This is a genomic window from Adhaeribacter sp. (genome assembly GCF_057359045.1).
Genome location: NZ_JBMQUD010000108.1, coordinates 1 through 50720, shown reverse-complemented (window position 1 = coordinate 50720; position 50720 = coordinate 1). Strand labels below are relative to the sequence as shown.

At 42.8% G+C, this 50720-nt stretch carries 78 protein-coding genes (1 of these 78 running past the window's edge); 12 read left to right on the top strand and 66 right to left on the bottom strand.

Annotation, left to right across the window (positions count from 1 at the left end; translation table 11 throughout):
• The 11 genes from ACO1R6_RS16350 to ACO1R6_RS16300 form a co-directional block, all read right to left on the bottom strand.
• Window positions 1–403 carry the beginning of a hypothetical protein gene (locus tag ACO1R6_RS16350; RefSeq protein ID WP_486266052.1) on the bottom strand. It extends 986 nt beyond the left edge of the window, so only the first 403 of its 1389 coding nucleotides appear in the window; its start codon is at window positions 401–403; its stop codon lies off the left edge, out of view.
• Window positions 400–1623: a hypothetical protein gene (locus tag ACO1R6_RS16345; protein WP_486266050.1), complete on the bottom strand. Its 1224-nt coding sequence runs from the start codon at window positions 1621–1623 to the stop codon at window positions 400–402. The genes ACO1R6_RS16350 and ACO1R6_RS16345 overlap by 4 nt, the downstream gene beginning before the upstream one ends.
• Entirely contained in the window at window positions 1623–2894 is a 1272-nt protein-coding gene (locus ACO1R6_RS16340; RefSeq protein ID WP_486266049.1) for a hypothetical protein, read from the bottom strand. The genes ACO1R6_RS16345 and ACO1R6_RS16340 overlap by 1 nt, the downstream gene beginning before the upstream one ends.
• A gap of 75 nt (window positions 2895–2969) precedes the next feature.
• The gene (locus ACO1R6_RS16335; protein ID WP_486266047.1) at window positions 2970–4835 is read right to left on the bottom strand and encodes a hypothetical protein; all 1866 of its coding nucleotides are present in this window, start codon (window positions 4833–4835) and stop codon (window positions 2970–2972) included.
• A gap of 380 nt (window positions 4836–5215) precedes the next feature.
• Entirely contained in the window at window positions 5216–5608 is a 393-nt protein-coding gene (locus ACO1R6_RS16330; protein ID WP_486266046.1) for a hypothetical protein, read from the bottom strand.
• Window positions 5609–6038: 430 nt separating this feature from the next.
• Window positions 6039–6983: a GIY-YIG nuclease family protein gene (locus ACO1R6_RS16325; RefSeq protein ID WP_486266045.1), complete on the bottom strand. Its 945-nt coding sequence runs from the start codon at window positions 6981–6983 to the stop codon at window positions 6039–6041.
• Window positions 6984–7086: 103 nt separating this feature from the next.
• A complete protein-coding gene (locus ACO1R6_RS16320) occupies window positions 7087–7425 on the bottom strand; it encodes a hypothetical protein (RefSeq protein WP_486266043.1) in 339 nt (112 codons plus the stop codon).
• 103 nt (window positions 7426–7528) lie between these two features.
• On the bottom strand, window positions 7529–8020 hold the full coding sequence (locus ACO1R6_RS16315) for a hypothetical protein (RefSeq protein ID WP_486266042.1): 492 nt from the start codon (window positions 8018–8020) through the stop codon (window positions 7529–7531).
• Between the two features lie 27 nt (window positions 8021–8047).
• Window positions 8048–8515 carry a hypothetical protein gene (locus tag ACO1R6_RS16310; RefSeq protein WP_486266041.1) on the bottom strand — a complete coding sequence of 156 codons (468 nt, stop codon included), beginning with the start codon at window positions 8513–8515 and terminating at the stop codon, window positions 8048–8050.
• A gap of 25 nt (window positions 8516–8540) precedes the next feature.
• Window positions 8541–9116 (bottom strand): hypothetical protein, encoded by a 576-nt coding sequence (locus tag ACO1R6_RS16305; protein ID WP_486266040.1) that lies wholly within the window; start codon window positions 9114–9116, stop codon window positions 8541–8543.
• A 98-nt stretch (window positions 9117–9214) separates the two neighbouring features.
• Complete coding sequence (locus ACO1R6_RS16300; protein ID WP_486266039.1) at window positions 9215–9442, bottom strand: hypothetical protein; 228 nt, start codon at window positions 9440–9442, stop codon at window positions 9215–9217.
• Window positions 9443–9761: 319 nt separating this feature from the next.
• On the opposite strand from ACO1R6_RS16300, the gene ACO1R6_RS16295 reads away from it, so the two are divergent.
• Together ACO1R6_RS16295 and ACO1R6_RS16290 are read left to right on the top strand one after the other, a co-directional pair.
• Entirely contained in the window at window positions 9762–10112 is a 351-nt protein-coding gene (locus tag ACO1R6_RS16295; protein ID WP_486266038.1) for a helix-turn-helix domain-containing protein, read from the top strand.
• Window positions 10113–10192: 80 nt separating this feature from the next.
• The gene (locus ACO1R6_RS16290; RefSeq protein WP_486266037.1) at window positions 10193–10531 is read left to right on the top strand and encodes a hypothetical protein; all 339 of its coding nucleotides are present in this window, start codon (window positions 10193–10195) and stop codon (window positions 10529–10531) included.
• A gap of 1 nt (window position 10532) precedes the next feature.
• Here ACO1R6_RS16290 and ACO1R6_RS16285 read toward each other — a convergent pair whose 3' ends face one another.
• Window positions 10533–17222 (bottom strand): coiled-coil domain-containing protein, encoded by a 6690-nt coding sequence (locus ACO1R6_RS16285; RefSeq protein ID WP_486266035.1) that lies wholly within the window; start codon window positions 17220–17222, stop codon window positions 10533–10535.
• A 118-nt stretch (window positions 17223–17340) separates the two neighbouring features.
• Here ACO1R6_RS16285 and ACO1R6_RS16280 point away from each other — a divergent pair, with 118 nt between their 5' ends.
• A complete protein-coding gene (locus ACO1R6_RS16280) occupies window positions 17341–17592 on the top strand; it encodes a hypothetical protein (RefSeq protein ID WP_486266033.1) in 252 nt (83 codons plus the stop codon).
• Here ACO1R6_RS16280 and ACO1R6_RS16275 read toward each other — a convergent pair.
• The 15 genes from ACO1R6_RS16275 to ACO1R6_RS16205 form a co-directional block, all read right to left on the bottom strand.
• Entirely contained in the window at window positions 17589–17729 is a 141-nt protein-coding gene (locus ACO1R6_RS16275) for a hypothetical protein (protein WP_486266032.1), read from the bottom strand. The genes ACO1R6_RS16280 and ACO1R6_RS16275 overlap by 4 nt on opposite strands.
• 62 nt (window positions 17730–17791) lie before the next feature.
• Window positions 17792–18316 (bottom strand): hypothetical protein, encoded by a 525-nt coding sequence (locus tag ACO1R6_RS16270; RefSeq protein ID WP_486266030.1) that lies wholly within the window; start codon window positions 18314–18316, stop codon window positions 17792–17794.
• A 70-nt stretch (window positions 18317–18386) separates the two neighbouring features.
• On the bottom strand, window positions 18387–18560 hold the full coding sequence (locus ACO1R6_RS16265) for a hypothetical protein (protein WP_486266029.1): 174 nt from the start codon (window positions 18558–18560) through the stop codon (window positions 18387–18389).
• A gap of 53 nt (window positions 18561–18613) precedes the next feature.
• Window positions 18614–19120, bottom strand: a complete 507-nt coding sequence (locus ACO1R6_RS16260; RefSeq protein ID WP_486266028.1) for a hypothetical protein — start codon at window positions 19118–19120, stop codon at window positions 18614–18616.
• Between the two features lie 31 nt (window positions 19121–19151).
• The gene (locus ACO1R6_RS16255) at window positions 19152–19580 is read right to left on the bottom strand and encodes a hypothetical protein (protein ID WP_486266026.1); all 429 of its coding nucleotides are present in this window, start codon (window positions 19578–19580) and stop codon (window positions 19152–19154) included.
• Between the two features lies 1 nt (window position 19581).
• Window positions 19582–20010 carry a hypothetical protein gene (locus ACO1R6_RS16250; protein WP_486266025.1) on the bottom strand — a complete coding sequence of 143 codons (429 nt, stop codon included), beginning with the start codon at window positions 20008–20010 and terminating at the stop codon, window positions 19582–19584.
• Window positions 20001–20318 (bottom strand): hypothetical protein, encoded by a 318-nt coding sequence (locus ACO1R6_RS16245; RefSeq protein ID WP_486266024.1) that lies wholly within the window; start codon window positions 20316–20318, stop codon window positions 20001–20003. Before ACO1R6_RS16245 ends, ACO1R6_RS16250 begins: the two co-directional genes overlap by 10 nt.
• Window positions 20319–20341: 23 nt before the next feature.
• Window positions 20342–20659, bottom strand: a complete 318-nt coding sequence (locus tag ACO1R6_RS16240) for a DUF6706 family protein (RefSeq protein WP_486266023.1) — start codon at window positions 20657–20659, stop codon at window positions 20342–20344.
• Window positions 20659–20931 (bottom strand): hypothetical protein, encoded by a 273-nt coding sequence (locus tag ACO1R6_RS16235; RefSeq protein ID WP_486266022.1) that lies wholly within the window; start codon window positions 20929–20931, stop codon window positions 20659–20661. Before ACO1R6_RS16235 ends, ACO1R6_RS16240 begins: the two co-directional genes overlap by 1 nt.
• A 2-nt stretch (window positions 20932–20933) precedes the next feature.
• On the bottom strand, window positions 20934–22025 hold the full coding sequence (locus ACO1R6_RS16230) for a major capsid protein (RefSeq protein WP_486266021.1): 1092 nt from the start codon (window positions 22023–22025) through the stop codon (window positions 20934–20936).
• Between the two features lie 4 nt (window positions 22026–22029).
• On the bottom strand, window positions 22030–22422 hold the full coding sequence (locus ACO1R6_RS16225; protein WP_486266020.1) for a hypothetical protein: 393 nt from the start codon (window positions 22420–22422) through the stop codon (window positions 22030–22032).
• A 9-nt stretch (window positions 22423–22431) separates the two neighbouring features.
• Window positions 22432–23070, bottom strand: coding sequence for a hypothetical protein (locus ACO1R6_RS16220; RefSeq protein ID WP_486266019.1), 639 nt, complete (start codon window positions 23068–23070; stop codon window positions 22432–22434).
• Window positions 23071–23242: 172 nt separating this feature from the next.
• On the bottom strand, window positions 23243–23422 hold the full coding sequence (locus tag ACO1R6_RS16215) for a hypothetical protein (RefSeq protein ID WP_486266017.1): 180 nt from the start codon (window positions 23420–23422) through the stop codon (window positions 23243–23245).
• A complete protein-coding gene (locus tag ACO1R6_RS16210) occupies window positions 23419–24012 on the bottom strand; it encodes a helix-turn-helix domain-containing protein (RefSeq protein ID WP_486266016.1) in 594 nt (197 codons plus the stop codon). Before ACO1R6_RS16210 ends, ACO1R6_RS16215 begins: the two co-directional genes overlap by 4 nt.
• Window positions 24009–24218 carry a helix-turn-helix domain-containing protein gene (locus tag ACO1R6_RS16205; RefSeq protein ID WP_486266015.1) on the bottom strand — a complete coding sequence of 70 codons (210 nt, stop codon included), beginning with the start codon at window positions 24216–24218 and terminating at the stop codon, window positions 24009–24011. The genes ACO1R6_RS16210 and ACO1R6_RS16205 overlap by 4 nt, the downstream gene beginning before the upstream one ends.
• 103 nt (window positions 24219–24321) lie before the next feature.
• Between ACO1R6_RS16205 and ACO1R6_RS16200 the strand changes: the two genes are divergently transcribed.
• From ACO1R6_RS16200 to ACO1R6_RS16180, 5 genes are all read left to right on the top strand, one after another.
• A complete protein-coding gene (locus ACO1R6_RS16200; RefSeq protein ID WP_486266014.1) occupies window positions 24322–24756 on the top strand; it encodes a hypothetical protein in 435 nt (144 codons plus the stop codon).
• A gap of 69 nt (window positions 24757–24825) precedes the next feature.
• Window positions 24826–25278 (top strand): hypothetical protein, encoded by a 453-nt coding sequence (locus ACO1R6_RS16195; RefSeq protein ID WP_486266013.1) that lies wholly within the window; start codon window positions 24826–24828, stop codon window positions 25276–25278.
• A gap of 554 nt (window positions 25279–25832) precedes the next feature.
• Window positions 25833–26192, top strand: a complete 360-nt coding sequence (locus tag ACO1R6_RS16190) for a hypothetical protein (RefSeq protein ID WP_486266012.1) — start codon at window positions 25833–25835, stop codon at window positions 26190–26192.
• Between the two features lie 109 nt (window positions 26193–26301).
• Window positions 26302–26556, top strand: a complete 255-nt coding sequence (locus ACO1R6_RS16185; RefSeq protein ID WP_486266011.1) for a hypothetical protein — start codon at window positions 26302–26304, stop codon at window positions 26554–26556.
• A 25-nt stretch (window positions 26557–26581) separates the two neighbouring features.
• Window positions 26582–26794: a hypothetical protein gene (locus ACO1R6_RS16180; RefSeq protein WP_486266010.1), complete on the top strand. Its 213-nt coding sequence runs from the start codon at window positions 26582–26584 to the stop codon at window positions 26792–26794.
• A gap of 36 nt (window positions 26795–26830) precedes the next feature.
• Here the strand turns inward: ACO1R6_RS16180 and ACO1R6_RS16175 are convergent, their stop codons facing one another.
• The 7 genes from ACO1R6_RS16175 to ACO1R6_RS16145 form a co-directional block, all read right to left on the bottom strand.
• On the bottom strand, window positions 26831–27181 hold the full coding sequence (locus tag ACO1R6_RS16175) for a hypothetical protein (RefSeq protein WP_486266009.1): 351 nt from the start codon (window positions 27179–27181) through the stop codon (window positions 26831–26833).
• A gap of 26 nt (window positions 27182–27207) precedes the next feature.
• Window positions 27208–27633 (bottom strand): hypothetical protein, encoded by a 426-nt coding sequence (locus tag ACO1R6_RS16170; RefSeq protein WP_486266007.1) that lies wholly within the window; start codon window positions 27631–27633, stop codon window positions 27208–27210.
• A 31-nt stretch (window positions 27634–27664) separates the two neighbouring features.
• Window positions 27665–28705, bottom strand: coding sequence for a hypothetical protein (locus tag ACO1R6_RS16165; protein WP_486266006.1), 1041 nt, complete (start codon window positions 28703–28705; stop codon window positions 27665–27667).
• The gene (locus ACO1R6_RS16160) at window positions 28705–28965 is read right to left on the bottom strand and encodes a hypothetical protein (RefSeq protein ID WP_486266005.1); all 261 of its coding nucleotides are present in this window, start codon (window positions 28963–28965) and stop codon (window positions 28705–28707) included. The genes ACO1R6_RS16165 and ACO1R6_RS16160 overlap by 1 nt, the downstream gene beginning before the upstream one ends.
• Before the next feature lie 2 nt (window positions 28966–28967).
• The gene (locus ACO1R6_RS16155; protein WP_486266004.1) at window positions 28968–29342 is read right to left on the bottom strand and encodes a hypothetical protein; all 375 of its coding nucleotides are present in this window, start codon (window positions 29340–29342) and stop codon (window positions 28968–28970) included.
• 339 nt (window positions 29343–29681) lie between these two features.
• Window positions 29682–29879 (bottom strand): hypothetical protein, encoded by a 198-nt coding sequence (locus ACO1R6_RS16150; protein WP_486266003.1) that lies wholly within the window; start codon window positions 29877–29879, stop codon window positions 29682–29684.
• 12 nt (window positions 29880–29891) lie between these two features.
• Entirely contained in the window at window positions 29892–30164 is a 273-nt protein-coding gene (locus ACO1R6_RS16145; protein WP_486266002.1) for a hypothetical protein, read from the bottom strand.
• Between the two features lie 330 nt (window positions 30165–30494).
• Between ACO1R6_RS16145 and ACO1R6_RS16140 the strand changes: the two genes are divergently transcribed.
• Window positions 30495–30707 (top strand): helix-turn-helix domain-containing protein, encoded by a 213-nt coding sequence (locus ACO1R6_RS16140; protein WP_486266000.1) that lies wholly within the window; start codon window positions 30495–30497, stop codon window positions 30705–30707.
• Between the two features lie 8 nt (window positions 30708–30715).
• On the opposite strand, the gene ACO1R6_RS16135 is transcribed toward ACO1R6_RS16140, so the two are convergent.
• From ACO1R6_RS16135 to ACO1R6_RS15985, 31 genes are all read right to left on the bottom strand, one after another.
• Window positions 30716–32158 carry a phage portal protein gene (locus ACO1R6_RS16135; RefSeq protein WP_486265999.1) on the bottom strand — a complete coding sequence of 481 codons (1443 nt, stop codon included), beginning with the start codon at window positions 32156–32158 and terminating at the stop codon, window positions 30716–30718.
• Entirely contained in the window at window positions 32158–33345 is a 1188-nt protein-coding gene (locus ACO1R6_RS16130; protein ID WP_486265998.1) for a PBSX family phage terminase large subunit, read from the bottom strand. The genes ACO1R6_RS16135 and ACO1R6_RS16130 overlap by 1 nt, the downstream gene beginning before the upstream one ends.
• A 28-nt stretch (window positions 33346–33373) precedes the next feature.
• On the bottom strand, window positions 33374–33808 hold the full coding sequence (locus tag ACO1R6_RS16125; RefSeq protein WP_486265996.1) for a DNA-packaging protein: 435 nt from the start codon (window positions 33806–33808) through the stop codon (window positions 33374–33376).
• 2 nt (window positions 33809–33810) lie between these two features.
• Window positions 33811–34377, bottom strand: a complete 567-nt coding sequence (locus ACO1R6_RS16120) for a hypothetical protein (RefSeq protein ID WP_486265994.1) — start codon at window positions 34375–34377, stop codon at window positions 33811–33813.
• A gap of 108 nt (window positions 34378–34485) precedes the next feature.
• Window positions 34486–35058: a phiTE_072 family protein gene (locus ACO1R6_RS16115; RefSeq protein WP_486265993.1), complete on the bottom strand. Its 573-nt coding sequence runs from the start codon at window positions 35056–35058 to the stop codon at window positions 34486–34488.
• A 51-nt stretch (window positions 35059–35109) separates the two neighbouring features.
• The gene (locus ACO1R6_RS16110; protein WP_486265992.1) at window positions 35110–35637 is read right to left on the bottom strand and encodes a hypothetical protein; all 528 of its coding nucleotides are present in this window, start codon (window positions 35635–35637) and stop codon (window positions 35110–35112) included.
• Entirely contained in the window at window positions 35627–35968 is a 342-nt protein-coding gene (locus ACO1R6_RS16105) for a RusA family crossover junction endodeoxyribonuclease (RefSeq protein ID WP_486265991.1), read from the bottom strand. Before ACO1R6_RS16105 ends, ACO1R6_RS16110 begins: the two co-directional genes overlap by 11 nt.
• Before the next feature lie 117 nt (window positions 35969–36085).
• Complete coding sequence (locus ACO1R6_RS16100) at window positions 36086–36316, bottom strand: hypothetical protein (RefSeq protein WP_486265990.1); 231 nt, start codon at window positions 36314–36316, stop codon at window positions 36086–36088.
• A 15-nt stretch (window positions 36317–36331) separates the two neighbouring features.
• Entirely contained in the window at window positions 36332–36565 is a 234-nt protein-coding gene (locus ACO1R6_RS16095) for a DUF3970 family protein (protein WP_486265989.1), read from the bottom strand.
• Window positions 36562–37023 (bottom strand): hypothetical protein, encoded by a 462-nt coding sequence (locus tag ACO1R6_RS16090; protein WP_486265988.1) that lies wholly within the window; start codon window positions 37021–37023, stop codon window positions 36562–36564. The genes ACO1R6_RS16095 and ACO1R6_RS16090 overlap by 4 nt, the downstream gene beginning before the upstream one ends.
• Window positions 37020–37382: a hypothetical protein gene (locus tag ACO1R6_RS16085; RefSeq protein WP_486265987.1), complete on the bottom strand. Its 363-nt coding sequence runs from the start codon at window positions 37380–37382 to the stop codon at window positions 37020–37022. Before ACO1R6_RS16085 ends, ACO1R6_RS16090 begins: the two co-directional genes overlap by 4 nt.
• Window positions 37382–37900, bottom strand: coding sequence for an AP2/ERF family transcription factor (locus ACO1R6_RS16080; protein WP_486265986.1), 519 nt, complete (start codon window positions 37898–37900; stop codon window positions 37382–37384). Before ACO1R6_RS16080 ends, ACO1R6_RS16085 begins: the two co-directional genes overlap by 1 nt.
• 128 nt (window positions 37901–38028) lie before the next feature.
• Window positions 38029–38397, bottom strand: a complete 369-nt coding sequence (locus ACO1R6_RS16075; RefSeq protein ID WP_486265985.1) for a hypothetical protein — start codon at window positions 38395–38397, stop codon at window positions 38029–38031.
• A gap of 94 nt (window positions 38398–38491) precedes the next feature.
• Window positions 38492–39361 (bottom strand): hypothetical protein, encoded by an 870-nt coding sequence (locus ACO1R6_RS16070; RefSeq protein ID WP_486265983.1) that lies wholly within the window; start codon window positions 39359–39361, stop codon window positions 38492–38494.
• Entirely contained in the window at window positions 39358–40341 is a 984-nt protein-coding gene (locus ACO1R6_RS16065) for a hypothetical protein (protein WP_486265982.1), read from the bottom strand. The genes ACO1R6_RS16070 and ACO1R6_RS16065 overlap by 4 nt, the downstream gene beginning before the upstream one ends.
• Window positions 40338–40700 carry an HNH endonuclease gene (locus ACO1R6_RS16060; protein ID WP_486265981.1) on the bottom strand — a complete coding sequence of 121 codons (363 nt, stop codon included), beginning with the start codon at window positions 40698–40700 and terminating at the stop codon, window positions 40338–40340. Before ACO1R6_RS16060 ends, ACO1R6_RS16065 begins: the two co-directional genes overlap by 4 nt.
• Window positions 40697–41767 carry a DNA cytosine methyltransferase gene (locus tag ACO1R6_RS16055; RefSeq protein WP_486265980.1) on the bottom strand — a complete coding sequence of 357 codons (1071 nt, stop codon included), beginning with the start codon at window positions 41765–41767 and terminating at the stop codon, window positions 40697–40699. Before ACO1R6_RS16055 ends, ACO1R6_RS16060 begins: the two co-directional genes overlap by 4 nt.
• Entirely contained in the window at window positions 41764–42315 is a 552-nt protein-coding gene (locus ACO1R6_RS16050; RefSeq protein WP_486265979.1) for a hypothetical protein, read from the bottom strand. Before ACO1R6_RS16050 ends, ACO1R6_RS16055 begins: the two co-directional genes overlap by 4 nt.
• Window positions 42312–42650 (bottom strand): hypothetical protein, encoded by a 339-nt coding sequence (locus ACO1R6_RS16045; RefSeq protein WP_486265978.1) that lies wholly within the window; start codon window positions 42648–42650, stop codon window positions 42312–42314. The genes ACO1R6_RS16050 and ACO1R6_RS16045 overlap by 4 nt, the downstream gene beginning before the upstream one ends.
• Window positions 42634–42867 (bottom strand): hypothetical protein, encoded by a 234-nt coding sequence (locus ACO1R6_RS16040; RefSeq protein ID WP_486265977.1) that lies wholly within the window; start codon window positions 42865–42867, stop codon window positions 42634–42636. Before ACO1R6_RS16040 ends, ACO1R6_RS16045 begins: the two co-directional genes overlap by 17 nt.
• 26 nt (window positions 42868–42893) lie before the next feature.
• Window positions 42894–43118, bottom strand: coding sequence for a hypothetical protein (locus ACO1R6_RS16035; RefSeq protein ID WP_486265976.1), 225 nt, complete (start codon window positions 43116–43118; stop codon window positions 42894–42896).
• Between the two features lie 184 nt (window positions 43119–43302).
• Window positions 43303–43596, bottom strand: a complete 294-nt coding sequence (locus ACO1R6_RS16030) for a hypothetical protein (protein WP_486265975.1) — start codon at window positions 43594–43596, stop codon at window positions 43303–43305.
• A gap of 267 nt (window positions 43597–43863) precedes the next feature.
• Entirely contained in the window at window positions 43864–44052 is a 189-nt protein-coding gene (locus tag ACO1R6_RS16025; protein WP_486265974.1) for a KOW domain-containing RNA-binding protein, read from the bottom strand.
• The gene (locus tag ACO1R6_RS16020; RefSeq protein ID WP_486265973.1) at window positions 44039–45268 is read right to left on the bottom strand and encodes an ERF family protein; all 1230 of its coding nucleotides are present in this window, start codon (window positions 45266–45268) and stop codon (window positions 44039–44041) included. The genes ACO1R6_RS16025 and ACO1R6_RS16020 overlap by 14 nt, the downstream gene beginning before the upstream one ends.
• Window positions 45269–45330: 62 nt before the next feature.
• Window positions 45331–45798, bottom strand: coding sequence for a hypothetical protein (locus ACO1R6_RS16015; RefSeq protein WP_486265972.1), 468 nt, complete (start codon window positions 45796–45798; stop codon window positions 45331–45333).
• Between the two features lie 2 nt (window positions 45799–45800).
• Window positions 45801–46178, bottom strand: coding sequence for a hypothetical protein (locus ACO1R6_RS16010; protein ID WP_486265971.1), 378 nt, complete (start codon window positions 46176–46178; stop codon window positions 45801–45803).
• Window positions 46175–46513, bottom strand: coding sequence for a hypothetical protein (locus tag ACO1R6_RS16005; protein WP_486265970.1), 339 nt, complete (start codon window positions 46511–46513; stop codon window positions 46175–46177). The genes ACO1R6_RS16010 and ACO1R6_RS16005 overlap by 4 nt, the downstream gene beginning before the upstream one ends.
• Window positions 46514–46515: 2 nt before the next feature.
• The gene (locus tag ACO1R6_RS16000) at window positions 46516–46902 is read right to left on the bottom strand and encodes a hypothetical protein (protein WP_486265969.1); all 387 of its coding nucleotides are present in this window, start codon (window positions 46900–46902) and stop codon (window positions 46516–46518) included.
• Window positions 46903–46932: 30 nt separating this feature from the next.
• On the bottom strand, window positions 46933–47346 hold the full coding sequence (locus ACO1R6_RS15995) for a hypothetical protein (RefSeq protein WP_486265967.1): 414 nt from the start codon (window positions 47344–47346) through the stop codon (window positions 46933–46935).
• A gap of 63 nt (window positions 47347–47409) precedes the next feature.
• Window positions 47410–47676, bottom strand: a complete 267-nt coding sequence (locus ACO1R6_RS15990) for a hypothetical protein (RefSeq protein ID WP_486265966.1) — start codon at window positions 47674–47676, stop codon at window positions 47410–47412.
• Window positions 47677–47738: 62 nt separating this feature from the next.
• Window positions 47739–47960: a hypothetical protein gene (locus tag ACO1R6_RS15985; RefSeq protein WP_486265965.1), complete on the bottom strand. Its 222-nt coding sequence runs from the start codon at window positions 47958–47960 to the stop codon at window positions 47739–47741.
• A 100-nt stretch (window positions 47961–48060) separates the two neighbouring features.
• On the opposite strand from ACO1R6_RS15985, the gene ACO1R6_RS15980 reads away from it, so the two are divergent.
• The 3 genes from ACO1R6_RS15980 (at window position 48061) to ACO1R6_RS15970 (ending at window position 49668) form a co-directional block, all read left to right on the top strand.
• Window positions 48061–48969, top strand: coding sequence for an XRE family transcriptional regulator (locus ACO1R6_RS15980; protein ID WP_486265964.1), 909 nt, complete (start codon window positions 48061–48063; stop codon window positions 48967–48969).
• 74 nt (window positions 48970–49043) lie between these two features.
• Complete coding sequence (locus tag ACO1R6_RS15975) at window positions 49044–49340, top strand: hypothetical protein (protein ID WP_486265963.1); 297 nt, start codon at window positions 49044–49046, stop codon at window positions 49338–49340.
• Entirely contained in the window at window positions 49327–49668 is a 342-nt protein-coding gene (locus ACO1R6_RS15970) for a hypothetical protein (RefSeq protein ID WP_486265961.1), read from the top strand. Before ACO1R6_RS15975 ends, ACO1R6_RS15970 begins: the two co-directional genes overlap by 14 nt.
• Before the next feature lie 3 nt (window positions 49669–49671).
• Here the strand turns inward: ACO1R6_RS15970 and ACO1R6_RS15965 are convergent.
• A partial coding sequence (locus tag ACO1R6_RS15965) for a hypothetical protein (protein WP_486265960.1) occupies window positions 49672–50720 on the bottom strand: 1049 nt, incomplete at its 5' end.

Genomic DNA, 50720 nt, shown 5'->3' with positions numbered 1-50720 from the left:
TGGGTAGGTTTAGCATTACCTGAATGCCAAATAAGTTTGAATCAGCTGATTTATAGCCATAAATAGTAAACTCTGCATTAATTACATCATATCTTAATATTTTAGTAGGGGTCGCACGCGCAAGGGTAAAGGTGTTAGAACCTGCGTACTCAAATACTTCCATGTAGTGGTCCGCCAGCCCTGTCCCTGCGTTCGTTTCATACTGCGGTATATTCAAAGCTCCGGTTTCCGGGTTGTAGGTAGCTGGGCCGGAATTGCCGGTAGTGGATAGCACTATATGCTCGCCCTGTTCTTCAGCAAAGTCTGCCATATATCCCATTATGGTCCGCAATTCAGCCGCCGTTATGTTGCTGCCGGAAGCTAAAAGACTGTTTACATAGGTATCAAATTGTTGGCGCGTCATATTGTTGTTAAATAAAAGTCATTGGTAAAATCAGCCGGCGAGAAATCGCCCTGTACAGGATTGGTAGTAGTGCCACCCGTTGCCCAAAGAATAACCCCGTTGGTGTCGTGGGTTACTACCTGATTGTTTTTGGTAACATCGTAACCCGGACGGGCTTTCATCCATGCATCAAAGTAACCATCCAGTAATAAGGTGATGTTCCCGGCTAAATTGGGGGTAAAGCTTAAACCGCCAGGAATAGAAATAGTCTTTACATAGGAGCCTTGTGGTTGATAAAGCGGGTCAGCGGCTGCCCGGGTTAAGTAATTACCTTTAGGTTGGTAAGTATTTGCTGCATCGGTCTTTTTTAAATATGTAGCTTCTGCATCGGCAATTTTAAGGTAAGGTGTTAAATCCACTCCGGGCGAACTGATTGGCATATATTGGGTGCCGGTCCACCGGTAGCCCACCCCGTATTGTGCATCAAAATAAAGCGTGGCCGTTTCACCCGTGGGCGGGAAAGCACCAAAAGTTAAATATTCCTGCACTTCGTCAATACCCGAAAGAAGCAAGGCTATTTCGGCTTTGGTGTGGTACCGCGTATCGTGGTTGTGGTTTATAAAAGCATCGTACAATTGCCGGAACAAAACCATGTCCGGGGCGGTTTTCGGGTTTTCTTCCCCGCCTGGTGCAATCGCGCCCCTTAAATCGGTATAGCGTACGTATTTGCTGCCGTCTATTTTTTCGCTCGCAAAGGTGGCCGCGCAACCGGTCAGCTGGGCCCCGGCCAAAGCCAGGGCAGTTAAGGTCTGTATCAGGTAAAATTTACCCGCTTGCAGGGTAGAAAGCGACTGAAAAGCCCGGCCGGGTTTATAACTATTCCATCCGCCCGGTGTAAGGTGGTGCACGCTCACCACGTCCAGTCCAGCTAAGTTTAAATCCGGTCCGGCGTACAAAAACTGGGACAAACCTTCGGGAATTACGCCTTCGCTGGTGTCGCACGGAATGGTTTGGGCATCGGGTAAATCAAAGGTGTTCAGGCTGTCAACATAGTAAAACTTGTCTCGCTCGAGTAGATTGAAGGACTGGAAAATAAAGCCGGGTTTAAAGGTTTCCCAACCATCGCGGGTGTCGTTTACTTTGTAAATGGCCCGCACATTGGGCAGCCAGGCCGCGCCGGCCAAAGCAACGGTTTCGCCGTTAAAAACAAACTGACTTAATCCCTGGAGAATGGTAGCCATTACACATCTACCCTCCCCGAAGTAAACTGAAACCTATATAGTTGGTTGTCTATCTTTACCCCGCACTCCTGCCCCAAGCCTCCTATCGGAAAGTCTACCAGCCCTATTTCGGTGCCCTGCCTAAATATTGACATGCTTACCGGGAACGGATCCGTACTGGGCAAAGGCGAGTTAAAATGAAACTCCGAACCTTCTATGCCCAGGTAAGAAACCCGGAATTTGCGTTGTTCGGGCAAGACCATGGTGTTAAATAAATTATCGGCCGGAGCGGTATAATTAACCGTAACACTTTTGGTATCGGTAATACTGGTACCCACCAGCCGGACGGTTACGGTATAAGTTCCATTCGGGACATTGGCAAACTGGCTGCTACTTTGGTAAGCCCCGCCAATGGTATACTCTATCGCTTTTGTAGTGTTTGCCTTTATAGCTGATACCGTCAGGGTGTTTTGGTAGGGAGATACGCTTTCGATAATTACGGTTTCGGCAACGGCGGGCGGAGTGTAATTGATGGTTTGGCTTAATGTGTCTTCAACCACCGTGCCCACCAGCCGGGCCCGGAAATCAAAAGTACCGTTCGGCACGTTTTTAAATTCATTAGAGCTCTGCCAATTGGTTACTAAAAACCCATTGGTATAACCAAATTTAATATCGTAGCCCGGTGTTCCGGTTGCGCTTAAGGTTACGGTGTTGCCCGTAACATTAATGCCGGTGATATTTACCTCCAGCGTTTGCCCGCCGCCAACGGTCGTAATATTAATTATTTTAGTTCCTGCCGGGTAGGTGTCGTGATATTGCCCATTGAGGTTTACCACAATATCAGCTTCAATACCGGGTTGCAAATCGGGCTGTACCGTTAGGACAAGTTCGAAACTAAGCACCACGGCTACACCGTCTCTATAAGCTCCAAATGGCTTTTCCCCGTCTTTGCAGTCTTCGTACTTTACCGAATAGGTTTTATCGTGGTTGGCTATATACCATTGCTGGTAGCCGGGTTGCCGGAGTTCTGCTAGGAAAGCGGTCTGCTTGGTGTAGAACTCGGCTAAGCTATATACAACAACATTACATTTTAAGGTTACCTGTTTTTCTTCCAGGTTCAGGCCGGCCGATAGGTCATATTCGGTTCCGTTAAGCTCGGGCCAGTTGTGAGAACGCACTTTTTTGGCCCGGAAATGGGTATCAAATTCGGCGTGGCCCTTTTCCACGGTAACCCCGAAAACATCGTACAGGTCTTTTCCATTAAGTTTATGTAGATTGGATGCTGCCGCCATATACCAAATAAACTTATTTGCCGGGGCTTCTTTATTTTTTCTCCTTGCTTCCCGGAGGTGTCCAGCAACTTGCGTTTATCCCTGCCCCATCCCGGTAAAAAAGCGGCACCCGTTCAGGGTAGCAAAGACCACTTCGTTGGGTTGTATGTTCCGGCCATTGGGCAGCACGCCGGAAAAAGATACCACCCCATCGCGGTTTATCTCCATGGTGCCCCAAATTCGAAAAACAAATGGGTCAACAAGTCCTATTTGTAACTTTACCGGGCATAATGCTTTTTCTTCGTACCAGGGCCGAAAACCCAGGGGCATGGTAAAAGGGCTGTGGGGTGGCTGGGCACCATTGTTAAAGATTTCCCCGGTAAAGTGTACATTATGGGCGTTATCCTTCCAGAAAACGGGTGTTCCGGGGTCAATGCCATTCACGGCCGGCCCGGTTATAAAAGGGTTACGCTGCCAGCCAGTATTTAAATCAATCTTCTGTATGTAAGGATTCTGCGCTGCCGGCGTGGGCGGGTTGGCCGTGGGGTTAAAAGCCGGCAATCTCCTTACCGTCCGGTTAATTTTTTCCTGGGCGGCATACTGCCGGACCTCCACCGGAATAGTTACGTGTTCCGCAAATTGTACCTGCGGGTAATAATAGCGGTCGTGCAAGCTTTGTTCAAACGACAACACGCGCGGGGTTATATCTACGTTCAGGTCGGTATCGGTTAATTTTACATAGTCGCCTAATTTTAACTGAATGCCTGTACGCTTAAAATAAATCGGGTCTTGTTCGCCGGCGTATACAAAGCGGTCGCCGTAATTTTCGTCCAGATAGGCCTGGCCCTTGGTTTGCAAACGCTGTTCGGCCAGGGCCACGTAAGCGGGCGGCATTTCGATATTAAACAAAGCGTAGCGGTTACCGCGTTTGGGCTGAATGATTTCGGAAGGTATTTGCAGGGCCTTTTCGTCGGCATTGGGGTTTACCTGAAATTGGCGCAAGGCATGGTTGTAACTGGCTATTTCTAATTCGTACCCGGCCAGGGGCCCGTCGTTAAAAACAATCGTGGGCGTTACACCGGGCAATAAATAATCATTTACATCAAAGTCCAGACTTCTATCGGTAAAGGTATACATATCGATTACCTCCGAAATAGTGCCTTCCCGCTCCGGGAATATTTCGTCAAAGGTTACCGAGTGCTCTATTACGCCGTCGCCCATGGGTGGCTTTTCCAGAAAGGGGCCGGTTTGCTCGGGCAGTTGCAGACGGGAAGCATAGTTGCGGTAATCGCCCCGGAGGTTTTTAGTTCCGCCCTCTACGTATAAACGCGTAACCGGATTGGTGTTTTCTACGTGGCGGCGTCCCAAGGCATACAATCCTTTACCGGGACCATACGCCAGCGACAAGCCGGAGAACTTGCCTTTTTTGGTCATGTGAATAACCTTGCCTTCTACCCACCATTCGGTCTTAAATTCGGTGGCCAGTATGGCCAGAACTTCTAAGGCTTGCTGGTTGCTAAAGGTAATGGTGCGGGTTTCCCCAGCATCCACAACGCCCTTTTCCCAGCCGCTTTGCGTGCGGTTGGCGTTTAGAATAAGTAAATCGATAAATACGTCGAGGGTACCGGTCACTGTAAAATCTCCCTTGGTTAAGCTGTTCTTGCTGTCGTAAAACCGGTAGCTGACCTGTGCTAAATTGTAGGTTTCAGAATAAAAGATAGATTGATACTCGAATTTAATAAATCCGTCTTTGTCGTCTTTATCCCATGCAGGCGATTTCTTTAAAAAAAAGTTTTCGCCGTAAACGGTTATATAATCGCCCCGTTGCAGGTCGGCTGGCTGGGATAAAACAAAGTTAAAGTTTACCAGGTTGGCATTCATGATGCCGCGCAGCAGATGGCTGTCTTCGCTGGGCCTTACCGTAAAGACAACATTTTCACCCCGTTTTATCGCGTATTCCATAAGCGGCAATATGCGCTATAGGAGGATTGCATGGTTTTTATTTGCGGGGTATCGGAAAGTGGCCGGTAAATAGACTAGTTAGCATGCCTGGGTATACTTCGTGCGGGCAATGGCAAATAAAAAAGCCTCTGGTGAGAGAGGCTTTTTTATGAGTTAAGTATTTCAAAAAATTCTTCCCTTGTAATATTTAAAGTTCGTAACGCTTGCTTTAAAATAAATTCAGGTACCGGGTCAATGTGGGTTTGAAAAGTTATTGGCCTAAATAGGTCTGCCCTGCACCAATGTTCATGACCACTTGTAATTCGATGTTGTTTACACCCAACTTTTTCCAGGAAGCTTCGGTATTGCTTAATGGTTATATTAGACAGACGTTGCGCCATTTATGCGTACGCGGGGACTTCTACTTGTTGATTATACTTATGAAATTCCTTATTGGTAACTATATCATGCAACATTTCATTATCCCGCAACAACACGTCTAGTTCAGGTGCTGTAAGATTGCGCCGTTTTTTATTATTTTCAAATTTCCAACCAAGACGTTGTAATTCTTTTTCGAAGGTTTTCTTATTAACTGTGTACCTTACGAATTCACCCAAAGTGACCTGAAAAGAATCTTTTGCCTCTTGTTCTGTGTTGCCATAACCAAACAAATCTAGAGCTGGAGAATAAATCACATGAAGTTCCTCATCTTTATAGGAAAGCAAAGAAAGGTTTAATGTATAAGTATTCCCCCCAGGTTTAGTAAATTTTGCGGTTACACCTATTTTTGACATGGACTTTTAGTTTACTTTAAACTTATAAAGTAATAAGTTCTACAATTATAACACTATAAGTTGTAAACTTGTTACGATATAGTAAAAATATTTACTAAAATTTACAAACTTATAGTAATGTTTACAAGGCGAGATAGTAATAAAAAAGGCCCGAATCACTCCGGGCCTCTGTTAAAATCATTAATGAATAAATAAGAAGTAAGTAAAGCTTGCTGGTGGCTGCCCCTGGCGGACACCTTGCCCTTGTTCCGCTGCAAGCATCGACTTACCACCAGCAAACACACTACTTATCCAAAAAGCACCTCTTTGGCGCATTGCATTCTAATATACTTATTATTAGTAAGATAAAATATTAATTACTCGAAAAACCTAAACTTGATTGAAAAAGGTCCGAAGCTCTCCATGCCTTTATTTCGCGTATTGGCGAATATTAGGAAGAAACGGTTTGCTTAATAATTTGGTCTCTACATATATAGGAACAGGTTTTCTTTTTATTCTTTGGATTGTAAAATCGCCGTTTACAAAAAGAACACTCTCCATTTCGGTAAGTTTCCGCTATTTCTTCATTCTCAAACCTTAAAATAAAACCATCTGCTTTTTTTAACTCCCCCAAGCACCTAACTAATACTGACATCCTGTCTAGTTTTAGTTGGCGGCTAGCATCAGAAAAACCCTTAAAAGATTGAATAAATTTACCATTTAAGTCATATTGATTTATTAGCTTATAGGTCTTATCTTTAAAGCACTCCATAGAACAATTCTCCTTTTCATATGGATAGCCCAAAAATTCTACTTTACACACAGGGCAAATCTTTTTTATTAGAATCTTGTTATCTAAAGAATGCTTTAACCTTCCTTTTTTAATTTTCTCTACTTCTTCTTTAGTTTTTTTTCTACCTATTAAATGAGAGGTGGCCTTTCTGATATGTTCGGGGGTAAGTTTTTTCCCAAGATTAGCTTGCCTTAATTTTTCTTTTGTTTCTAAAGTAAGTGTTTTCCCAAGTTTTGAAAGGGAAATCTTTTTCTTAGTAGCGTCTGAAACTATTCTGCCCAGTACGCTTCCCGCTGTAGGTGAAAGATTAAACCCTTTTTTGACAGCTTGCATGCTATCTAAGTAATTTTGCTCTCTGCCAATAAGTTCTTCTTTAGAGCATAATTCAAGCAACTGAAACCCTAGATTTTCTAAGCCATATTTATTAACAAATCTTTGGAGTTTACTATTGCAATGTGTTCCGCTATTCAAGTCACAGCAATGTTTTGTTGCACGTAGCCTAAGATTAACTGCGCTTCCGATATAAAATTTTTTGTTAATTGAGTTTATGATTATATAAATGCCACTTTCATATTTATGATTGTCGGGAATATTAAATTTCATAATATTTAAAGGTTATAGATTATAGAAAGGGGCCAGTACCCTGCCAGACATAATGAAAGGTTTGGTATTAAGCTGCCAACTGCTCGACTGCTACCGGCAGGTCTTACTTGCTTAAAATCTCTTTACCTTTCAAAAGGGCATCCCTTATTTGTTTTAAAAGAAGGATAGTATATTGCGAATCGGTTGTTAAATTGTTTTCTTCACTCCGGCTTAATAATTCCAGGAAATCAAAAATAAAACCGTCGAATCTGTCTGCTATTTCTTTAGGGCCGTGGTAAGCTATTACTTTCAATACCTGTTCCATATCAAAAGCCTCTATGTGGCTTATAGCAAAAATGGTGTCCGGGTTTTTACCATCCTTTGCCGATTTTTCGCGGGCTTGCTGCTGGAATGCTGCTTCTTTAGCTTTTAACATTTCTAGGTAATCTATTCTTTTGTTCATGGCTAATTTTGTGCATCTTAAGATGGTTTATATTAGAAGAGGGAAGAAAGGGCCCTTGGATATCAAGGGCCTTTAAAAAGAAACACTTAATAATTTTTAGATTTTAGGCTGCTAATTGTTCTACTGCCTCCGGCATACCCAATTCATAGGCAATATATCCGCAACGCGCCTGGAACTCTTCTGCTACCTTAATAGCCTCTTCTTTTGAATCGTACCCGTTTTTGATATATAAATTATCCTTTATCCGAATGCCGCCGATATATGGGAACCACCGCCCTGGATACTTCTTATTCGTGCTGCGGGCGGTTGGCCGCCGAGTATCGAACCATTCCGCTTTTTCTTTTATATTCCGGCATTCCCTATATTTTTTGAATAAGGATTGTCGAAACCCCTGTATGCTTTTTTTGCATTCTTGTAGTTCTCCATCTGGTGTTTGGCCTTCTTCCCAGGATACTTGCAAACAATCGTGAACCGTAGCGTAGTAATGGATATAAACCACCATTAACCAGGAAGAGAAGCCGGAGGCAATGGCCAGCCCGTAAAATTGAGCCAGCCATTGTTCAAATGGAATTATAGTTGCTGTTGTATTTTTCACGGCTAATAAATTAGAGAAACTTGTATCCTAATCGTCAAAACGATTAATTACTTTAAAATCATTACCGCCTAAGTATTTAGACCTCCAAGTGTCTTTGTCAATCCGGTAGAAGCAGTTTAACATATGTGATTGCTCAAATTCTTGGTCGGGATTCTTTTTTACATAGCTTATAAGTTCAAAAGCAATAGCAAGGGGGTCGGTGAATGCCACGTCTTTAAGTCCAAGTCGCATATGGCTACGTGCTGGGTATGGGTCGCACCCTTCGCTTATAAAAACTTTCGTTGAAAAATCCAGATAGAGAATCCTTAATTCATGCCTGAAAAATTTAAGATTAGTGGATATAGGAATAAAAGAGGGTTCTGGTATTCCAAAATGTTTTTCCCATATCCAGGAATCAGTATTTTCAGTTTTAGATTTTTCCGGGAAGATAAGAGCACCGTTTTGGGAAATCCTTGGGGCGGTTAATTCATCAATTTGAACTTCTTCATTTTTCATGTCAATAATGCTTAAGGATAAATAATTACTCAAAATCGTATATTCTTACATACACCTTGGTTCTGATGAAGCCCTCTTCCCATAAATCGCCTTTGGCATACATGCGACGGTAACCATCTAAAATTCGACCTTTCCGGTCCAAGCATATAGGGTTATTTTTATCAAAAGGGATACATGAAAAAATATTTAAAAAGTGGGATGTACTACTAGCGCCGCATGGGGCTTCAATCGGCCGGCCCGGATTAACTTTCATTTTTGAATAGGGTATTGGCTCAATCCACCCTTCTGATAAAATGGGCGCGTCTTCAAAGAGGCTATGGTTATTAAAGGGGTTTCCTGTATCAGGTAAATCATTAAACATCAAAAAGTGCTTAAGATTGTGGTTTATAGAGGTATTAGCCCACTTGGTTTCCTTAGAAATGCTAGGCAACCTGTTATTTAACTTGGCTGCTCTTTTGGCTTTCTTTTCGTGCCAACTCCCCGGCTCGGTTTTGCCGGGAACATGCATTGAATAGCTTTGCACGTGTTTTTGATTGGATTGCTCTTTTTCAAATTCACGAACTAAAAAGAGGTTTAATATTTTACTTTTAGATACATTCATGATTACCTTTGTTTTATTAAGCGTTTAGATAATTTATTTAGGCGTATTAAGCGATTACTTTTTAAAGGTGCCTGGGTCAAGACAGGCACCTTTTTTATTTATGCTGTGGCGAAGGATGCCAGCTGAGCATCAAGGACCCGGACGTGGTACCGTCGGCGGCTCTCAATAAAGTTCTGACTGAACTTTACATTTTTGGAAGGGTCTTTTTCGGTATTGGTGTAGATTAAAACACCATTTTCGTAAACTTTAGAAGTAAGCCTGGTTACTCCGTTTACCTTCACCTTTTTATAGGTGGCTGTTACTGCTGGGGTTGAAAAGTTAGGCATAGTATTAAGCGTTTATGGTTTGAGGGTTGGAAATTCTGCTGTGCATTTTTATAAAGTTGGTAGCAAATCGCAATTGCTGTTCTTTGTTGGCTACCGGATTAGAAAACACCCTTTTGCCGTTTAAATAGATTATCACTTCAAACCTGGCAACCCCATTTACCTTGTAAGTCTTATATGAGGCGGTGTAATTTTTCATAATATGAAACTTTTTATTAATTTTGTTCTTGCTGCTTGTATTATGTATCAAATATAGATACATTTACGATATGATGCAAATAAAAGTTAAATTATTTTATACTTTTTTTAAAAAGTTTCAGATATGGATATAATGACTATAGGTGAGCGCCTTAAGGTGTTTAGAAAATCAAAAAAAATTAGCGGGGAGGCTTTGGGGGTTCTTTTTGATTTAAGCAAGCAGGGTATTTCCCATTTAGAATCTGACAGAACTAAGTTGACGGCACCACAACTTGAAACGCTAATTAAAGAGTACCCGGATTTAAATATTTATTGGCTTATAAATGGGAAGGGGGAAATGATTAGGAAAATGGGAGTAGATAAAGAAACGGCAAACAAAGAAGCTGAAACTTGCTGGAAGCTACTGGAACTGGAAAGGGCAAAAGCGGAAACCTACCTTTCTATATTAAAGCAGAACGACATTAAAATAGAATAAACTAGCAGCATAAAGGCGCTTTTAAAAAAAATAGTTATCCCAAACCAACATAAGGGCTCTTTTTTTGCTTTATTTAAGGCATGAAAAGAATACTACTACTTGGCTTAATCCTTACGCTAGCTAGCTGTTGGGATAACAACAAGGTTATGAAGAGGCCGGAAAGGATTTTAACTAATACCGATGGTCGTGCTGAATTTTCTTTATTGCTTCAAGAACAATTTTTAAAAGATGGGTACAAAGTAACTATTAAAGCAGAAGGAGATTCTAATGAGCATCTCATAATTCGCGGGGCTAGAATGAATAGGGATTTCGATAATAGGTTAAAAGATACTGGTTTATATAAACAATGGTTAGAAATGGGTTACGAAAAAATCATATTAACAAATGGGTCCTATAAATCTGTTTATACAGTAGAATAAATTACGGGACCCTTATTCCGTTTGCCCCTAAAGCATTGCTGCTACTACTTTGATTGCGCTCTATGTTCTTTAAAGTCGATTCAATTGCCTGCAACCGGCGCGTATTAATGGCAGTTTCTCCTGTGTTGGCCGCAGTTTGGCGAGCTACATTAAGCTGGTCCATCATTAATTCTACTTGGCGGTAGCCAGTCATAACGGTTTGTTGCTGTAAACCCACCATTTGCCCGGTATTAGCTGCCACTTCCAGCATACCAGGCACACTAAAGGTAGTATTACCGGCCGCTGGCATGAAAAGTTTACCACCAGCTAATAGGGCTACAATGTGGTCCAGTCTTTCCACGGTTTGTACACCTGAAATTCTAATTCCGCCTAAGGCCCCCGCGATTATGGTTCCTGTTTCCTGCGTCATGCGTTCAACCTCGCCCTGTAAGCTGTTTTTACTGTTGCTTTTGTTCGTGGTGGCTGCGCCGGTTATCTCCATTAAATCTTCATAAACCCCTATTGCCTGTTGAGATAGAGCGTCATAAAACTCTTTTAATTTTTTTCGTTCTGCATCTGTAATTACAATACCCCCTTCGCTGTCTTCTTTGGCTGCATCCGCTAGCTTCTGGTATAGTTCTTTCATTGCAGTAGCTAGATACTCCGATTTAAATATACTCAAAGCGGCATTAGACATGGTTTCAGTAAAGAAATCTGCCAACTTTTCAATGGATGGGCGGCCCTCCTTAAATAAATTAGCGAACGCATCAATAAACGAATCAGAAGAAATGCCCAAAGCTATTTCCTGCGCCTTTTTGCGGTTTTCTTCAAGCAATGCGTCAATATCGGCACCCTCGGCTTTTAATTTTTCCAGAATCTTAAAGAGTTCAGCCGCCCGTTCAGTAAGCTTTCCAGCCAGGAACAGGGCTTCTAACTCCTCGAAATTCTTGCCTCGCAAACTAGTTAGTATGTCAACAGTCCGGGTTTTCTGCCCAATACCCAAAACACCCCCGTACTTTTCGGTTTTCTGCCCGGAAACATACTGCTGCCGTTGCAACTCTTCTAAAACTTTCTGGTAGTCATTGGTAGATTTTTTAGCCTGTTCACCTAATAAACGGGCTTGCTCCTTTAAACCTCTGAGTGTTTCGGTATTAATATCCTGCTGTACCCGGAGCCGCTCTCTATAAAGTTGGTTTATAGAGAATTCGGCGTCATATTGTTGCCGGTTGTACACCTCAATTTGTCTTTTAGCCTCCTGAGCTGTTCTTTTTGGTGCAGAAAACAAAAAGTCAAAGCCTTTCTGTAAATATGATAAAGTGCTTTGTAAGGCTCCGCCAAAGTCTCCGGATAAGATAGCGGCCCCTGCGCTAAAGTAATCGGTGGCAATGTCCCCAATATCGGCGGCGGTGTCCAAAGAATCAGCCAGGGCACTGTTCATTTCCCTGACGGAGTTAGAAGCGTTCCGGAAACCCTGAGAGATTAAACCCACCGTATTTCTTAGTAAATTAGCTTGCCCGGCGGCATCGTCTAGTCCTTCAATCTTTTTAAACCCGAAAAGTTTACGCCACGTTAAATCTATACTTCCTAAAGCCTGTATTATATCTGCCAATTCTTTGCGCTGTTGTTTTATTTCGGCAGTAGAAAGTTTTTCGTTTTTCAGGCTATCTTCTAACAGCTTTTTCCGGTCCTGGAGCTTTCTAATATAGCTTTCGTCTATCCCAACTTTTAAAAGAACTTCAAAATCATTTAGGTCTGTTTCCAGCTGTTCCCGGAGGGCAGCCGAAATATCAGCATTTTTAAGGGCCGCTTTGGTTGCCTCGATTTGGGCCTTTGCCTGGTCTTTGGTGTATCTAATTACCTCCTCATTTAACTTTTGGTATATTTTGGTGCGCTGGAAAGCTTCGTCTTTTACAATTTCTATCTTTTGGTTCTTCTGGTTCTCCAACTCCCCCAACTCCCGTTCCAGGTCGGGCCCTGAACTGTTAGCCCGTAACTTTTCTTCTTTAGCCCTAAAATCTTCGTTTATTAAAGCTATTTTCTGATTGTAGGACAGAGCGGCGGCGGCTAAGTCGGTGTAAAACTTATCAAAGCTTGCTTTTTCGGATTGGTTTACCTCTTCTAAGTTTTTAGTGAAGCTTTCCAGCCTTTGCCGCATTCCGTCCGTCATTTTATCGGCAGGAATGTTTAAAGCGGTTATTTTGCGAATTTCACTTACAAGGTACTCTTTATAGGTATCAAATTCAGCCTTTTCACCCCTAAATCTTTCATCGGCTTTTTCTTTACCTAATGCAGTCCGATAATTTTCATAGGCTAAAAAAAAGCCTTTTTGCCGCTCTATTTCTACCTTAAGTTTTTCGGTATCCTGACGGTAAATTAAATCGTTTAGGGCCTCTACCCGCAAAGTCTCTACTTGCTGAACATCAATTTTAATTTTGTTTTTTGGATTTCTATTAAACTGGTTTATGTCGAAAGCAAGTTTTTTAAATTCATCGTTTAGGGCTTTACGCGCGGCATCATCCGGACTTAAATTTTTAACTTGGTATTTGTCTTGTAAAGCCCGGAGGCGTTGCATCATATCTTCGTATCTTTTCAGATAGTCATCAATGCCTGTGTTGTCCTTGTCGGGGGTTAAGTCTGCCCCTTTTTTTACTTGTTTATTAATTTCTCCGGCCAACCTTAGCGATTCTTTGTCTAACCGGTTGTTTTCTTTTTTGGTTTTTTCTTGCTCCTTCAAGTTATCATCTACCCTTTTCTGGGCTAAGAACAACTCTCTGCCAGCTGTAATATTACCAAGCCCCGCGGCAGCTGTACCAGTATTTATAGATTTATTGGCCTCATTGGCAAATTTTCGAGCTTCTGCTAGCTTCTCTTCATTCTTTATTTGTTCTTGTTGTAGGTCAATTAACTTTTGTTCATTATCTAACCTTAAAGAAGCATTCTCAGTAATTTTGTCCTGTGCGGCACGGGCGCGGCCAGTGGCTAGGATAGAAGCAGATAATTTATCATAAGCCGCCTGCGCATTCCCGGCCAGAATAACTTCCGTTCTAATATTGCCAAGATAATCGGGGTACAGGTCTTGCAAGGTCTTAACCGCATCCCGGCGTTTTTCCATCGATATAGTAGTATCTTTGGCAACTGCAAACAAGGTTTTTAACTGAGTTATTTCCTGCTGGGCACTTTGCGCCCCTTTTACCATTACATCGTTAAAACTCTTCCGGGCCTCCTTGGCTTCGTCAACTTTGGCTTTAAATAAATCAAGGCTTTTTATCCACGCTAACAACGGCTCAGTAACTAAATCTATTAACCCGATTAAGCCAATACCGGGCAGGAATTGCGCAACCTGTTTTAAGCCATTCCAAAGCTTGCCCGCTACATTGGTGCTCTTGCCTATGGCATTGCCTAAGGTGTCGAAGCCATCGCGCCCTTGGTTGCTTATGCGGCGTATTTGTTCTTCTGTATCTTCCAGTTTGCGGTTATACTTAGCCAAGTTCTCTGGGTTGGTTGCGGATTTAATAGCGCTCTGGTAAAGCCTTGCTGCTTTTTCCAACCGACCCAGGATACTTAACTGCTCTTTCATCGGCCGGCCCAAAGCATCGAATCCTTCGCGGCCGGCATTTCTTACCTGCCGGATTTCGGTTGCTAGGCGGGCTATTTCAGCATTATAACGCTTGATTATTGCCGGGTCGGTCGACTTTTCGACAATCGCTTTATAGCTTTGCATTTCTATTTTAAGCGATTGAATATTTTTCTTAAAGCCTTCGGCGCTTTGGGTGGCCGCGCCAAATGCATTGTCCGGCACTTTGTTTAACAAGGCGTTTACCCCGGTAATGTCTTTCTCCAAAGCATCGATTTCGGCTTTAAAATTTCCACCTATTTCAGCATCTAATTTTGCAGCCTTGGGCAGGTTGTTATAGGCCGATTTAAGCCGGGTAAGTTCGCGGGTTTTTTCCGCTATTATCTCATTGCCGGCGTTCTGAAAAGATTCGTTCTTTTTCAGTTCATCGCTTGATTTAACAAAAGCCGCTACCAGTTCGTTTTCCTGTTTTTCCAGTTCAGCCAGGGCGCTGGTGTAGGCCACCACGTCGGTTTTATCCAGGTTTAGCTTGGCGGTTTCTACCTCGCCTAGCTGCTTCTGGATTGCCAACAAATCCCGGTAATCTTCTTTTACTTTGGCAAGTCCAGATGTATTAATTTCGCCCAGGGAAACGTTTTGCAAACTGGCCGCTAAAGCATCTACCTCTTTTTTTGCCTTTTCAATTTCGTTGCCCAAGGCAATACCTTTGCCGGTCTGCTTTTCGACATCGGCTAATTGGGCATAACTCAGGCGCAAGCTTTCCAGGCGGGCCTGCTTTTGTTCCAAATCCTGCAAGCCGGTTTGATTCTCCTGGTTGTTGCGCTGTAACGCCGCGGTGTTCTGGCTGATACTTTGGGTTAAAGCGTTTTCCTGCTCTGTTAGCTGGCTAAGTTGGGCCTGATAGGCGGCTACATCGCCGGCGCTTTGGTCGAAATTATTCGTTAAAGAAATTTTCTGCCCCTGTACCTTTTCCAGTTCGACTATTTCGGCTTTTAGCTTTTCGAGCGAACGGATATTTTCGTCAATACCCTGAATCATAACCGGCGGTATTTCCGGGGCCTGGCTCAGTTCTCTTTTAACGGTTTGCAACGAAACAATCGTTTCGTCAATATCTTTTTTTAGGGTATCGCCAAATTCCAGGGCCGGCAGCTTCACGCCTTCCGCCGTATTTTTAAGCTGCAGAAGTTCGTTTATTCTTTCCTGCACATTGCCCAGGGTTAGTTCCGGCACCGCGTTTATAGCCGTGCTCAACAACTTAACTTTGTCCTCGGCCTGGTCGATGTCTTTAATTAAAATATCGGCTCTGCCAGCCTGAATTTCCTCTTCCGAAAGACTTTCCAGAATGGTTTCCAGTTGCTTTAATTTAGTAATCTCAGCATCCAAATTGCCCAGGCTCAAATCCGGAATGCCGATTATCTTGCCGACAATGGCCGTGGTTTGGGCTTCTATTTGCTTTAGTTCGTCCGAAATTTTACCACCAACTGAAATATTGATTTGCTCCTTTTCGGGCAAGCTTTCGAGCCGGGTTTTTAACTCGGCTATTTTTTTAATCTGCTCTTCCAGTTCGCCATTTGTTTTTATATCAAACTGGGTAGCGGGCATATTGGCCAAACTGTCCTTTAGCTGCCCTATTTTGTCGTCGAGGTCGGTTAACTGCTTTTGGTAAACCGGCAGCGTGTCTAGTTTTAATTCGGGCAGATTAATAATGCCCTGCCGAACCGATTCAATCTGCTGTTCCAAGGCGGCCATGTCGGACTTTAACTTACCGCCAATCTGCGGGTCTGCCTGGTCTACGGTACTTAAATTATCATAAGCAGCTTGCAGCTTTGCAACTTCGGCGGTATGCAAGGCAACAGCTAAGGCCACGGACTTACTTACGGATTCGTATCGCTGCGCGGCAATGGTTTCCCGGGCAATGGTAGCCGACAATTCTTTTTCGGTAGCGTTAAGCTTTTCGAGTTCTTGCCGGTAAGTGGTTATATATTTTTGACCATCGCCGAAATCAGTTTTCAGGTCTACTTTATGCACTTTTACCCGGCTAAGTTCTTCGTACTGCTGCTGCAATTGGGCGGCCGCAGCGGTGCGTTCCTGCAGTATCCTGGTTTCTGCATCCTGGCCCCGTTGCACGCTTTTTTCCAAAGCGCTAATGTCGGTTTTAAGCTTATTGCCGGCTGGGGTCTTTATTTCGGTGCTGTTTAACGCATCGTAAGCGGCCTGTAGTTTTGCGAGTTCTTTTATTTCAGCCTGGATTTTCTGCTGGCCTTGGTCATATTGCGCATCCATCGCCCGCAAACTAGCCTTGGTCGCATTAATTTGAGTTCTTAGCAGTTCTTCCTGCTCAATCAGCTTGGTGCGTTCTAAACGATAATTCTGGGCGTTTTTCTGCTGCTCGGCGAAGTTGTCGTTTAGTTCGGTTTTGGCTACTTGTACCTTAGATAAATCATTTTGCAGCCGGGCAATTTGGGTGTACCGCTCCTCAATGGCGTTTAGCTGCTTTATTTCTTCGGGTAAATTGGCAAAGGCGCTTTGGTTTATCGCGGTAAAAGCCTGCTCCAGCCCGGTTATTTCGGTGCGGATAGCGGCTATATTGCTGGCCAATGCCTTGCCGGTGTCGGTTTGTTGCCCGGTGGTGCCCATCTTTTCGTACGCTGCCGCCAATTGTTCTACTTGGCTCTTGCGTTCGGATAACAAAGCATTACTGGCCCGCTGGAAATTATCGGATTTGGCTAACTGGCTGCCTACTTCGCTAATGGCCTGGGCGAATTTAGATTCTTCGGCGGTTAGGGCGCCAAGTTCCTGTTGGTAGGTTTCCATGCTGCTGTTGCCGGCGGCATAGGCCGTATTAAGCTTGTTTTTGGCTTCGGCAATACGGGCCATTTCTCTCTGCAATCCGCTCAGGTCGTCTAATTGACGTCGGGTCGAATCTGCAAAATCTTTAAACGCTTCCCCGCCTTTGAGCTGCATGTTTATAAATTCCCGGGCAGCCTCATTATTCTGTTTAAACCGGCGCATTTCCTGCTCGTGCAGCTTGCGGTTGGCGGCTAATACCGAATCAATGCTTTTTAAGTATTCGTCGTCCTCTAATTGGGCTACAAATTTTAATGGGGCACCATTTATATCTAATCCTTCGTCAGCCATGGGGTATATTTTTAATCAAGTTCTGGATTAATAACAACTCCTTTATTTTTATTCCTGTATAGAAATAGGTAGCAAGGAGAAAAAGTGTTATTTTGTAATATATTTATAGACAAGCGATATGACAGCTAAAGAGGCTTTTGAGTTGGCGAATCCCATCCTGTTGCAAGACATTGGGCCCTATTACGAAGAAATAAAAACTGCAGCAAATAAAGGTCTGCTTAGTCTGGAGTTTTCTCCCTGGCCTAACAAAGCGATATTAAACGAACTTGTCCGACAGGGCTACACCGTTGAAGCTACTGCCTTCGGGCGCACCCCTGAAGGAATAGAAATGGGAGTGGCAACAGTTAGTTGGGCTCCTGATTTTACCTAAATTCCTAAAAGCGCATCTAAAGCATCGTCGCTTAATTCATCGCCGTTAATAACTTCAATTTGTGGGGCATCTTTTTTCCCCGTTTTGTCACTATTTTCTTCCGGCTTAGGGGTTTCCGGGATAGTGGCTAGTAACATATTTAAGTTCTTCCAGCTTATACCCCACAGGCAATAATCCATCGTAAACCGAAAGTATTTAATTACCCCGCCGAGGAGGCCCCAGGGACTTGTGGGCTTGTCTTTTCCTTCGCCGGTGTTATCAGGTCCATTCCCGCGATTAAGACAATAGTATTCGTAAAAGAACCAATGTTAAAATGTTTTACCATCTGTAAGGCAGCCGTCCGCAGTTGCTCTTCCGGCACTTCCCACATTAAAGCATCAATCAGGCTTTGCGGCGGCTCCTCCCGGCTGTTGACAATGCCCACAGCCACGATATAAGCCACTTTGTCCAGATGGTTTACAAAGAGGCTATACATATCGCGCAGCACGGCATTATTCCCCTCCCGGATAGCGGCCTCTGGTATTTCCAGAATCTTTTTCGTTACTCGGTAAGCATTGCCGCCGGTTAAATGTTGTAGGGTATAGGTTTTGGGCTTAGGTGTCCGAATTTTATATTTTGCCAGTAACTTAGCGTACCAGGTGCGAGGATGGGGCGTTACGCTGAACTGGTAATAAGGCGTTTGGATTAAAGTATCTACCGCCTGTTGCAATATTTCATTTTCCATGTTGCAGGTATGGGTTTAGTAAAAAGGCCCGAATCACTCCGGGCCTTTAATTGTGTTTATACAGGAGGAACTACTTTTTTTGGTCTTCCTCGTTTTTTTTTGCGTAAGTGGCCCGGCCAGCGTCGGTTTCCCATTTAGCAATAGATTCAGTCACCTGGATTGTTTCGCCTTTTTTGCCGGTAATTATGGCATTCCCGTCTTTCAGCATTAAATCCTCATTTAATTTAATTTCTACTTTATTCATCTTTTTTTTATTTACATATTAAAGAATCGGGAGAGTTAATACCCTCCCTTTAGTTAAGATAGGTAGCCTCTTTCAATTGGGGAAACGCCTGATTTATCCGGAACTAAAATACTGCCTACAAAGCGAATCCGGGCCGTATCAGTTTTGTTAATAGCAATATTCAAAGCTGGCATAACAGAAACCTTTGCCATTGCATAATATTGGTTGTTTTTGGTTTCTGCACGTACCGATAAAATAAGCGCCTGAATGTTTGCCGGGGAATTCCACTTCTTAGTAGCGCCGGTTCCTGTTACAGTTCCACCAAAGGCGGCCAATAGAGATTCTGGGGCAACGTTACGGCTTTCCCATGTCACCCGCTTGGCCCCGGCAGTATTCTGGGAAACCACTGCGGTATCAAATTCCTCTACAAAAAGTTCGGTTACGGTGCCATCTTCAGTTGTAATAGAAAATGAATCCGGAACGGTATAGCCGAACTGTTCAGCCAAGACGGTAGACATACCCCCATCGCCTGCGGGTACGCCGGTTAAAAGTTTTGATAGTCCAAAGGTTACTTCTGGCATGATAGTATTATTTTAATTATGAATGTTTTCTTTATCTAATATTTATGTTTTTGAATACTAGCCGAAAGTATTGGTACCAGCTTTGGCTGTTCTCATCGGACAGGCTTCTATCCTGTTGGATTTCAAAAAAACCCTCTCCCGAAGGGTGCCAAACTTCCTGCATTGCCTGTTCGGCTAGCTTGCTTAATTCTAATAAGCGTTTTGTATTTGGCCGACTGCGGTCTATTGCCCCATCTGGCTGTGGTATTTCCAGATTTGGCACAAAGACATTTACATTTATAACCCCTTCCTGAACCGCGAGATGGTTTAAGCCAAGGCCATTAATGACAACATCTTCTTTATTCGACCCTTGTGCGCGCTGCTCCCATTTTAGCTCACCATTGGGCTTATTGGGGCTGGTAAAAAGAACACTGTTCTTTAAATGCTGGTAAACGATATCTACTGCTTCTAAAGAGGTCATGCTATTTCCGTATGCCTTCCAACAAACTTTCCAGCTCGTTCCGGGCCGTTATGCCCGAACCGGTCAACACATCGCGGCCCCGGCTTTCCACCGCTGCCCCGTACTCCATGCCGGCCACCACAATCAGCGCGTAGCCTTTGTTGTGGCGCGTAGCCAGGCTGAGCATATAAGACCTGCCGGTAGCGGCACCTATAGCGGAACCTTCAAAACCGCCGCTTACGACTTCTTCACCGTTGTAAAACACCCCGAAACCAATAGAGGCCCGCAGGTTACCGGTAATGTCGTTGTAGTCGCCGTTTTCGCGGGCATTGCGCACAAAGGATTCCCCCACGTATTGGTAGGTCCGGGTAATAGCTTTACCCAATTGGGCGGCCTGCTCCTGGAGCACCCGCCGTACGAGCCTGTCGTTAAATTGGGGTTTTACAGCCATATCCGGGTATGAAAATCCGATGCGTCGCATTGCTTTACCGTGCCCGTGGCGCGTACCTTGTCGCCGTCCTGGTACACCGTTACCGAAGTGCCAAAAGGCAGGCCTCTAAAGCTGGCCGGGGTGTACACTATCCAGCCGAAATACAGGTTCTGGCCGTCCGTGCTTTTTATCACATTCCCCTCGCGACCGCTGCCGGCTGCTTCCGCCCGGCATTCCTGCTGAATCGGTAAAGTATCCGCACCCGGCACCACCACATCGTGCCCTGCGGCATCCTGCTCTACCGTAGAACCTGGCTGTGTAAACACCATTAAGTGCGGATATTGCTTTATCATTACCAGTAATGCGAAACGGAACGAACAGTTGGTTGCGGGTTCTCGCCGGGAACGTCCAGGCCTAGCTTGGTGGCCAATACTTGAAGCCTTGCTTTGATACCTTCGCGGTTATACTTAATCGTATAACCTGCCTGGGAAATAGATTCGACGTAAACGCCGGACAGCAAATCATATTCCGCCTGGAGTACGGCCTTTTGGGTTTCGGCGGAATAATCGTCGGCACCGTTCAGGTTTGCATCAATCAGGGCGCGGGTAATGGCTGCTTCTTCTATACCTAAGCGCGATAAGGTAGAAAGTATGGCTTCCTGGATGGTCATTAGGCTGCTGGTTCGTTAGTTCCAGTATCTTCCGCCGGCGCATCTTCTTCCGAAGCCGCGATAATGCCTTTCTTTACAAGGCTTTTAAATCTTTCCGGATTGCTTACCGTGATTTCGTTGCCTGGCTCCTGCATAATTTTGGTTTCAGCGTTGCGGAAAGACCTTAGCACCTCATAGGTGGCAGGCTTTTCTTTTTTCGCCGGAACAGCGGCCTTTACGGTTGCATTTACCGGATTATCGGCTGGTTTTTCTACTATTCTCTGATTCGCCATGTCTATGCTTCTAAAACAGTGGATTCTAAAAGATAAATGCTGTTCACGTTATTAATCACGGGGAACACGCGGGCCTGCCCTTTGGTTTGTTCCGAAACAGATGGATTGGTTAGGGTCTCTTTCGATACCAGGATGTAAGGCGTTGGCTCTACATAGGTGGCATTGGAAAGAGCCTGCCGGGCTGGGTTTTGTTCCGCTAGGTCGGCATAAACCAAATCTCCAACGTTGGCTGTCTGGGTTAAGAAAACCACGTTGCCCGCTTTCCAGGGTTTAACCGTTGTTTGGTTGCCGTTCTTCTCAAAGCGGCAAGACCGGTTCATAATTTCAAAAGTGAAACCGTACCGGCGGTTTACCATTGCGTTTAGCTGGTCAGTTCCCGGAGTAGGAATGTTGCTGCCCACGAAATTCGATTGGAAGGCGAATAACTCTTTAGCCTGGTCAGTTTTGGCAATGTTTTCCAGCGTGGCACGGTCTAAACGTACGGTGCTTATCACGTTGCCATTTTCCTGGGCCTTATCCAGAACCCGTTGTATATCATCAAAGGGCTTTGAAGTTGGGTCTGACCATAAAGTATCTACGCCAAATTTGTTTTCTTCTGGATAACCGAAATTCAAACGAACTCCTGTGCCGGTATTATCTGCATCAGTAACCAATGCAATTCCAGTAGATAATCCATACTGATAGAGGTATTCGTTACGCTCGAAAATACCGGTAATAACCCGGTTGGTATCGTTAAAGAACATATCTACAGCAGTTTCCAACCGGCCAAGTTTAACCAAATTATCCAATCTGGTTAACTGGTTTTCGTTTAACTGCATGAGCATACCGAGTTTCGGAATATCCCCGGTAGCAGAACCCAAAGATGGGCGGCTTTTAATGGGTAATTCTGAATCCATTGCCACCACATCGGCCATTACTGCAGTATTAGAAAAAGATGTGTTTTCCCATTTGCCAGTAACGGAGTATACAGGTGTTAATTCCCGCGTATGCAAATAAGCCTGTGGGCCTTCCTGTCCGTTCAAAAGCTGAACGGTGGTCATGGCTAGGGGGCGGAACTCTTTCTCCACCCATTCAATATAAGGGCTGTTTGCCATGTTCTTAGTCTTCTAAAAAGTGAATATTAGGAAGAGCTGCCTTAATAGCAGCCTCAATGGGGGCGGTAGGATATACCGAAGCAACCCGGTTAACGGTACACTCATAAGAGATACCGGCAAAGGGTTTAGCGGTAAGAATTTCAGCTACGTTGATGCCCGCATAGGTGTGCCCGGCGGGTAAAGAGGCATAAGCGGACCCCGTTACGGGCATTGGCTTAAATTCGCCGGTGGTGGTTTCGCGGATAATTACGTGGCCCTCCGGGATAACCGTAGGAGTAAAGCCAGTAACATCCAACGACTTTCCGCCGGGAATGCTGCGCTGGTTATCGCGGACAATAAGGCCCGCTTTACCATATTGCACAGAAACTCCTTCATTATTAAGGTTGACTGTTGCCATTTTATTTGTTTAGGATTTTTGCATTAATCTTTTTGCTCGGGCCTCTACTACTTCCTTCGGGGCCTCTTTAGAACCATTCGACTTAGCGGGCATAGGCGGCACTCCAAACCCCCGATTGCTATTGGCCTCGGCCTGCTGGTCAGCTGTATGTTGCTGTTTTACCCCTTCTGCCCAGGCAGCATGTTCTTCCGGATTATCCGGCATAGATGCTAAAGCAAGTGAGCGGTAACCTTTAGGCAAGTCAGGCAAAAGACCTTCGGCTATTTGCTGTTTGGTTTGAAGCTGTTCTTTTTTCTCGACAGCTTCCAGCTTTTGAGCGTAAGGCTTAAACCATGCTGGCATTTCATCGTCCGGTTTTTTTTCTGGTTCGGGATTGGGGTTTGGATTTTGAGGCTCCGGCAAAGGTGATTTTGCTTTCTTTTTCTCATTGTCCTGTCTTTGTTCGGTTTTATAAACCTCCAAAAAGCCGCCCGGTAAAAGGTCGTTCAGGTCATCAAGATGGGAATCAATCACTTCATCATCAGCATCATCAGGAATCCGTGTAGCTAGTTTAGTGGCCATTGCTTCTAAACGTTGGTTGGAAATCGGCGCAATTTTGAACTTGCCAGTTCTAAATCGGGCAATTACCTTTTCTTTTTCTACAGCCATGTGCTTTTAAGTCGTTTAATATTTAGACTTAAAGGTATTTAACTATATTCGCATTACCTCTAGCGGGGTGCTAGGGATTACAGGGCAAAGAAAAGTAGCAAGGAGAAAGTATAGAAAATGAAAAAGCCACCCGGATAGAGTGGCTTGAAGGGTTAGCGTTAGCGGTAATTAGTTAATCACAATACTTCCAGTGGTCGAACTCTTGCTGTATTCCTTCTGCATTATAGGCGGCATACATCTTAACTTCGTAAGGCCAGTTGGAACTGTGTTTCTTTACCAGGATAAACCGGCCAACATACGGAATTTGGCCTTCGCTGAATTTGTTCCAGCCTTCTTCGTGTATATTTTTCATAGGTTATCTTCTTTAAATTTAAAATCGCCTACATATTCGGCCCCAAAAGCTTCTGCAATTTTATTGCAGGTATCAAGTGAAATATTTTCTGTTCCAGCCTCCCATTTAGTATAAGCCGAACGCTGCACACCTATTTTTTCAGCAGCTTCTTTTTGCGTTAAGCCTGATGTAAGCCTTAGTCTCAATATGGCGGAACCGAATTCTTTATAGCTGTTCCCACAAGAAACGCGGCCATCTTCCATAACTGGCGCCGGAATATTCTTACAGTTTGAAGCTTTCTTCCTAATACTATAAACGGATGAGTGATTTTGAAAGAGATTAAAGCCAAAAGATAGGAACAGGTCTATATAAAACCGTTCAAAAAACGATGCTTCTTGAATGTTTACCTTATCCAATTCAAATATTTCAGGGCTTACACCTCGTCCAATTAAATCCATTATAACCTGTTCCTTTTTTGTTGGCCTTACCCCGTGTCTACTATCGGTTATGTGACAAGAAAGCCTAGTTGTTAATTTCTGGCTTGTTGCGCCAACATAAAACACCTGGCCATTTAAAGGATTGATTAATGCGTAAATATTTATTTGCTTCATGGCTTATCTTTAAAATCATTATCATAAATTTTACCCAATGCTTCAGCTATATCCTTAAGGGTATTATAAGTAGGATTGCTTTTTTTCCCCTCCCATCGAGCATAAAACTCTCTAGTAAGGCCCATTCTGTCTGCTAGTTGCTTTTGGGTTAAACCTACGCTCTTACGTGCGTTTTTAATTTTGATTGCGATTTCCGGTAAGTCCATTCCCAAAGCTACACTTTGTAACCGTATGTAGTTACAAATATACGTAAATTAATTTGTTTTGTAACTGTTTATAGTTACATTTACGTAAAAAATCTCAAATCAGATGAAGCACTTATTTTATTTTTTGGGCATTCTGTATATGCTATATGAAATGACCTGGATATTAGGCCCGAAAGACAAGGTGGCATCCGTTAAAAAGAGGCATGAATTATTTAAAAAAGAAAAAGGTTTGCCTTGGGAACAAAACAGCAAAGAATTTAAAAATGAGATTTATAAATTCTTCATAAAATTACCTTTCTTTCTATGGCCGTTTGTGGGACTTTTAACTTTTAATTGGCTGGCGTTTGCTTTTAAGATTGCGTTTAACTTTATAGTAATAGCGCCACTGTCCCGCATAACTCGTTTCAGTTTCGCTTACACCGTTTTACATTGGGTGAACTCCATTATTGGTTTGGCTTTTGCGGCCTTTGTTATTATTAATGCCTACCACCTAAAAATAGACCTGTATCAGGCTTTAAGATATTATTTTAACCTTTAACTACCCCTACCTAACAACGCCCGCCACAGAGCGGGTTTAACGGCTTGGATATTGTAAATTTGAGAATATATGAAACTAGACGAACAGGTTTGCTCCCTTGAACAAGCAAAAAAGCTACATGAATTGGGCCTTAAAGCTGAAAGCTATTTTTACTTTAATCAGTGGAACTACAAAGTCAAGGGTGCTACTGATTCTGGCGTTTGGCAAATAGAAAATAAGGCGCAGTCAGATAGCGCTTGTCCGGCTCTCACTGTAGCAGAACTTTTTGCTTTAACACCTGGGCGGCTTGCTGGTGTTTATCGGTTTCATCTTCGTCCTTTCGGAGAAAAGGGAGGCCGGACCTATCGTGTTTGGTACATGGATTTAGATGGAAATTTACTCTATGACATGTTTAATGATACACTGCCCTGGTTATTAGCCGACAACCTCATTTATATGCTCGAAAAGCGATATATTGAGGTTGAAGAAATAAACGAAGGTCTTAAAATAAGAGAACAGCAGTTAAACCGAATAAATGGATAACAGCCTTTTTATACTGCCGTCTGGACACTTAGCTTACCGGTTTGAGCAAGACAGGTATTCTTTGGTTATTGGGTTTCAGCAGGATAAATTATAATTACCCTGCGGTATATGGGATTTGTATTAGTAGATAGAATTAATTAAACACCGGCTCATGAGGCTTACTTATAAGACCAAAAAACCTAAGAAGGGATACGCTTACTTTACGTCGGAATCAACTCACAAATTAGAGTTTGGGGAAAAATTGCCCGGGCAAGACATTGAAAGGCAAGCATTAGAAATTGTCAATACCTCAATGCGAGAAATGTTAAACAAACTACATGAATTGGGGTACGATTACACAGATGCCCGTTTTTCAATCAAAAGATAAATTCCCTATGTGGCAACTCCTCACAAATAACGAATTTAACCTGGTCGATATACTCTGGGTGCCTATTGCTATCGCGGTGCTATATCTATCCGCCTGGGTGCATGAAAAACGCAGTTATCGGAATTATGGCAAGGGAAATAGAAGGCGGAAATATTAATATGGTTTTAACTCCTAAAGCCTGTAAAATATGTATTTAGTAAAAGAAAATGATGTTTATAAACGTGAACGCAAAGAGAGATTCACGACTGAAGAAACTATAACCTTCAAACTACCTAAGCCACACGTTTATGAAAAGGCGGCTTATGATTGGTATATGGCTGCGGCACTTGAAAAGTCGGATAAGGTTAAAGCTGACAGGCATTTGCTCACCAGTGATTTATTACTAGGCTATCGGTGGGCAATTCGTGAGGGCTACAACCACCAATTAGACCCAGCCCTGCAAAGAGATTACGACCACCCAAGAAACCAAAATACAATAAAAGGGATATTGGGGTACATTGAACGGATTAAAAACGCCTCAGAACTACAAGACAAACAACCTTTATAGGAGCGAGCAGCACAGCACGTAAGAGGGCCGGGCATTAGTAGCAAATGTGTATTGCACTGGTGGTAGACTGGCCCCGCCCTATTTAATAATAACCTTAAACAATATTTATATGCAGCTAAACAACTTTCGTTTTACCATTCCAGTTGATGGTCATGCTCCAGAAATAGAGTATAATACCGTTATAACCCTAACACCTATCGCTGACAATAGCACCGTTGGCGAATCAATTAGAACTGTGTGTGAAATTGAGATTATGCAAGGCAAAAAGGTGCTATTGGAGAGTGGGTCAACTGAATATAGGATGAACCTCAATAATTTTAAGCTAGAGAACTTTAAAAAGGTAATTTTGCAAACCTTTTTTTAATATGCAGCAATCAAAGAATTAATTAATGGAACAATTAGAAGAAACACCCGCCGCCGTTAAGCTGATTGAAATGGATTTTAAGCTTTTCTCCCACCGTAAAAAGACTGCCACTTCTGAATTTTTCGAGCTAAAGCGGCAGCTTGAGGCCTGTAAAACCAAAATAGCCGAAGCTAAGCAAGGTATGGAACAATGCCGGCAGCGGGCAGCAGATGCGGGTTATCCGGAATTATTTGATTAAAAGGGAGGCTAAACCAGCATTATTTATCTTGCAGGATTAAAATTCTACTTTTTCAAAGATTATTACGCCTTGGTTTATATCTACTTCTGGTTTTATTAACTTTACTGTTTTGCCATGTAAAACAGTAAGGAGCAAGCTTCTGTTAGTTAATAAACCATAAGGTAGCAATGTAAAGCTCGTGCCATTAGGGTGTTCAAAAACAAGGTTGTTTTCTTCCGTTACGTTTACCTTCCAAACCTTTTCTTGCTGATATTCTTGAATAGGAAAAGTATACACGCCTTTTTCTTTATCATAAGTTCCCCCAAAAACAGCTTGTAAGATTTCTGGAGTAGCTTCTAACACAGAATTTTTTGGCCCTATGTAAAATTCATGAACTGTATCTATCATCTTGCAGGATTTTAAACGAATATATTCTATTGCGGTAAAAACTTAAATTTAGCCTTAGAGGCGGCATACTCCTGTTTGACGAGGTCTGCAACCTTTTCTGGTAAATGGTCAGCTACTACCTGATAGGTTACGTTTTCTTTGTCGAATCCACATTTGGTAAGGCTTACATCTATTTTTCTTTGGATATAATCCATATCTCCGGCGAATAAGATTTTAATTGCCTTTCTTATGGCTTGCTCTAGGTCATTGTCGCTAGACCTGGTGGTATAAGTTGTACAATAAACCCGTTCCCCATGCAAATTTATAAATTGAACTTGTAATTCAAATTCACAAACATACTGAGGTATCGTTATTACATTGGAGAAAATCTCTTCAAACAATTCGTTTCGCTGCTCTTGAGTAACGTTTATAATAGGGATAAATTTTATCAATCCGGCGGGTTCAAGTTCCATGTGTGCAGGTTATGGCTATATAAATATACGCTTATTTTGCTAAAACACGCTGAATATATTTAGGATTGTCTTGTATAAACAAAGGCTTTGCTTTCCAGTTTTCCATCTTTTCAGCGTTATCTAATACCCATTGCTTGGCCGATGCGGGCACCTCTTTTATTTTGTCAAATCTAAACTCTGCTTCCTTGTCTTCCAATATTGCCTGCTGGTACCCCTTAAACTGTTCGACAGTTGGCAAAATTGGTACCGAATAACATAAACAGCGAATATGAAAACCCGTATGTTTGTAATCGGGCGGGTAAGGGCCTACTAACAAGTCGCACATGTCGTAAGTCGGATGGGAACGGGAAAGTTTTACCTCTACCCCTAAAACAAATGGCGTATTCTTCCATCTTTCGTGGTCTGCGGTTCTATAAGCCCGGTTGGTTTCGTGGGCAGTTAATCTTAAAGCATTTTTAAAACTACTGCGATAAACACCCTGGCCAGGCTGGAACTTCTTAGCCGTTTCCGATAACACCAATCGTCCTTCTGCATCCCGCACCCGCCGGAACAACTGGTCCGGCTCTTTTAGAAAACGCTTCATATCGCGGGCCATTTGCTGCGCTGATTTCCCTTCGGCAATGCCGGCAAACAGGTTCTTTTCTATTTCGCTGTAAAACTGGCGGTGTAATTTCCAAACCCTATCCGATAAGGTCAGCCGGCGTACATGGCGTTCAATAAAAGCGGTGGGGTTGCCCGGGGCGGTGAAACGTTCGCGAATTACCGGGTTTACTTGACCGTAGGCGGTTTCAATAGTTGCCCCGGCCTTACGGCTGCTTAAACCATATTCGTTGACTATGCCCTGCGTAATGCGGCTGTATATCTTATCCCGCCACCGCTGTAAGATGGCACTAATACTGGATTTGAGCACGGGATAGTTATTTAGTTGGAACACATCGGCGGCAAAGGTGGTAATGGCTACTACCTGGAATATTTCGGTAATGGCATCCAGGTAATCCTGCTCTACCTGTTGCTGGTAGGTTCCTAAGTTGCGAAGGTGTTCGCGTTCAAATTGTTCTTCGATGGTGGGCATTAAGGCAGAAGATTAAACTCATTTATGGTAATAATATTGACCCCATCAGACCAATAGTCTTTTCTTTCTTCCTTCCAACTGCCAAAGGTTGGCTCCTCACTTTCTTCACCTAATTTATTCATCTCATCGTTTTCATCTTGGTTAAATTTTACTCTTTTTTCGGCTTCAATTCTAGCCCCATTATAACTTTTAGAAATGGCTACTGTAGAGCCACCCTCCCATCTGCAACCTTCATGAACAGCAAAAACTTTATCTGCCATTATTATTCTGTTTTTAAGGTTTCATAATGACCAGGAGCGGCGGTGTTATTGCCGTTAGAAATGGGATTAGGAAAATTTAGTTCGGCTTTTTTAACGATAGTATATTGAGCAAAATCATCTTTAGCCTTTTGCTCAGCAGATTGCAACTCCAGGACTACAGATTCTCGAGATTTCGAAATTATCGCCTCAAATTTATTCCAGCCTATAATTACACCTGCTTCAACAAGATTAAACTCTTCCATATCCATATTGTTGAAGCCTATGGCATTTTTATTATCACCACCTAACAAACTGATATATTTTGCCTGTTGGGCATATTGAGTTACCTTGTGCTGATGTCGGTATTTGTGGTTTAACTCTTCAATAGATATTTCCATGTTACTGATTCTTAACTATATAGTAAAATTTGCGTATGTGGCTGCTTTGGCTTCGGTGGGCCGGGTGCTGAATGTTTGAAAACTATTGTACACCCAAGATTTTTTTCGCTCTGAACTCTATCTCTTTCAATAATTCTACACCTTTTGGGTCGTCAATTGACTGAGTTATTAAAAGGAACTGCTTACAAGTTAATATGCCAATTATTGCTTTTAATTTTTTCATTACCTTCCTTTTCTATTTATTCGCTCTGTCCTGCTGTGATAGTTTACTTTTAGCCTTTAAAGTAAACTAAGGCTTTTATAGTTTACTTTCTGGTAACCCTCTGCTGATTACTAAACCTAAGCAGCATTTCGCGGCTCAACATATACCTGGTAATCGCCTTGGCTCTTTTTCCGTTTTAAGCCTAATTGTTTTTGAAAGTCTTCGTCAAACGGCGGAATATCATATTCACTTTCCGTACACAGGGGAGCGGCTAGCATGAGTGCACCAAAAACGATAGAGGCAACTATTAAAATTACCCCTATCCCTATTGCCAACCAGAACATGGTTTATGCCGCTGGCGTGGCTTCTTCTGGTGCTTCATCTACCGGGCTGGGCGCTGTCGGCTCAACCTGTGGCACTTCGGCCGGCTTCGGCTTCCAGTTGGTTTCTGCGCCTTGGGCAGCCATTATCAGGTATTGTTCTATTTTAGCGGCTGTTTCAGCAGATTCATTCTGCCGGGCGGTGGCTAAAGCCTTGTCGAAGTTCTTAGCCAGGTGCTTCTGGTTTTTGCGATTGTTTTCGAAGCTTTTTTCTTTTTTGGGGGCGGTTTCTTTTGGCATTGGTTTTAAGGTTAAAGGGTTAAAAGACTTATTTAATTAATCATCCCATGTTGGATATAGCCTATCCAACTCTTCACTCGTAAATTTTACGCCAAGCTTTTTTGCTATCATCAAAGCGGCTGATTCTGCATTAAAACCGTGGCTGTGCGCCCTTGAAGTTTGTATTTCCTTAAGGGTTTTGAAGCTGGCCTGGTTCTATTGCTGATTCCATAGTTAAACTGTAAATCTTATACGTTTTTCATTATTGTAAAGTTCGCTAAATAGCGAACAATAAACAAATATTTTCGTATATTTATATCGCAAACCAGCGAACTTTTTTAGGTTTGCTTTATGGATTACAAAATGATAGGTCAAAAGATAAAAGAGGCCAGGAAAGATGCAAAACTTACGCAGCAACAGTTGGCCGACTTAGTGGAAACTGCCAAAAGCGTTATATCTGAATATGAATCTGGAGCACGAATACCAACCATACCAAACCTAGATAAAATATCAATTGCTTTAAACCGCGACTTAAGAATTGAATTAGACCGCAAAGAACCTTAACCCCGCCGTTACAGGGTTAAGGTTACCCGCTCCTGAGCTTCTACTGCATCCAACCTCTTCTTTACCGTTGCCACATCTTTCACGTAAGGGTGCTCTTCCAATGCGCTTTCCAAGTCCAGCAAAGCCTTGCCCGGCATGGAATTAACCAGGTTATTGATTTTCTTGCCTTCCATTTCTATCTGCTCCATTTCGTTCTCCGGCATAAACAGCTCAAATTTCGGGGTAATCGAAAGGCTGGTAGCCGGCTGCAGCGTTACGTTAATTTTGGCCATGCCCGCTTTAATTAAGTTTATGCGGCGCTGGATGCACTCGCCGAAATAATCATCCTGCTTATCCTTGGCCTTGCCGTGGGCATCCATAAACATCAGCTTAATCGCAATGCCAGATAGATTGCCGATGCCCTTCATTTCCTTAAAGGTAATGTTCGGCGTTTGGGTAATGGTGTAGATTAAATCGAATAGGGTTTCGATTTCCAGTTTAATCGCTTCGGGGGCCTGGTCCCAAGTCAGGTAATCCATTTTGCCGCCCTTGTCCATTTCGAATATCTGGCCGCTCTCGCCTTTAGTGGCAAAATTTTTCAATGTTCCTTCGAGCACAATTTTGGGAGCAGCAAAATAATCGTTCGTATCGGCAAAATTGGATAACAGCTTTTCCAACCGTTCAATCGCCCACTGCACATCTGCCCACTCGGTGCGCGGCTGACTGTAGTAGATAACTGGTATCTTGCCGAAGAAATTGGCTTTAAAAGCCTCTAAAATCCAGCCGGTTTCCTGATTTACAAACCGGTATATAGTCGTATCCGTGTATACGTCTAAATATTCTATTTTCTTTTCGCCTATTTTTAGCTCATACCCACGCCCGAAAGCAGTCATGTTGCCCAAAGCATTAAATACCGGGTAAAAAGTGTTACCATCGGATGGTTTTAGAATGGTAACCCGCATTTTTAAGGCGGTTCCCGGTGTTCCTAAACTACCCCAGTAGTTTTCTTCTGCGTCGTCCTCACTCCAGAGCTCGACGCATTCTTTTTCGGCCATAAAGGCTTTGGCAATATTCCGGGATTTATAATCCAGCTTGTTATCCTGCCAGGTCTTTTTAAGCATTGCCAGCAATGTTATTTGCTGCTCGCCTTCGGGTTGGGCTTGTAGTTCTACTGGAGTTGCAGTAAATGCGGCGGCACGGCTCACAATTAGCTTTTGAAGGGCCAAAGGTATCCGAGCCACTTTTTCTATGCCATCTTCCAGTATTAGGTTGCCATTTTCATCCAAAAGTCCGTAGGCATTAGGCTTACGAACTTTTTTATCCGGGCGTGAAAGCGTAGACATTACCGAGTGGGTTTCCGGCTGGTATTCTTTTGTGCTTTCGTCCAGCTTGGTATCGACCTGGTACTTCTTTATCCGGGCAACCAGTTCCGACGGAGTGGCAAGAGCGGTTTTTATTTCGGTTATTTCCATTAGCGTAAAACTGAAAGGATGGATAGGTCGGCGGCAGGGGCAACCATGTTTAATTTATTCATGGCGATATAGCGGATAGCATCAATCGCGTGATTAAAGGCATCTACCGGCACGTTTAAGGTTTGGCCAGCCCGGTTTTTATCCCAGGTATAGTTCCTTAATTCCCGAATCGTATTCAGGCTCCGAGCGGTTATGTAAAAGGGCTCTTGTTGCAGTAATGAAATACCGTAGTTTATACTATCTTTTCCTTTGCTGGTACCTACTACATTGTGGCCGTATTCTTTTATTTCATCAATACTTTTGGGTTCGGCGCTATCCGCGTAAATTATGGTATTTCCAATCTGAAAAGATTTGATTAAGGCGGCTATGTCAGCGTTTTTTAAGCCCTTCCGGTAAACCAGTTCATCAAATATAATCTGGTTGTTATAGCGGTAATAAGCCATGATGGTCGTCGGGTCATTCGTATAGCCAAAGTCCATACCCAAGGCAATTAAACGGGAATTTTCCGGTACCTTTTCTATTTGGCGCCAGTTATCAAAAACTACGCCTTGCAGGTTGCCAATTTCTCCATCGATGTAAACCCGGCACCAGTTGGCCCAATATTCAGACTTAATATTTTTCTGGTCCGTGTGGCTGCCATTAGGGTCATAAAAAGCCTTTTCAAGCTTGCTGTTTAGTTCATCGATAATCGTTTGGGGGCATCCTTCGTTATCGGTGTATTTAAGCAGCAGAAATTCAGCATCTTTTTGAGGCAATATTTCGGTGTGGGCCCAAAACTCATTATCTGGATTAAAGTCTATCCATACATCCCCTTCCGTACGCATAATAAGCGCATCAGCAATATCATAAGGGAAGTAGTTGCCCTCATTTATGAACAAGGCATCCCGCTTGCCGGCGGCTTTGGCTTTACCCACCGAATCAAAAGAGCGGAATTGCAGGCGGGTGTTATTGGTAAAGGTGTAAGTGAGCTCGTTTTTATTAAACCGGTCCTGGTTCCACCGGTTTGTTTCCTGCATTATTTCCTGAAACTGGCTCAAGGCGCCCTCTTTAATGGCCGGTATGGTTTCGGCGGTAACCGTAACTTTAAGCTTTGGCCTTTTTATGCAGTAGTCAGGGATAACCCCCATTAGTCCGTATGTTTTACCCGCCCAGGTGCCACCTTGCACTACCTTTTTACGGGCGCGCATAGCTAGAATTTTATTTATGGCGGTGGTTCTACGGAACATCTGGGAATAGTGGTTGTTCAGGTATTAAGTGCTGCTCTTTCTTATCGGCAAGGCCTAAATCACGGGCTATGATATTGGCGTTAAAGGCACCAACAACAGCCCCTTCAAACTTCATTGTTCTTATTATCTCTTGTATGCGCGTTGTGACCGGAATAAAATCTTCTCGCTCTTGGTATAAATCGAATGTCTTACGGTCAATATCAAGGAAAATAAACAATCCGGATTCAGTGTATGGGCGCTGGGTTGGGCGCTCTATTTTTTTTGCAGATTTCCCTACCCAATCTGGTTTTATCCATGGATTATTATCACACCATTCAAAATATTCACAGGCAGCCTCCCAAAGCACGATAGGGCTGGAAAAAATTAAATCCCGCCCATGCTTGCTTCTGGCTTTCCAAAACTGATTATTTTTTGGTGCAGCCATGCTTAAAAAATACTTAACTGTTGGTTAGTTTCGCTTTGCCGGGTAAAGCCTTTTGCCGCTCGGGTGTTAGAAGCCTTGTCGCGGTGGTTCTGGATAATCAGCTGGTGTACGCCTTGGACCGGTTGGGCAAACCAAGGGTAGATGTGAAACCAGGAAATGATTTCGGGAACGTGGTACGAAAGGCTTTTATCCGAACAATCAAGGTAATGCGCGGCAAATATTTCTAATCCCTGCCAAGTTTTCTTCTGCGTTATCTGGAGAATCTTTTCGGGATGGTAGCACATAAGCAGCACGGCCATAAACTGTTTACGGTGTTCAATCGCGGTGCTTTCGAGGCGTTGCCGGCCTTTAATGCTTGCCGCCTCAATATCTTGGTAGCGGCAGAATTCTTGCAGGAATAATGGGATTAGGGCGTAATCGGAAAAGACGACGTCCGGCATAATTTCCCGGTATTCGTTATCCAGGGAAAGAGCAATATCGGGGTGTTTTTTGGCGAGTAGGGTAACGATAATTTCCGCGGTGTCATGGTCTAACCGCCCCTGCTTTAATACACTTGCCGCTTGCCTCATTTATTTCCTGGAAATTTCCTGTTAAGCTACGAAAAAATAATTAAAAACTTCGTAATTTTACGAAGTTTTTAATTAAAAAAATATCAGGAATGGGGAAGAATAAAGGAGTTAACTTAAAGTATCTTTTAATCTTTGTTCTTTGAGTTGCTTCTTGAGTTGTTTATGAATGTACATTAATTGGTTTTGCTCCTTGGATTCTCCTTCAACGAAAAAATGCCAAGGTTCCGAACAAGCTTCCATGATTAAATCTTGTACTGCTTCTCTTTCATATCCACTGCTTATATCAAAGTAATTTAGGCGCTTAGGAAGAGATAAAATACTATCTATAAACTCATGTTCGCTTTCGGTGCTGCCTTGCAAGCGGGCAATCTCTTCCCTCAATGTTTTATGAAATTCTTTGTAATCATACCATGGATAGCAATAAAGGGCTTCCTCAAAAAGATGTTTCCTAAAATTCGCAAAGGTCTTTTTCGTGTTTATAGCTTTTGGCGTATGAATTGGCAGCAATTTATTTACCCAATAATACGAATCAATTGAGCAGACAAAATCTTCTATAGTGCAGCCCATTGCGCCCCAGAAATAAGAAGTGTTTAGGTAGGGGCTAGCTATTATTATTTTACCCTTGCCTTCACCAAGATTCTGAAGAATTATTTGATATTCGTCTATCTGTAAAACGTTCATAATTGCCTTTATTAAATCGTTAAAATTCCTTTATTATCTCTCTGGCAAACCTTAGCTTCCGGATGCGGGCAAAGGTGCCGTTTTAAGCAATTCGTTAAATTCGCGCTTTGTAATCTCAATCAGGTTTTCGTCTGTGAGTTCGGTTTGGTCATCTAAATACAGAAGCATCTTATTTTGAGCAATTTCCACGTAAGGGAAAACAAACCGCCGAGGGTGGTTCTTACCTAATATATCGTAAACTCTGTTGTAGCTGCTACCTCTTAATCCATTAGTTATAAATTGCTCCATTTCCCGGCCCGCCTTAGTTCTACAGTTAGGAACAAAAACACCGACATGGGTTTTATGTTGATTCCAAATTTTCGAGTCTACTTTTTCAGGTTCGGAAAACTCGAAGCCATGGTAACAGGTAACCCGGTTAAAATTTTGCTGGCCAGCGTGGACTAAATAACCGGTCCACTCCAAGCCTGTTTTTTCAGCTATGGCCCGCTTATTATCCTCCTCCATTTGGAGTTCATTCAAGCGTAATTCGTGAAGCTTTTTGTATATCTCACTTTCTTTGTTTTCTATTTTATAGTACATGGTTTTGTAATTTATTGGAGATGTTAAAACTGATAAACTCTTTTCCTTTGGGTACCACTTGCTTTTTGATGTTAAGCTCAAAAATATGCTTGTCGTTAAAGCCGTATTTCTTACACAAACAATCAATAAAGACTTTTGCGGGGTTATCTAGGTCAGCAGCGATGTTGCTAAAGCCAAAGACTAAGTTAAGCGTGTAGGGCGGCTCTGGCAGGCTTAATTTGGGCAGGCTTGGTATTACCATCCATTCGAAGGCTTTGTAGGCATCTGTTTTAAACCTCCTGCCCTTCCAAGCTTCATTCACCGATAGTGGGCGCACGTTAATTTTTATCATGCTGCTTGCTTAGTTTTACCCGGCAATATGGCGGCCGGGCTTCCGCTTCTTTGACAACCGCTAAGCATTTTGTGCAAAGCTGGTGCATGGGGCAGGGCTTTTTACACATGGACTTCTTTATCTACCATAAATAATTTCAACATCTAATTTTATTTTGACGCAACGCCATCCCTTTTTTCGAAGGTCAATCCAATTTTCTTGAGGTGGCACAAACATTAAAGCTTTGGCTATGGCTCGTTTTTTCTGACGCGATATAGTGTCCAAATATGGATAAATGCTTTTTTGTTTTTCAAAAACTACCATCCACATCATTGGTATTGGTTTTATTTCCTTTTCTTCAGTTTCCATCGTTTTTTTATCTAATTAACTTTTCTTCTTCTTAATATTTTTAAGACGGGTTTTAAAATTTGGATTGCGCGGCTTTTTATTTTTCATCCGGGGCTTGCCATAAACTAAAAATTGGGGATTGTCGCTGTATTTGGGGTTATTACCCAGCTGTGGCTTTGAAAAGGACATGGTTGGGAACAGCTTTTTTAGGTAGTTGGTAGCATCAACTATTTCTTCCATAGTGTCAGCTGTAAGCCTGATTTTTATCATGATTCAGGCTTCTTTTCTTTAAAACATTTAACTACCTGCCCCAAATCATCATAATAGGTTGTTTTCCAGGTTGGATGGCAATTAGCCGGAGCACTTCTGTTGGGGAATAATACATGAAGGTTAAAGCCATAATTACCAACGATAATGCCTTTCTTGCCATTAACATCTACTTCCATGCCCTGATAGGCAAAGGTTATACCCCTGTTTTGGCACATCCTTTCAAACTCCTCTTTGTTGCCGAAAAGGTGCTTGTGGTCCAATAATCCTAAGCACTTTACCTTGAAGGCATTTAAATAATCTTTATAAGGCCAACCGGTATCTAAGTATTTCCAGTATTGATACCTTGCAGCGGCCGGGGAATGGGCAGCGATTGTTTGGCCACCATAGTTTTTATATGGCCCGCTGTTAAAACTAACGTGATATGTTTTTAAAGGCTTTTCTGCTATTTCTGTTTTCATCGTTTTTCTATTTCCTGGTTAATTAACTCGCCTATTTCTAAAATAAAATACCGTTTCCCCGGCTCGGCGCCCCACTCTGGTTTACCTTCACCAATTCTTATGCCTTTGTGTTTCCATTTGATATTAGGACAGCCTTTAGCGTACCCGTTATTGGCAGAAACAATGTCAAAAAGTGCCGCATGTTGGTATCTTTCCGAGCCTATGAATAGGCAATCGCTACATTGTGGTTTTGTAATAATTATTGGGTTCAACAATCTAGTTTCCCAATAAGGCTTAATCTCCCGGTATTCTTCTAATTTGATACCATCTTTTATTAAATCAAACCACTGCTTCTTCAGGGTAATATTTAAAACTTTCATTATTTAAAATTTAGGTTTGCGAAATCTCCGTGTAATTCTTTTGCTTTTTTATCATAAGCTCTTGCAGCATCTTCCTCTGAATTAAAAAACCCGATGCTTATTTGCTTCCCAAGGTGTTGAATTCTGGCTTCCCATTTTTGGGTAGTTGAAATCTTGTTTTCTCCAGACTTGGTTGTGTATTTGTAATGAGATGTTTTTAAAGAAACTCCTAAAAATAATGAAGTGCCTCTGCCCTTAACATTCTTTTTGTTTTCTGAAGGAGAGCATTTTCTAAGGTTCATCTTTTGATTATTTAAACCGTTGTGGTCGATATGGTCGATATAAACTGACCTTTCAGTTATACCTAAAACATCTCTGTGCATTAAGATTGTAATTCGTTTTTTATTTATTGTTGTAGACCTTCTTGCATACCAATTCCAACCATCAAAATATTCTCTCCAACTATACTTGTTAAGCCTTTCGAAATCTTCATCATCAACAAAGGCTACTTTACCGGATTTAAGTTGTATCTCTTTCATACTTTAAAATACACATTATTTCACAAGAAGTATATACGTTGAGAAATAATATTGCCTCTTTCTTTTCACCTGAAGCAATCATGTCGAACCATTTGCGGTTTAAGGTTAAGTGTAGTATTTTCATTGTTTTACACATTAGCACCTTGTTTAACCTTCTCAAGCCAATTATTAAAAGCATCTACAAAAGGCTGCACGTTGGTTGAATCTGCCCAGCCAGCAAACCCAATAAAGCCGCCGTCATTGAAAGAGATTGCTTCCCTATCATCAAAATAATAAGCCTTAACCCGGAAGAAATATTTCTGAATCTTGCCATTTACAATCTTCTTATCCTTTAACCGGGTGGGTTTAAGCCGCATGGTAAAACTCCCATTCTCAAATACAGCTAATCGCTGTTCAATGCATTCTCTTAGCATATTCATTTCTTCTATGCCTAAATCGTCGTAGGATAGACCGGATTCTTTAAATTTTTCTCTTGCTACTTCTGTTACTTTTTTCATCTTTTTTCTATTTCCTGGTTAATAATGGTTACTTTCTGCCAGTCCTGGCGCTTGGTGTAATAGGCTTTCATCTGGGTAAGCTGCTCGGTGGTAATCAGGTCCCTTCCTCTTTTACTTTATTCATTATCCATTCCCGGAATACCCGAATCCGGCAGTTAGTAAGGGTGGTTTTCTCGTACCGGTTATTGGTGTCAGCTGTGCTGTTGGAGAAAAGGTTAAATGCAACTTTGGTAACCTTCTGCACAAACTCCAAGTTATGCCGGGCATTTAGCAGCACCTTAGCTTTTTCTTCGTAGTAAATCGCGTTCCAAAAAGTGGCCGGGCCGTATTCGGTGTAGGGCAGGTTAAATGCGCCGTTCTTTTTCAGCCAATCGTAATGCGTAGCAGTTTGACAAAGCCATTCCAAGTCGGTAATCTGACAATTTGGGCCTTTAATCAGGCTGATAAAGGCGTTTAGCAATTCTGTCTGGTCGAAATGGGCTGGCAGTTGCTTTGGTTCTTCATAAGGCTTTAGCTGCTTCATCGCCGCCGGCTTGTTTTCCTGGCGAAACTTTTTAAACCAGCCGTTTATCTGTTCCAGATTCAGATACACCACATCTTCCGGCTTGTTCTTCAGGTCACCCCTTACCCCCATTTCGAGTACTAACAGCACCTCTTGGGTAGTCAAAAGGTTGTATTTCTCCCGGATTAGCTTTGCCAGCTCTGTTATGAGTATGGTTTGGTCCTCCTTACCAGTCAGCTGCCGGTGATGGCCTAGCAGGATTAGCGCTTTGTTAATGAAAGCAGCTAGCAGGGTGTCCAACTCCCTATCTGAAATAGCTTTTACCTTCGGCGCATTTAGAGCCGCTATAACTTCTTTTTGCTCCAGGGTGGCCGTGTTGCTCACCTCGTACTGAATTACGCCGGTACCGTGGCTGATTTCCAATAAATCGGACTGTTTCTGATACGTTGTTATGTTGCTCATAAGCGATTCCCGTTGTCGTCGTACTCAAAGCTGTTAACAACTGCGTGTGCGAGTTCCGACCTGGTTTGAAATTGTGATTTAGGCTTTGCTGCTTCTGCTTCCGGCGGTTTCAACATGGCGAGCTTTCCGGCGTTTTTATCGCGGCGGATAAAAGAGGCCAACTCTTTACTCCAGGCGTGGGACTTTTGCTCTCTGGGGCTTGATTTTGAGCCGAATTCGCTCCAGGTTTTAAGCGCATCGTAGTAGAAATCCGGGTCAATGCCCTGCTCCTCAAATCCGTGTCGCTGAAAAGCCTGTGTAAACTTATCCCGGTCATATAGCGGCGAATCTCTAAACAGGTGCGGCACCGCTTCCGGCAAATTTCCCGGCGGCGCCCCCCAGGTGTGCGAAGCTTTTTCGGTATTTAAGAGGGCAGGTTCTTCCAGTTCTTGAACCTCTAAAACAGCAGCTCCTATTTTTTCCGATTCTGGTTTTTCTAAATTTTCAAAACCGCCGCTGTTATTCTTTTTTTCGTCAGCAGTAGTAGTATTTATATTAGAAGATGAAGAAGAAGGTGAAGAAGAAATAGAAGGGGTTGGATTTTGGTTAACCCCGGTGGTTGTTTTTTGGTTAGAATTTTGGTTAACCAAATTGGGGTTTCCACCCTTTTTTCCCGCTTCTCGCCGAACTTGGCAGAGTTCTTCATCCCGCACCATGCGCCGACAGTATAAAGCGCCATCCAAAACGCGGCGGCTTGCTACGCCATAGGTTAGCAGGGTGGTTAGAATTTGGTTAACCACCTGGTTATCCAAACCTAGAACCCTGGCCAAGGCTTCTTCCGGCATTGGCTTGCCATTAAGCAGTAAAACCCCGCGTTCTGCTGATTCGTGCATTAGGCAAAGCATCTCAAACCATACCCCCCTATCAAAGAAGCTTAAAGCCTGGACTCCTGGGTCCTTCCGCCAATCAGCAGGATAAAATTGCATAGATGGCATTTTCATATTTTGTTCGATTTTTGGCGGTTACACTTTTTACAAAGACATTGCAGGTTGCTTTCATCATGAGTTCCGCCGCAAGACCAGGGAATTATATGGTCTACTTCAAGCTTTTCAGATGAACCACAATAAGCGCATACACCAACAGACAAAACCCTTTTTCTTATTGCCATTGCAATAGGAGGCCTTTTATCGTAGCCCTTTATAAGCTTTCCGATAAAGGAATATTCCTTTAAATGCTTCCTGTCTGTTTGAATAGCTGAATTAAGAATTTGACGAAACAATATACCCACCTCTTCTGCAGTCATATCTGCCGTGCCTACCAGGAAATCCTGAGCGTAAAATTGAAATGCTGGAGCTTTCATAGCTTTGTGTAATAAAAAAGTAATTTTTCTGCTATGGTTGTTACACAAGGTTTGCTAACCCCATTGCCACAAATCCGGTATCTTTGAGTGTCGCTGACAGGCTTTACTTTCCCATTATAAATGCCGTATTGGGTCCAGTTATCCGGCCAACCTTGCAAGCGTTCGCACTCAATTGGGGTTAACCGACGGATTAGTGCTTCATTTTGTATTTTTATAGCACTATTCCCGCTTACCCCTTGTTTACCGGAATATAAGGCCGGCGCTATTCCTCGTGTACCGTAAACCCTTCCTGATTGCGAACTTTCTGGGTTAATACAAGCGATATAATTACCATGACCAACCCCAGTATTGCTTCTTAGTGGCGGCATGATTTCGCGGCATTCCAGCTTTCTTCCTTTACCGCTATCGCATATTAAAGTCATATTGGAATGTAGCCCACCAGAATTACCACCGGCGGTTAAACATCTAACATTAGGGGTTTCGCCGTACCCTTCATTAGCCCATTTATCGTTTTCTCCGATAGGAAATACTTGCTTTCTACTTCCGTTTCTAAGATGTCCGACAAAGTATAACCGCTCTCTATTTTGGGGTAAAAACCAGCGTGTATTAAGAAGCTGCATTTCAACGTCGTATTGTGGCAAACTTTCATTAAGGAAGGTGAGGTATTTAACTGCTTCAATGATGTCAATTCCTTTGTTGACAGTTCGCAACCCTTCCACATTTTCAGCACAGAAAAATTCAGGTCGTACTTCGTCAATAACCCGGACCGCTTCAGATAAAAGGCCGCTTCGTGTACCTGCTGCGTGTCCTTTGCGCTTTCCAGCAATTGAGTTATCCTGGCAAGGCCAGCCGAAAGTAACAAAGGTTCTGCCGGTTGGTTTAAGTCCTGAAACATCGGTAACTGAACCGAGATTATGGCCGTTTGGGTATCGGTATTTGAGTAGGGCGAGAGCATGTTTGTCTATTTCTGAATAATAAAAATGAATAATATTAAAACCCGCCTCTTGGAATCCCTGGCCAAACCCTTCGCCGCCGGCAAAAAGACTTATGTGATTCCATTCGCTCATTTCTCCACCTCCTCCATCATGTCCCGCAATTCAATAATTGCCGCCTCCAGTTCTTCCATGGTGTCGGTCCTCAGTCGATTGCTCCAAGCCTTGAGGTTTAAGCCATTAAGCACGCCTTTCATTTCAGCATTATAAATAGCTCCCCTTAACTCTGCACGCAACTTTTCTTTTGGTTCAGAACGGAAGATTAAATCCTTTTCTATCTGCGCAGCAACCGCCTCGTAACCCTGCTCACGGATAGGTTCTTTTAGCCATGGCCAGCACCGGCGTTCTGCCTCTTTTTTATCTTCCAGCAGGTCTAGCTCATTCACTGACCAAGTTTCATTATTGGCGTCTTTTAGGATGAAGAAGCGGCGGCCAGGAATATTTGTAACTAATGTGTGGGGTTCGTTGGCAGTGCCGCCCCAGGTGGCTAAGTGTTCAGCTTTATTGATAATTTCCAGCTCTTTATCCTGGATATTATCAATAAAGTAATCCTTAGTACTACCGAACCTTTCCCACGTCATCCACTTGGGCACTTTTGCGATATTTCTATTTAAATCTATCATGCTGCTATTTCTGAATCTTCTTTAATGTTTACCTGGCCGGCATTATAAGCGCGGCACAGGGCTAAAAAGGTGGCTTTATTCTCGGCCTTGTCGAACTCGTCCAACAGCTCCCAGGCCATGGCGCCTAAGTCTTCGTAATAATTTTTAGCTTCGGGTGCGGCTTTGCGGAGAAACTCGTTGCGGAAACTTTGCAAATGCTGGTTCAGGTTGTTAAAGCGAAATTTGTACGCCTGCGATAAGTCGGCCTGAAAGGTGGTGCGCTGCAAGTCCATCAGTTCCACGAGCATAAAGAACCGCTCGAAATGCTTTTGTATTTGATTATTCGGCTGGGGCATTATCTTTTGTCACTTTCGGTTGCACAATATCTTTCTCTTTGAACCAGCGCGCTTCTCTTTCGCTGCGAAGCAAAACGCGCACGTTTTTACCTTTGAAGTTGCCTTGCTTGTACCGGACAAAGACACCCCAACCGGCTTTTGTTTCGAGTTCTATGACCAGCTTGCCGGCTTCGATTTGCTTTAGCTGGGTAGCGGTTAGATTTTTATAGTTTATCATTTATTATTAAGTAGAGCCTTAAATTGTTATAATTTACAATCAAAGCATAGTTCTGTATTTCTAGCTTCTTCTAAAGAAATTGTTACAACATCACAGCCAGCGTTAACTAGTTTAGTATGCTCCCTTTTGCTTTCTTTAGAGAATGGCTTGCCATCTGGGTCTATTACCGAAAGCATTCTTGCCTTTCCGCACAGGCAAATAAATTTCTTGACTTTTATATTTTGTTCCATTATTAAATCCTTGCTGGCCATATTTATAATGCTGAATCGTAATTACTAATCACTTCATTTTGCTTTTCCTGTCGTTCGACCTTTTCAAGTGTTACCTCGGTTCGTGAATCAATCAGGTACTTTTTCACTCCGGAATAGATGTATGCTTGGAGGCCGGGAAATTCCTTTTGAAAGGCGGTCATTAACTGGTCAATGGTGCGGGCTTTTATACCATTTGTTTCCGGCTTTGGAGAGCCTCTTTTATTTCTGGTATATGTTCTTCAACATATTTATCGAATGAACCTTCGCCGCCGAATATTTCATCTAATCTTTCTGAAATTTGGCCTGTAAAACTCATCCAAGAATCTTCTTTGCAACTTTCAGGAGAATAAATTACTAGAAGGTGGGCAGAACGATTGTAATGGTAAACCATAGCCGCGTAGGCTGTTAATTTATTCGAGGATTCTAGCTCGTATTTGCTACTCATTGCCCCGTATTCATATTTTGTTTTCTTATCCATGATTAATTCTTTTCTTTAAAGCTTTGATGCCTGCCATGCCAATGCCCGGCCCGCGTACAGCTACCCGTTCACCGGTGTTTTTTGCGCGTTTGTCTGCGCCCCTTATTTGCCACTGTTCCCGGTTGACTTTCGCTATATAAACCGGGAATGATGCCGTACGGCGGAGGGGATTGCGGAGTGCATCGGGTTCATATTATGCCGCGTTTCTTCTGTTTTGATTCGCCCGGTCATGGTAAAGAGATAGGCGCATTTGCTACTAAAAATTATTTATACCCGTTCAACAATAAGCCGAATCTGGCCGGGCAATAGCACCTTTTTAACAGAAGGCTTGAGGCTTTCTAAGTGGCAATACACCCCGCCGGGAACCATTTTGCTGTTGTTTATAACTGTACCGGTATGACCTTTAAATTTGCCCGAAACAACCTCCATCCGGTCGCCCATCTTAAAGACTTGCATCTTGGGCCTCCCTTTCTTCTATTGTTGCTTTCAATGAGCTAATTGTATTGGCCGCTTGCTCCTCGCTTAACTTGTTTATGTTGAGCAGCATTTTGGTTTTTTCTTGCCGCGTTATAACCGGATTGTTTAACAGCCTAATTATTTGCTCTTTTTGCTTAGCGGAGGCGTATTGGCTTCCGGCCGGGACCGGAGCAGCGTTTTGTTTTAGCGCTTCTTTGCGGGTTGCTATTTCTTTCGTCAGCCATTCAATATCCTTTATCGCTTGTTCTTTGGGATATTCGTCAACGGCAATTTTGTCCAGAAAGTCGCTTTTTTCTTCTTCGGTAAACACGCTGGAATCCACGAGTTTCGAGATTAATTCGCGCTGTTTGTCCGAAGCAAAACGGGAGGTGTTTTCTTCGGCTGGCGCGGGCGCAGGTGCAGCAGATAAAGCGGCTTTCTTTTCTTGTGTGGCTTTTATAAAGCCCTGTTGCTTCTGTAAATCGCTGTATTTAGCCCATATTTCTTTCAAACACCCTAAAGAAGTACAACCGTCAATTTCCTCAATAGCTCTTTTAAGCCGGCGTTTGTGCAAGGTTTCTTCCAGCTTAGTTAAGCGTTCGCCCGCCTCCACTTCGGTAATGCTGTTAAAACCGGCCACTATCTCTTGTCGTTCTTTCTCGGTAAAAACTATAGCATTAAGGATTAGTATGGCCTTTTCTTTTTGCTCTTTGGTGGCCATAGCCGCAGCAGGAGAGGTTTTTTTGTCTTTACTCAAAGCCTTGCCTTGCTGCTTGTCTAAATCGCCGTTATGAACTTTGTCCGGGTCATCGCCGGTCGGAATAGCAAATGTTCTTAACAGCAAATATTTATAGCTGTAGGTCATGGCTTTGCCCGCGCCTTTGTCCTGCGGGTCAACTCCATGACCACCGGATACCAGGTATTCAAATTCTGTTGGATTGTCGATGTTTACAATCTTGTACTTGGTTTCAACAGTACTTATACAAACAAACTTGCCTTGCTCCCGGATATGGTCTGTTAAGTTTAACTTTTGCTCAACAGGGAGAATAACTAAACCATTTTTTACTAAGGATGCACGGACAGCTTGCGTTACTTTTTCTTCCGAAATAGCTTTATAAGCATAACTGCCGGAGCCCACGCTGTCGTCCTTTGTCAAATATTCAATATTTTGCATAACAGCACTTATTCGCTGGTAGAGGTTCGAAGTATTTTCCATATCTTTGCTTCTGCTAATAATTACTTTTGATTACAGGGGCCGCACTCGCAATGCGGCCCTTTTTATTGTTTTTTATAATTATCAAAGAGGAACTTTAGAATATTTCCGGTTTCTCCATAAAATGAACCGTTCAGCATTTTTATCAATTCGAGAAGCTTTTCAATGTCCCATGTGTTAATTTGATTCATTAAATTTTTCAGTTCCTCTAATTCTTCTTTTAATGGTTTAAGTTCTGCCTTGGCTTTGTTTACATAGGCTGAAACATTCTTTATGTCAGCATCAAACTTCTCCCATAGTTCATAATTGGCTTCTAACTGTTCTTCCTTGGCCTCTCTAAAAGCTTGTCTAGCTTTCATTACATTAGCCTTATATTGAATAACATCATCATCCAAAAGAGCCAATTCATTTTTCAGCGCATTACGCGTTTCTGCGAAATAACTGATTACAGTATCTTCAATCTGCTTATCACTTTGAAGGTGTTTTATTTTTTCTGCTAATGGCTTAGGAAGCCATACATGTTCATTTTCCATAATTATCTTCCTTGTAAATTTTGATTGTGAAGCAAGTTGTTTTCCGAAGAGATTCTATTGTATAGGACCTGGTATTGCCACTCTTCAATTGGCGTAAAACCTTCTTCGCTTAAGGTGTCCTCTACTACCATATTAAAAAAGGCTTTGGCTGTGGCTCCCGTTAGTTTTAATATTCCCTTGTTTTGGGCATCCTGGCTAATCAATTGTACCAGTTCCTGGTCAATAACTTTTATAGAGAACATGCCACAACGCAGGTAAACCGGGAAAACAATCTTGGATTTCTTCTCAATAGAGACCACATCAAGTGGCTTATGTATTGGAGATTTTAGGAAGGAGGTTAAGCCTTTGATTTTGGGGAGGTAAAAAGAAATAGCTTTCATAACATGTCATTTGTGTGGTGGGAATAGCGTTCCAATTGGCTGGTATAATTAAATTGAGGTGCAAAAACAACTGAAAGCTTCTTTTCTAACTCTTCTATCAAAGCCGCCGAAGTGTGGGTGCTTACCGTTACACAATAGCTGCCGTACCAGGCATTAACTATTAAAGTAGGCATAGATTTCAAATGGTCTTTACCAGAATTAAAATCGCGCACCAGGCTTTCGTGTAAAACACCTGTAAAGGCAAATCGCCGGAAGTTGGGGTACTGCTGGCAAACGCGGTTTATTTCGCTTTGAAACTCTTCGGTAGCGGTAAGGCGGAAGCTTTCTGTTCTCATGGCTAGCTTGGGAATAATGATGTGGTGTATTTAGCTAAAACCCAATAGCAATTAATTTTAATTGTTAGGTCTTCGAGTTCAGAACCAACCTCTTTTGGGTTGCATTCAATCAATGCCCGCATAACATCGTTTATTTCTTCCAGTAGCATTTGAAGCACATAAGCCATGTTATGCGCTTTAAGCTTGTGCTTGACAAAACAATCAATCATTTGGTCAGGAAGCCCACTTAAAAAAACACCAATGTCATCTTTAAGCTTTGGATTAACATCGTTCGGATGGTGGTAATTTATATACTTTGGATTGGCGAATTGCTCTTTCAATTCAAAGTATGGCTCATGCATAATTAAAGGATTTGACTTAATAGAAATAGTAGATTGTGTTTTCATCATTAATGAATTTTAAGGTTATAGATAGGTTAGTTAAGAGCGGGGTTGATTTTTATCTAATGCGCGTCCAGCTTCAATATGTCCGAAAAGGTCGATGTATATAGACAAGAGATAGGTAAACTCTATCGGGTTATAAAAGCCTCCTTTTATAATATTTTTTGCGGTTAATATTTTGTTTTCGTGGGTTGTTTTTGGCTTTAATGTGCCGCCAGCTTCGGCTAATTGGAGTAGTTCTTCTTCTGTTAAATCAGAATCCTTTTTTAGATAAGGCTTAATCGAATAGTACGCCGAAAACTCAGCAAGTACATCTGCTGTAATGCAGCCTTGTCGGGTTTTTAAAAGCTCAATCTTTCCATGCCCGGTTGGGTCGTAAACAAGTTCTGCTTCACAGCCCAGATACAAAGCCAATTCCTGCGGGGTTAATGCGGCGGCGGTTTGTGCGTTCATAAAATATTTTTAATTATTATTTGGATTGAATAGAACAATCTTTATATTTGGGCGTAATATCACTCAGGCAGACAATTGAAGTTTGTCCTCTCCGCGATAATCAGTTCCAATCACGCGCCTTTTAGCAAAATCTTCATAATCCCAGGCATTGATTACATAAGGGCTATCTTCTGTATTCCGGAAGGCTTTTAAGTAATATTTGTCGTCCGGGTCCCGATGTATGTTTTTTATCACGGTGTCCCGGTGGCAGTTAGATAATGTGGCCACCTGGTCCACGGTAAGTGTAAAGCCAAGCGGGAGTTTGTGAATGTCGGTATAAGGCTTTTTCATATCGGTAGATGTTTATAATCCTATTTTGATATTGCTTTTCCGTGGCTAATAGTGGCCAATCTTTAGGCGGCAGCTTTCGCCGTTTTTTTTGATTGCAAATATTTAAATCGCTTTTCGTACCCTTTGGGGTCAGTTTTCTTGGCTAACCGCTCAATGGCCGGCCAATACCTCGATTGCGTTTGCTCCAGCTTAACAACCTTGCTCACGTTCGCCGGATGCGTATTCAGCTCCGCTGCCAAAATCATAGTAAAATCCTCGGGCATTAATTCTCTTATTGTTTTCATTGTGGGTATATTTGCTAGTTGTTGTAGTAGTAATACAAATGTATGCATAAATACTGAACATGCAAATATTTTGTTCATAAATATCTAACTTTTTTTTACCATGTACTTAAATACTGAACAACCGGCTTATTCTCAGCGGATTGCAGAAACGCGAAAGGCGAAAAAAATGTCGATGCAAGCCCTGGCGGATGCGGTTGGTTTGGCCAAGTCAACTATTTCCATGTTTGAAAGCGGAAAATCCTCTATCAGCATTGAAAACTTTGTTCAGGTGTGTAAAACTTTAGGCTTAAACATAAGCTGGGTTATAACCGGCATCGGTCCACAATTTGAAGAAGAGTACATAAAGCAGTTTAGTAATACTGAACAACGTCCATATCAAATCAACTCACAAGCACTTCTTATTGACGAACCGGAACTCTTTCTGCATCCTCAACCAAGTTTAAGCAAGTTCACTCCGCCCAAAATAGAGATTCACTCTATTACCGTAGATGCAAAGGGGCGGGAAAACATCCACATGGTTTCTACCAAAGCCGCCGCAGGGTACCGCACGCATTTTGTAGAGCCGGAATTTTTGCGCACCCTGCCGGCTATTTCCCTGCCAACGCCCGAGTTCCGCAATGCTACCTTTCGGTGTTTTCAGGTGCAAGGCGATAGTATGAGCCCCGGACTGCAAAACGGCGATTACGTGATAGCTCAATTGGTAACCAACTGGGCAGTTAATATTAAGGAAGGCTACGTGCACGTAATTGTTACCCGCGATGATGTATTGATAAAGCGGACCCTAAATAGACTAATGGAGCGGGGTAAGGTGGTAATTCAAAGCGATAATGATGCCTGGCCTACAGATGAAATAGACGGAGAAGATATATTGGAGGTGTGGTTTGCTAAGGCTAAAATTTCCTACAAGTTCCCCAACCTGCGCTATGATACCCACAAAAAGATTGCTGACCTGGAGGCGGACCTTTTTGAAATTAAGAAGTTGCTGAAAAGCAAAAAGCTACTCGACTAATAAATATTCCTGTTTATTTCCTGATTATCCCGAAGTTTTTCTTGCGCTGTATATGTTTAATCCTATTTTATGCGATGAAAGTTAATGCCAAATCAACCCTCTCCCCTGCCTGGCTGGTCCTGGTAATCCAGACCGAACAAGCATACCGCCTGCGGCTCTGGCGGAAGCAGAAAAAACAAGCCTTGCAAGACCTCGAATACTTGGAAAAACTGCTACAATGGGCAGATGTTGCTTACACGACGGATTTAGAAGCCGAAGCTAGTGCAATTGTAGCCCATACCCGCAAAGAGCACGAGCAATTGTGTGCGTTTTTCGCCAGCGCTAACCGCAAAATAAAAAGGCTGCAAAAAATCAAATATGCAGGAATATAATAGAGACGAAGAGAGGCTTCGCTTTTTACAAGAAGTTGCCCGCCTTAAAGCTAAACGAGCTTTTACCCGCGATGCCGATTTTTGCGCTGCAATAGGAAAGCCGGCTAATTATTTAGGAGATTTGCAACACCCGCTACGGAGCCAAATTCTCCCTATAACCACGCAAATGCTGTATTATGCGCATGCTATCTATAATATGGATATAATTTATGTAATTACCGGTGTTTCCAGACAGCCTAAACCAGCAACTTTAGAGTTATCCAAGCTAAGGAAATCGGGCAGAATGGGGCCGCGCACACGCAAGAAAAGAAAGCCGGAAGAGGAATAATTTTTAAACATCAACCCGCCCTTGAATTTTGGCCCACGCATCTAACAAATCATCTACGGCCACAATCGGATTGGCGTGCACATAACTACTGGTAGCATCGTTTACTGTGTGCCCGAGTAAAGCTTTAACTAAAAATTTATCCCGTCCTCTGGTGATGGCATCTATCAACGTGGCTCCGGTATGTCGTAATATATGCGGGCTTAAAACTTCATGTACCGGTTTAAAATATTCATGGACATGCCCGCCAAAGGTTTTGGTAAGGCGAACCACCCTGTTTAGCCCCGCCTCTTTAGCTGCTTCTTTTAATGCTTCGGAAAATTTATCCCGCTGTTTAAATTCTAAAGGCACCTCCTTATATTGATTGTAAAGCTGAGTGGATAATGCGGGCAAGGGCACGTAAATTGGCAAACCGGTTTTGTTCTGGTTTTTATTCAGAACCATTACTTCACCATGCTGGAAGCTGTTCAAATTAGCCATGTGCCCGTTTCGAATTTTACTAAAGTCTCCCCAGCGCAGGGCCATCTGGATGACCATTACGGAGGTGTGGGCAGTTTTTTGCACCTTTAGGCTACTATAGTTATGGGTAGCCAGTTTAAGCACCTCCTCCCATTCCAGGGCAAATCTTTCATTCGAGTTGACAGAATCCACCGACAACCAGTCCCATGGCATGCCGGCATATTTAAACAAAACACGAAATAGTTTATGATACCTCGAAACAGTTGTATCCTGCAAATCATATTTATCCGCCACCCAATCATCAAATTCTTCAATCAATCCTTCTTTAAGTGGCTGGTTAAAATTCATTAAGAAATCCCTTAATTTCGCTTTCGGCCTAAACAGGTGTACTTTATCAACAATTTGTTTAAAGCCCCTGACATAATCCTTGCCTTTTTTTTCTTCCGTCTTATTGCCCCGGTTTTTCTTGCTTATATACCAGGCGCCCCATGCTTCGTAGTATTCCCGCACCAGTACCGGCTCCCCCTTCTTGGCTGCTACCCGATTGGGATTAATGATTCTTCTTACATCTTCGCTCGTGGGCTCTTGTCCCTGTT

What these genes read in the sequence shown, in the direction of transcription:
- ACO1R6_RS16345 (WP_486266050.1), bottom strand. Translation starts at nt 1,623, where the DNA reads ATGGCTACCATTCTCCAGGGATTAAGTCAGTTTGTTTTTAACGGCGAA.
- ACO1R6_RS16340 (WP_486266049.1), bottom strand. Translation starts at nt 2,894, where the DNA reads ATGGCGGCAGCATCCAATCTACATAAACTTAATGGAAAAGACCTGTAC.
- ACO1R6_RS16335 (WP_486266047.1), bottom strand. Translation starts at nt 4,835, where the DNA reads ATGGAATACGCGATAAAACGGGGTGAAAATGTTGTCTTTACGGTAAGG.
- ACO1R6_RS16330 (WP_486266046.1), bottom strand. Translation starts at nt 5,608, where the DNA reads ATGTCAAAAATAGGTGTAACCGCAAAATTTACTAAACCTGGGGGGAAT.
- ACO1R6_RS16325 (WP_486266045.1), bottom strand. Translation starts at nt 6,983, where the DNA reads ATGAAATTTAATATTCCCGACAATCATAAATATGAAAGTGGCATTTAT.
- ACO1R6_RS16320 (WP_486266043.1), bottom strand. Translation starts at nt 7,425, where the DNA reads ATGAACAAAAGAATAGATTACCTAGAAATGTTAAAAGCTAAAGAAGCA.
- ACO1R6_RS16310 (WP_486266041.1), bottom strand. Translation starts at nt 8,515, where the DNA reads ATGAAAAATGAAGAAGTTCAAATTGATGAATTAACCGCCCCAAGGATT.
- ACO1R6_RS16305 (WP_486266040.1), bottom strand. Translation starts at nt 9,116, where the DNA reads ATGAATGTATCTAAAAGTAAAATATTAAACCTCTTTTTAGTTCGTGAA.
- ACO1R6_RS16300 (WP_486266039.1), bottom strand. Translation starts at nt 9,442, where the DNA reads ATGCCTAACTTTTCAACCCCAGCAGTAACAGCCACCTATAAAAAGGTG.
- ACO1R6_RS16295 (WP_486266038.1), top strand. Translation starts at nt 9,762, where the DNA reads ATGGATATAATGACTATAGGTGAGCGCCTTAAGGTGTTTAGAAAATCA.
- ACO1R6_RS16290 (WP_486266037.1), top strand. Translation starts at nt 10,193, where the DNA reads ATGAAAAGAATACTACTACTTGGCTTAATCCTTACGCTAGCTAGCTGT.
- ACO1R6_RS16285 (WP_486266035.1), bottom strand. Translation starts at nt 17,222, where the DNA reads ATGGCTGACGAAGGATTAGATATAAATGGTGCCCCATTAAAATTTGTA.
- ACO1R6_RS16280 (WP_486266033.1), top strand. Translation starts at nt 17,341, where the DNA reads ATGACAGCTAAAGAGGCTTTTGAGTTGGCGAATCCCATCCTGTTGCAA.
- ACO1R6_RS16275 (WP_486266032.1), bottom strand. Translation starts at nt 17,729, where the DNA reads ATGTTACTAGCCACTATCCCGGAAACCCCTAAGCCGGAAGAAAATAGT.
- ACO1R6_RS16270 (WP_486266030.1), bottom strand. Translation starts at nt 18,316, where the DNA reads ATGGAAAATGAAATATTGCAACAGGCGGTAGATACTTTAATCCAAACG.
- ACO1R6_RS16265 (WP_486266029.1), bottom strand. Translation starts at nt 18,560, where the DNA reads ATGAATAAAGTAGAAATTAAATTAAATGAGGATTTAATGCTGAAAGAC.
- ACO1R6_RS16260 (WP_486266028.1), bottom strand. Translation starts at nt 19,120, where the DNA reads ATGCCAGAAGTAACCTTTGGACTATCAAAACTTTTAACCGGCGTACCC.
- ACO1R6_RS16255 (WP_486266026.1), bottom strand. Translation starts at nt 19,580, where the DNA reads ATGACCTCTTTAGAAGCAGTAGATATCGTTTACCAGCATTTAAAGAAC.
- ACO1R6_RS16250 (WP_486266025.1), bottom strand. Translation starts at nt 20,010, where the DNA reads ATGGCTGTAAAACCCCAATTTAACGACAGGCTCGTACGGCGGGTGCTC.
- ACO1R6_RS16245 (WP_486266024.1), bottom strand. Translation starts at nt 20,318, where the DNA reads ATGGTGTTTACACAGCCAGGTTCTACGGTAGAGCAGGATGCCGCAGGG.
- ACO1R6_RS16240 (WP_486266023.1), bottom strand. Translation starts at nt 20,659, where the DNA reads ATGACCATCCAGGAAGCCATACTTTCTACCTTATCGCGCTTAGGTATA.
- ACO1R6_RS16235 (WP_486266022.1), bottom strand. Translation starts at nt 20,931, where the DNA reads ATGGCGAATCAGAGAATAGTAGAAAAACCAGCCGATAATCCGGTAAAT.
- ACO1R6_RS16230 (WP_486266021.1), bottom strand. Translation starts at nt 22,025, where the DNA reads ATGGCAAACAGCCCTTATATTGAATGGGTGGAGAAAGAGTTCCGCCCC.
- ACO1R6_RS16225 (WP_486266020.1), bottom strand. Translation starts at nt 22,422, where the DNA reads ATGGCAACAGTCAACCTTAATAATGAAGGAGTTTCTGTGCAATATGGT.
- ACO1R6_RS16220 (WP_486266019.1), bottom strand. Translation starts at nt 23,070, where the DNA reads ATGGCTGTAGAAAAAGAAAAGGTAATTGCCCGATTTAGAACTGGCAAG.
- ACO1R6_RS16215 (WP_486266017.1), bottom strand. Translation starts at nt 23,422, where the DNA reads ATGAAAAATATACACGAAGAAGGCTGGAACAAATTCAGCGAAGGCCAA.
- ACO1R6_RS16210 (WP_486266016.1), bottom strand. Translation starts at nt 24,012, where the DNA reads ATGAAGCAAATAAATATTTACGCATTAATCAATCCTTTAAATGGCCAG.
- ACO1R6_RS16205 (WP_486266015.1), bottom strand. Translation starts at nt 24,218, where the DNA reads ATGGACTTACCGGAAATCGCAATCAAAATTAAAAACGCACGTAAGAGC.
- ACO1R6_RS16200 (WP_486266014.1), top strand. Translation starts at nt 24,322, where the DNA reads ATGAAGCACTTATTTTATTTTTTGGGCATTCTGTATATGCTATATGAA.
- ACO1R6_RS16195 (WP_486266013.1), top strand. Translation starts at nt 24,826, where the DNA reads ATGAAACTAGACGAACAGGTTTGCTCCCTTGAACAAGCAAAAAAGCTA.
- ACO1R6_RS16190 (WP_486266012.1), top strand. Translation starts at nt 25,833, where the DNA reads ATGTATTTAGTAAAAGAAAATGATGTTTATAAACGTGAACGCAAAGAG.
- ACO1R6_RS16185 (WP_486266011.1), top strand. Translation starts at nt 26,302, where the DNA reads ATGCAGCTAAACAACTTTCGTTTTACCATTCCAGTTGATGGTCATGCT.
- ACO1R6_RS16180 (WP_486266010.1), top strand. Translation starts at nt 26,582, where the DNA reads ATGGAACAATTAGAAGAAACACCCGCCGCCGTTAAGCTGATTGAAATG.
- ACO1R6_RS16175 (WP_486266009.1), bottom strand. Translation starts at nt 27,181, where the DNA reads ATGATAGATACAGTTCATGAATTTTACATAGGGCCAAAAAATTCTGTG.
- ACO1R6_RS16170 (WP_486266007.1), bottom strand. Translation starts at nt 27,633, where the DNA reads ATGGAACTTGAACCCGCCGGATTGATAAAATTTATCCCTATTATAAAC.
- ACO1R6_RS16165 (WP_486266006.1), bottom strand. Translation starts at nt 28,705, where the DNA reads ATGCCCACCATCGAAGAACAATTTGAACGCGAACACCTTCGCAACTTA.
- ACO1R6_RS16160 (WP_486266005.1), bottom strand. Translation starts at nt 28,965, where the DNA reads ATGGCAGATAAAGTTTTTGCTGTTCATGAAGGTTGCAGATGGGAGGGT.
- ACO1R6_RS16155 (WP_486266004.1), bottom strand. Translation starts at nt 29,342, where the DNA reads ATGGAAATATCTATTGAAGAGTTAAACCACAAATACCGACATCAGCAC.
- ACO1R6_RS16145 (WP_486266002.1), bottom strand. Translation starts at nt 30,164, where the DNA reads ATGCCAAAAGAAACCGCCCCCAAAAAAGAAAAAAGCTTCGAAAACAAT.
- ACO1R6_RS16140 (WP_486266000.1), top strand. Translation starts at nt 30,495, where the DNA reads ATGGATTACAAAATGATAGGTCAAAAGATAAAAGAGGCCAGGAAAGAT.
- ACO1R6_RS16135 (WP_486265999.1), bottom strand. Translation starts at nt 32,158, where the DNA reads ATGGAAATAACCGAAATAAAAACCGCTCTTGCCACTCCGTCGGAACTG.
- ACO1R6_RS16130 (WP_486265998.1), bottom strand. Translation starts at nt 33,345, where the DNA reads ATGCGCGCCCGTAAAAAGGTAGTGCAAGGTGGCACCTGGGCGGGTAAA.
- ACO1R6_RS16125 (WP_486265996.1), bottom strand. Translation starts at nt 33,808, where the DNA reads ATGGCTGCACCAAAAAATAATCAGTTTTGGAAAGCCAGAAGCAAGCAT.
- ACO1R6_RS16120 (WP_486265994.1), bottom strand. Translation starts at nt 34,377, where the DNA reads ATGAGGCAAGCGGCAAGTGTATTAAAGCAGGGGCGGTTAGACCATGAC.
- ACO1R6_RS16115 (WP_486265993.1), bottom strand. Translation starts at nt 35,058, where the DNA reads ATGAACGTTTTACAGATAGACGAATATCAAATAATTCTTCAGAATCTT.
- ACO1R6_RS16110 (WP_486265992.1), bottom strand. Translation starts at nt 35,637, where the DNA reads ATGTACTATAAAATAGAAAACAAAGAAAGTGAGATATACAAAAAGCTT.
- ACO1R6_RS16105 (WP_486265991.1), bottom strand. Translation starts at nt 35,968, where the DNA reads ATGATAAAAATTAACGTGCGCCCACTATCGGTGAATGAAGCTTGGAAG.
- ACO1R6_RS16100 (WP_486265990.1), bottom strand. Translation starts at nt 36,316, where the DNA reads ATGGAAACTGAAGAAAAGGAAATAAAACCAATACCAATGATGTGGATG.
- ACO1R6_RS16095 (WP_486265989.1), bottom strand. Translation starts at nt 36,565, where the DNA reads ATGATAAAAATCAGGCTTACAGCTGACACTATGGAAGAAATAGTTGAT.
- ACO1R6_RS16090 (WP_486265988.1), bottom strand. Translation starts at nt 37,023, where the DNA reads ATGAAAACAGAAATAGCAGAAAAGCCTTTAAAAACATATCACGTTAGT.
- ACO1R6_RS16085 (WP_486265987.1), bottom strand. Translation starts at nt 37,382, where the DNA reads ATGAAAGTTTTAAATATTACCCTGAAGAAGCAGTGGTTTGATTTAATA.
- ACO1R6_RS16080 (WP_486265986.1), bottom strand. Translation starts at nt 37,900, where the DNA reads ATGAAAGAGATACAACTTAAATCCGGTAAAGTAGCCTTTGTTGATGAT.
- ACO1R6_RS16075 (WP_486265985.1), bottom strand. Translation starts at nt 38,397, where the DNA reads ATGAAAAAAGTAACAGAAGTAGCAAGAGAAAAATTTAAAGAATCCGGT.
- ACO1R6_RS16070 (WP_486265983.1), bottom strand. Translation starts at nt 39,361, where the DNA reads ATGAGCAACATAACAACGTATCAGAAACAGTCCGATTTATTGGAAATC.
- ACO1R6_RS16065 (WP_486265982.1), bottom strand. Translation starts at nt 40,341, where the DNA reads ATGAAAATGCCATCTATGCAATTTTATCCTGCTGATTGGCGGAAGGAC.
- ACO1R6_RS16060 (WP_486265981.1), bottom strand. Translation starts at nt 40,700, where the DNA reads ATGAAAGCTCCAGCATTTCAATTTTACGCTCAGGATTTCCTGGTAGGC.
- ACO1R6_RS16055 (WP_486265980.1), bottom strand. Translation starts at nt 41,767, where the DNA reads ATGAGCGAATGGAATCACATAAGTCTTTTTGCCGGCGGCGAAGGGTTT.
- ACO1R6_RS16050 (WP_486265979.1), bottom strand. Translation starts at nt 42,315, where the DNA reads ATGATAGATTTAAATAGAAATATCGCAAAAGTGCCCAAGTGGATGACG.
- ACO1R6_RS16045 (WP_486265978.1), bottom strand. Translation starts at nt 42,650, where the DNA reads ATGCCCCAGCCGAATAATCAAATACAAAAGCATTTCGAGCGGTTCTTT.
- ACO1R6_RS16040 (WP_486265977.1), bottom strand. Translation starts at nt 42,867, where the DNA reads ATGATAAACTATAAAAATCTAACCGCTACCCAGCTAAAGCAAATCGAA.
- ACO1R6_RS16035 (WP_486265976.1), bottom strand. Translation starts at nt 43,118, where the DNA reads ATGGCCAGCAAGGATTTAATAATGGAACAAAATATAAAAGTCAAGAAA.
- ACO1R6_RS16030 (WP_486265975.1), bottom strand. Translation starts at nt 43,596, where the DNA reads ATGGATAAGAAAACAAAATATGAATACGGGGCAATGAGTAGCAAATAC.
- ACO1R6_RS16025 (WP_486265974.1), bottom strand. Translation starts at nt 44,052, where the DNA reads ATGCAAGTCTTTAAGATGGGCGACCGGATGGAGGTTGTTTCGGGCAAA.
- ACO1R6_RS16020 (WP_486265973.1), bottom strand. Translation starts at nt 45,268, where the DNA reads ATGGAAAATACTTCGAACCTCTACCAGCGAATAAGTGCTGTTATGCAA.
- ACO1R6_RS16015 (WP_486265972.1), bottom strand. Translation starts at nt 45,798, where the DNA reads ATGGAAAATGAACATGTATGGCTTCCTAAGCCATTAGCAGAAAAAATA.
- ACO1R6_RS16010 (WP_486265971.1), bottom strand. Translation starts at nt 46,178, where the DNA reads ATGAAAGCTATTTCTTTTTACCTCCCCAAAATCAAAGGCTTAACCTCC.
- ACO1R6_RS16005 (WP_486265970.1), bottom strand. Translation starts at nt 46,513, where the DNA reads ATGAGAACAGAAAGCTTCCGCCTTACCGCTACCGAAGAGTTTCAAAGC.
- ACO1R6_RS16000 (WP_486265969.1), bottom strand. Translation starts at nt 46,902, where the DNA reads ATGATGAAAACACAATCTACTATTTCTATTAAGTCAAATCCTTTAATT.
- ACO1R6_RS15995 (WP_486265967.1), bottom strand. Translation starts at nt 47,346, where the DNA reads ATGAACGCACAAACCGCCGCCGCATTAACCCCGCAGGAATTGGCTTTG.
- ACO1R6_RS15990 (WP_486265966.1), bottom strand. Translation starts at nt 47,676, where the DNA reads ATGAAAAAGCCTTATACCGACATTCACAAACTCCCGCTTGGCTTTACA.
- ACO1R6_RS15985 (WP_486265965.1), bottom strand. Translation starts at nt 47,960, where the DNA reads ATGAAAACAATAAGAGAATTAATGCCCGAGGATTTTACTATGATTTTG.
- ACO1R6_RS15980 (WP_486265964.1), top strand. Translation starts at nt 48,061, where the DNA reads ATGTACTTAAATACTGAACAACCGGCTTATTCTCAGCGGATTGCAGAA.
- ACO1R6_RS15975 (WP_486265963.1), top strand. Translation starts at nt 49,044, where the DNA reads ATGAAAGTTAATGCCAAATCAACCCTCTCCCCTGCCTGGCTGGTCCTG.
- ACO1R6_RS15970 (WP_486265961.1), top strand. Translation starts at nt 49,327, where the DNA reads ATGCAGGAATATAATAGAGACGAAGAGAGGCTTCGCTTTTTACAAGAA.